The 54,992-nt window shown below is 68.7% G+C and carries 56 protein-coding genes, 1 tRNA gene and 1 pseudogene (1 of these 58 running past the window's edge); 27 read left to right on the forward strand and 31 right to left on the reverse strand.

Translation table 11 applies throughout. The annotated features are described in order from the left end of the window. Positions 1 to 368: 368 nt before the first annotated feature. Entirely contained in the window at positions 369 to 905 is a 537-nt protein-coding gene (locus AC5Y30_RS19040) for a hypothetical protein (RefSeq protein WP_499920242.1), read from the forward strand. A 20-nt stretch (positions 906 to 925) separates the two neighbouring features. Next, entirely contained in the window at positions 926 to 1,414 is a 489-nt protein-coding gene (locus AC5Y30_RS19045; RefSeq protein ID WP_499920243.1) for a glutathione peroxidase, read from the forward strand. A gap of 43 nt (positions 1,415 to 1,457) precedes the next feature. Here AC5Y30_RS19045 and AC5Y30_RS19050 read toward each other — a convergent pair. From AC5Y30_RS19050 to AC5Y30_RS19060, 3 genes are all read right to left on the reverse strand, one after another. After that, positions 1,458 to 1,534, reverse strand: a tRNA-Met gene (locus AC5Y30_RS19050). Between the two features lie 151 nt (positions 1,535 to 1,685). After that, on the reverse strand, positions 1,686 to 2,222 hold the full coding sequence (locus tag AC5Y30_RS19055) for a cupin domain-containing protein (RefSeq protein WP_499920244.1): 537 nt from the start codon (positions 2,220 to 2,222) through the stop codon (positions 1,686 to 1,688). Positions 2,223 to 2,266: 44 nt separating this feature from the next. Further along, entirely contained in the window at positions 2,267 to 2,917 is a 651-nt protein-coding gene (locus AC5Y30_RS19060) for an HD domain-containing protein (RefSeq protein WP_499920245.1), read from the reverse strand. Positions 2,918 to 3,009: 92 nt separating this feature from the next. Here AC5Y30_RS19060 and AC5Y30_RS19065 point away from each other — a divergent pair, with 92 nt between their 5' ends. Then, positions 3,010 to 3,984: a GlxA family transcriptional regulator gene (locus AC5Y30_RS19065; protein WP_499920246.1), complete on the forward strand. Its 975-nt coding sequence runs from the start codon at positions 3,010 to 3,012 to the stop codon at positions 3,982 to 3,984. Between the two features lie 109 nt (positions 3,985 to 4,093). On the opposite strand, the gene AC5Y30_RS19070 is transcribed toward AC5Y30_RS19065, so the two are convergent. The 5 genes from AC5Y30_RS19070 to AC5Y30_RS19090 form a co-directional block, all read right to left on the reverse strand. Then, complete coding sequence (locus AC5Y30_RS19070; RefSeq protein WP_499920247.1) at positions 4,094 to 4,450, reverse strand: nitrile hydratase accessory protein; 357 nt, start codon at positions 4,448 to 4,450, stop codon at positions 4,094 to 4,096. Beyond that, complete coding sequence (nthA, locus tag AC5Y30_RS19075; protein ID WP_499920248.1) at positions 4,447 to 5,040, reverse strand: nitrile hydratase subunit alpha; 594 nt, start codon at positions 5,038 to 5,040, stop codon at positions 4,447 to 4,449. Before nthA ends, AC5Y30_RS19070 begins: the two co-directional genes overlap by 4 nt. Then, a complete protein-coding gene (nthB, locus tag AC5Y30_RS19080) occupies positions 5,037 to 5,765 on the reverse strand; it encodes a nitrile hydratase subunit beta (RefSeq protein ID WP_499920249.1) in 729 nt (242 codons plus the stop codon). The genes nthA and nthB overlap by 4 nt, the downstream gene beginning before the upstream one ends. Positions 5,766 to 6,082: 317 nt before the next feature. Then, positions 6,083 to 9,064: a UPF0182 family protein gene (locus AC5Y30_RS19085; RefSeq protein ID WP_499920250.1), complete on the reverse strand. Its 2,982-nt coding sequence runs from the start codon at positions 9,062 to 9,064 to the stop codon at positions 6,083 to 6,085. Between the two features lie 74 nt (positions 9,065 to 9,138). Then, positions 9,139 to 10,161 (reverse strand): YlbL family protein, encoded by a 1,023-nt coding sequence (locus AC5Y30_RS19090; protein WP_499920251.1) that lies wholly within the window; start codon positions 10,159 to 10,161, stop codon positions 9,139 to 9,141. A 100-nt stretch (positions 10,162 to 10,261) separates the two neighbouring features. Here AC5Y30_RS19090 and AC5Y30_RS19095 point away from each other — a divergent pair, with 100 nt between their 5' ends. The 3 genes from AC5Y30_RS19095 (at position 10,262) to AC5Y30_RS19105 (ending at position 14,026) form a co-directional block, all read left to right on the forward strand. Then, on the forward strand, positions 10,262 to 11,656 hold the full coding sequence (locus AC5Y30_RS19095; protein WP_499920252.1) for a zinc-dependent metalloprotease: 1,395 nt from the start codon (positions 10,262 to 10,264) through the stop codon (positions 11,654 to 11,656). Between the two features lie 36 nt (positions 11,657 to 11,692). Next, complete coding sequence (locus AC5Y30_RS19100) at positions 11,693 to 12,556, forward strand: cyclodehydratase (protein ID WP_499920253.1); 864 nt, start codon at positions 11,693 to 11,695, stop codon at positions 12,554 to 12,556. Positions 12,557 to 12,682: 126 nt separating this feature from the next. Next, a complete protein-coding gene (locus AC5Y30_RS19105; protein ID WP_499920718.1) occupies positions 12,683 to 14,026 on the forward strand; it encodes a macrolide-binding ATPase MABP-1 in 1,344 nt (447 codons plus the stop codon). A gap of 10 nt (positions 14,027 to 14,036) precedes the next feature. Here AC5Y30_RS19105 and AC5Y30_RS19110 read toward each other — a convergent pair whose 3' ends face one another. The 3 genes from AC5Y30_RS19110 to AC5Y30_RS19120 form a co-directional block, all read right to left on the reverse strand. After that, the gene (locus AC5Y30_RS19110; protein WP_499920254.1) at positions 14,037 to 14,309 is read right to left on the reverse strand and encodes a WhiB family transcriptional regulator; all 273 of its coding nucleotides are present in this window, start codon (positions 14,307 to 14,309) and stop codon (positions 14,037 to 14,039) included. A 137-nt stretch (positions 14,310 to 14,446) separates the two neighbouring features. Continuing rightward, positions 14,447 to 14,623, reverse strand: a complete 177-nt coding sequence (locus tag AC5Y30_RS19115) for a hypothetical protein (RefSeq protein WP_499920788.1) — start codon at positions 14,621 to 14,623, stop codon at positions 14,447 to 14,449. A 92-nt stretch (positions 14,624 to 14,715) separates the two neighbouring features. Then, positions 14,716 to 16,827 carry an ATP-dependent DNA helicase UvrD2 gene (locus tag AC5Y30_RS19120; protein ID WP_499920255.1) on the reverse strand — a complete coding sequence of 704 codons (2,112 nt, stop codon included), beginning with the start codon at positions 16,825 to 16,827 and terminating at the stop codon, positions 14,716 to 14,718. Between the two features lie 171 nt (positions 16,828 to 16,998). Between AC5Y30_RS19120 and mrx1 the strand changes: the two genes are divergently transcribed. After that, the gene (gene mrx1, locus AC5Y30_RS19125) at positions 16,999 to 17,253 is read left to right on the forward strand and encodes a mycoredoxin Mrx1 (protein WP_067128113.1); all 255 of its coding nucleotides are present in this window, start codon (positions 16,999 to 17,001) and stop codon (positions 17,251 to 17,253) included. An 8-nt stretch (positions 17,254 to 17,261) separates the two neighbouring features. Here mrx1 and nudC read toward each other — a convergent pair whose 3' ends face one another. The 4 genes from nudC to AC5Y30_RS19145 all read right to left on the reverse strand — a co-directional run bounded on the left by nudC (position 17,262) and on the right by AC5Y30_RS19145 (position 25,783). Beyond that, entirely contained in the window at positions 17,262 to 18,194 is a 933-nt protein-coding gene (nudC, locus tag AC5Y30_RS19130) for an NAD(+) diphosphatase (RefSeq protein ID WP_499920256.1), read from the reverse strand. Further along, positions 18,194 to 19,264 carry a potassium channel family protein gene (locus AC5Y30_RS19135; protein WP_499920257.1) on the reverse strand — a complete coding sequence of 357 codons (1,071 nt, stop codon included), beginning with the start codon at positions 19,262 to 19,264 and terminating at the stop codon, positions 18,194 to 18,196. Before AC5Y30_RS19135 ends, nudC begins: the two co-directional genes overlap by 1 nt. Positions 19,265 to 19,358: 94 nt before the next feature. Beyond that, entirely contained in the window at positions 19,359 to 22,691 is a 3,333-nt protein-coding gene (locus AC5Y30_RS19140) for an ATP-dependent helicase (RefSeq protein WP_499920720.1), read from the reverse strand. Next, complete coding sequence (locus AC5Y30_RS19145; protein WP_499920258.1) at positions 22,658 to 25,783, reverse strand: PD-(D/E)XK nuclease family protein; 3,126 nt, start codon at positions 25,781 to 25,783, stop codon at positions 22,658 to 22,660. Before AC5Y30_RS19145 ends, AC5Y30_RS19140 begins: the two co-directional genes overlap by 34 nt. 111 nt (positions 25,784 to 25,894) lie before the next feature. Here AC5Y30_RS19145 and AC5Y30_RS19150 point away from each other — a divergent pair, with 111 nt between their 5' ends. The 3 genes from AC5Y30_RS19150 to AC5Y30_RS19160 are packed head-to-tail and all read left to right on the forward strand — an operon-like array spanning position 25,895 to position 27,240. After that, the gene (locus AC5Y30_RS19150) at positions 25,895 to 26,098 is read left to right on the forward strand and encodes an Rv3202a family protein (protein ID WP_499920722.1); all 204 of its coding nucleotides are present in this window, start codon (positions 25,895 to 25,897) and stop codon (positions 26,096 to 26,098) included. A gap of 45 nt (positions 26,099 to 26,143) precedes the next feature. Then, entirely contained in the window at positions 26,144 to 26,929 is a 786-nt protein-coding gene (locus AC5Y30_RS19155; protein ID WP_499920259.1) for an alpha/beta fold hydrolase, read from the forward strand. A 2-nt stretch (positions 26,930 to 26,931) separates the two neighbouring features. After that, entirely contained in the window at positions 26,932 to 27,240 is a 309-nt protein-coding gene (locus AC5Y30_RS19160; RefSeq protein ID WP_499920260.1) for an MGMT family protein, read from the forward strand. Between the two features lie 98 nt (positions 27,241 to 27,338). On the opposite strand, the gene AC5Y30_RS19165 is transcribed toward AC5Y30_RS19160, so the two are convergent. The 3 genes from AC5Y30_RS19165 to AC5Y30_RS19175 form a co-directional block, all read right to left on the reverse strand. Further along, positions 27,339 to 28,193 (reverse strand): TIGR02569 family protein, encoded by an 855-nt coding sequence (locus AC5Y30_RS19165; RefSeq protein WP_499920261.1) that lies wholly within the window; start codon positions 28,191 to 28,193, stop codon positions 27,339 to 27,341. Positions 28,194 to 28,228: 35 nt separating this feature from the next. Beyond that, positions 28,229 to 29,410, reverse strand: coding sequence for an adenylyltransferase/sulfurtransferase MoeZ (gene moeZ / locus AC5Y30_RS19170; protein ID WP_499920262.1), 1,182 nt, complete (start codon positions 29,408 to 29,410; stop codon positions 28,229 to 28,231). A gap of 87 nt (positions 29,411 to 29,497) precedes the next feature. Then, positions 29,498 to 30,628, reverse strand: a complete 1,131-nt coding sequence (locus AC5Y30_RS19175) for a DUF3152 domain-containing protein (RefSeq protein ID WP_499920263.1) — start codon at positions 30,626 to 30,628, stop codon at positions 29,498 to 29,500. A gap of 91 nt (positions 30,629 to 30,719) precedes the next feature. Between AC5Y30_RS19175 and fasR the strand changes: the two genes are divergently transcribed. Further along, complete coding sequence (gene fasR / locus AC5Y30_RS19180) at positions 30,720 to 31,406, forward strand: HTH-type transcriptional activator FasR (RefSeq protein ID WP_499920264.1); 687 nt, start codon at positions 30,720 to 30,722, stop codon at positions 31,404 to 31,406. Positions 31,407 to 31,408: 2 nt separating this feature from the next. Here fasR and AC5Y30_RS19185 read toward each other — a convergent pair whose 3' ends face one another. After that, entirely contained in the window at positions 31,409 to 31,663 is a 255-nt protein-coding gene (locus AC5Y30_RS19185) for a DUF3107 domain-containing protein (protein WP_499920725.1), read from the reverse strand. Between the two features lie 219 nt (positions 31,664 to 31,882). Here AC5Y30_RS19185 and AC5Y30_RS19190 point away from each other — a divergent pair, with 219 nt between their 5' ends. Then, positions 31,883 to 32,596, forward strand: coding sequence for an MmpS family transport accessory protein (locus tag AC5Y30_RS19190; protein ID WP_499920265.1), 714 nt, complete (start codon positions 31,883 to 31,885; stop codon positions 32,594 to 32,596). 21 nt (positions 32,597 to 32,617) lie between these two features. Here AC5Y30_RS19190 and AC5Y30_RS19195 read toward each other — a convergent pair whose 3' ends face one another. After that, positions 32,618 to 33,337 carry a ferritin-like fold-containing protein gene (locus AC5Y30_RS19195; protein ID WP_499920266.1) on the reverse strand — a complete coding sequence of 240 codons (720 nt, stop codon included), beginning with the start codon at positions 33,335 to 33,337 and terminating at the stop codon, positions 32,618 to 32,620. A 279-nt stretch (positions 33,338 to 33,616) separates the two neighbouring features. Between AC5Y30_RS19195 and AC5Y30_RS19200 the strand changes: the two genes are divergently transcribed. Beyond that, positions 33,617 to 35,167, forward strand: coding sequence for a DEAD/DEAH box helicase (locus tag AC5Y30_RS19200; RefSeq protein WP_499920267.1), 1,551 nt, complete (start codon positions 33,617 to 33,619; stop codon positions 35,165 to 35,167). A 16-nt stretch (positions 35,168 to 35,183) separates the two neighbouring features. Then, the gene (locus AC5Y30_RS19205) at positions 35,184 to 36,407 is read left to right on the forward strand and encodes an Rv3212 family protein (protein WP_499920268.1); all 1,224 of its coding nucleotides are present in this window, start codon (positions 35,184 to 35,186) and stop codon (positions 36,405 to 36,407) included. Here AC5Y30_RS19205 and AC5Y30_RS19210 read toward each other — a convergent pair whose 3' ends face one another. Further along, on the reverse strand, positions 36,408 to 37,211 hold the full coding sequence (locus AC5Y30_RS19210) for a ParA family protein (RefSeq protein WP_499920269.1): 804 nt from the start codon (positions 37,209 to 37,211) through the stop codon (positions 36,408 to 36,410). It abuts the gene before it with no gap. Positions 37,212 to 37,332: 121 nt separating this feature from the next. Between AC5Y30_RS19210 and AC5Y30_RS19215 the strand changes: the two genes are divergently transcribed. Genes AC5Y30_RS19215 through AC5Y30_RS19225 form a run of 3 tightly spaced genes read left to right on the forward strand, consistent with a single transcriptional unit; the run spans position 37,333 to position 39,496 of the window. Continuing rightward, positions 37,333 to 37,923, forward strand: a complete 591-nt coding sequence (locus AC5Y30_RS19215) for an acid phosphatase (protein WP_499920270.1) — start codon at positions 37,333 to 37,335, stop codon at positions 37,921 to 37,923. Continuing rightward, positions 37,920 to 39,017 carry an isochorismate synthase gene (locus AC5Y30_RS19220; protein ID WP_499920271.1) on the forward strand — a complete coding sequence of 366 codons (1,098 nt, stop codon included), beginning with the start codon at positions 37,920 to 37,922 and terminating at the stop codon, positions 39,015 to 39,017. Before AC5Y30_RS19215 ends, AC5Y30_RS19220 begins: the two co-directional genes overlap by 4 nt. Beyond that, complete coding sequence (locus AC5Y30_RS19225; RefSeq protein WP_499920273.1) at positions 39,014 to 39,496, forward strand: GNAT family N-acetyltransferase; 483 nt, start codon at positions 39,014 to 39,016, stop codon at positions 39,494 to 39,496. The genes AC5Y30_RS19220 and AC5Y30_RS19225 overlap by 4 nt, the downstream gene beginning before the upstream one ends. Here AC5Y30_RS19225 and AC5Y30_RS19230 read toward each other — a convergent pair. After that, a complete protein-coding gene (locus AC5Y30_RS19230) occupies positions 39,448 to 39,879 on the reverse strand; it encodes a hypothetical protein (RefSeq protein WP_499920275.1) in 432 nt (143 codons plus the stop codon). The two genes, AC5Y30_RS19225 and AC5Y30_RS19230, sit on opposite strands and share 49 nt — an antisense overlap. 86 nt (positions 39,880 to 39,965) lie before the next feature. On the opposite strand from AC5Y30_RS19230, the gene AC5Y30_RS19235 reads away from it, so the two are divergent. Next, positions 39,966 to 40,931, forward strand: coding sequence for a diacylglycerol/lipid kinase family protein (locus tag AC5Y30_RS19235; protein ID WP_499920277.1), 966 nt, complete (start codon positions 39,966 to 39,968; stop codon positions 40,929 to 40,931). 281 nt (positions 40,932 to 41,212) lie between these two features. Next, positions 41,213 to 41,467, forward strand: a complete 255-nt coding sequence (gene whiB1, locus AC5Y30_RS19240) for a transcriptional regulator WhiB1 (protein ID WP_003874607.1) — start codon at positions 41,213 to 41,215, stop codon at positions 41,465 to 41,467. Between the two features lie 73 nt (positions 41,468 to 41,540). On the opposite strand, the gene AC5Y30_RS19245 is transcribed toward whiB1, so the two are convergent. Continuing rightward, positions 41,541 to 43,040 (reverse strand): sensor histidine kinase, encoded by a 1,500-nt coding sequence (locus AC5Y30_RS19245; RefSeq protein WP_499920279.1) that lies wholly within the window; start codon positions 43,038 to 43,040, stop codon positions 41,541 to 41,543. Between the two features lie 50 nt (positions 43,041 to 43,090). Next, complete coding sequence (locus AC5Y30_RS19250) at positions 43,091 to 43,306, reverse strand: biotin/lipoyl-binding carrier protein (protein ID WP_007773063.1); 216 nt, start codon at positions 43,304 to 43,306, stop codon at positions 43,091 to 43,093. Positions 43,307 to 43,540: 234 nt separating this feature from the next. Between AC5Y30_RS19250 and AC5Y30_RS19255 the strand changes: the two genes are divergently transcribed. Beyond that, a complete protein-coding gene (locus AC5Y30_RS19255) occupies positions 43,541 to 43,615 on the forward strand; it encodes a 50S ribosomal protein bL37 (protein ID WP_011728008.1) in 75 nt (24 codons plus the stop codon). A gap of 7 nt (positions 43,616 to 43,622) precedes the next feature. On the opposite strand, the gene rsrA is transcribed toward AC5Y30_RS19255, so the two are convergent. Further along, positions 43,623 to 43,937 carry a mycothiol system anti-sigma-R factor gene (gene rsrA, locus AC5Y30_RS19260; RefSeq protein ID WP_499920281.1) on the reverse strand — a complete coding sequence of 105 codons (315 nt, stop codon included), beginning with the start codon at positions 43,935 to 43,937 and terminating at the stop codon, positions 43,623 to 43,625. Beyond that, positions 43,934 to 44,596 (reverse strand): sigma-70 family RNA polymerase sigma factor, encoded by a 663-nt coding sequence (locus AC5Y30_RS19265; protein ID WP_499920728.1) that lies wholly within the window; start codon positions 44,594 to 44,596, stop codon positions 43,934 to 43,936. Before AC5Y30_RS19265 ends, rsrA begins: the two co-directional genes overlap by 4 nt. 312 nt (positions 44,597 to 44,908) lie before the next feature. Here AC5Y30_RS19265 and AC5Y30_RS19270 point away from each other — a divergent pair, with 312 nt between their 5' ends. Both AC5Y30_RS19270 and AC5Y30_RS19275 read left to right on the forward strand, forming a co-directional pair. Beyond that, complete coding sequence (locus tag AC5Y30_RS19270; protein WP_499920282.1) at positions 44,909 to 45,757, forward strand: SDR family oxidoreductase; 849 nt, start codon at positions 44,909 to 44,911, stop codon at positions 45,755 to 45,757. Next, positions 45,723 to 46,247 (forward strand): aminoacyl-tRNA deacylase, encoded by a 525-nt coding sequence (locus AC5Y30_RS19275; RefSeq protein ID WP_499920284.1) that lies wholly within the window; start codon positions 45,723 to 45,725, stop codon positions 46,245 to 46,247. The genes AC5Y30_RS19270 and AC5Y30_RS19275 overlap by 35 nt, the downstream gene beginning before the upstream one ends. Here AC5Y30_RS19275 and AC5Y30_RS19280 read toward each other — a convergent pair. From AC5Y30_RS19280 to AC5Y30_RS19290, 3 genes and pseudogenes are all read right to left on the reverse strand, one after another. Continuing rightward, positions 46,234 to 46,365, reverse strand: a pseudogene (locus AC5Y30_RS19280) (theronine dehydrogenase); the annotation flags it as partial. The gene AC5Y30_RS19275 and the pseudogene AC5Y30_RS19280 sit on opposite strands and share 14 nt — an antisense overlap. Positions 46,366 to 46,420: 55 nt before the next feature. Further along, positions 46,421 to 47,170, reverse strand: a complete 750-nt coding sequence (locus AC5Y30_RS19285) for an SDR family NAD(P)-dependent oxidoreductase (protein ID WP_499920285.1) — start codon at positions 47,168 to 47,170, stop codon at positions 46,421 to 46,423. A gap of 663 nt (positions 47,171 to 47,833) precedes the next feature. Beyond that, positions 47,834 to 48,592, reverse strand: coding sequence for an SOS response-associated peptidase (locus AC5Y30_RS19290; RefSeq protein WP_499920287.1), 759 nt, complete (start codon positions 48,590 to 48,592; stop codon positions 47,834 to 47,836). 69 nt (positions 48,593 to 48,661) lie between these two features. Between AC5Y30_RS19290 and aroA the strand changes: the two genes are divergently transcribed. Both aroA and rsgA read left to right on the forward strand, forming a co-directional pair. Further along, positions 48,662 to 49,945, forward strand: a complete 1,284-nt coding sequence (gene aroA / locus AC5Y30_RS19295) for a 3-phosphoshikimate 1-carboxyvinyltransferase (RefSeq protein ID WP_499920289.1) — start codon at positions 48,662 to 48,664, stop codon at positions 49,943 to 49,945. Beyond that, a complete protein-coding gene (gene rsgA, locus AC5Y30_RS19300) occupies positions 49,942 to 50,937 on the forward strand; it encodes a ribosome small subunit-dependent GTPase A (RefSeq protein WP_499920291.1) in 996 nt (331 codons plus the stop codon). Before aroA ends, rsgA begins: the two co-directional genes overlap by 4 nt. Here rsgA and AC5Y30_RS19305 read toward each other — a convergent pair. Then, positions 50,921 to 51,397: a winged helix-turn-helix transcriptional regulator gene (locus AC5Y30_RS19305; RefSeq protein WP_499920293.1), complete on the reverse strand. Its 477-nt coding sequence runs from the start codon at positions 51,395 to 51,397 to the stop codon at positions 50,921 to 50,923. The genes rsgA and AC5Y30_RS19305 overlap by 17 nt on opposite strands. A gap of 97 nt (positions 51,398 to 51,494) precedes the next feature. Between AC5Y30_RS19305 and AC5Y30_RS19310 the strand changes: the two genes are divergently transcribed. The 3 genes from AC5Y30_RS19310 to AC5Y30_RS19320 are packed head-to-tail and all read left to right on the forward strand — an operon-like array spanning position 51,495 to position 54,274. Next, positions 51,495 to 52,667 carry a thiolase family protein gene (locus AC5Y30_RS19310; protein ID WP_499920295.1) on the forward strand — a complete coding sequence of 391 codons (1,173 nt, stop codon included), beginning with the start codon at positions 51,495 to 51,497 and terminating at the stop codon, positions 52,665 to 52,667. Between the two features lie 8 nt (positions 52,668 to 52,675). Next, entirely contained in the window at positions 52,676 to 53,761 is a 1,086-nt protein-coding gene (locus AC5Y30_RS19315) for an NmrA family NAD(P)-binding protein (RefSeq protein WP_499920730.1), read from the forward strand. A 6-nt stretch (positions 53,762 to 53,767) separates the two neighbouring features. Further along, the gene (locus tag AC5Y30_RS19320) at positions 53,768 to 54,274 is read left to right on the forward strand and encodes a DUF302 domain-containing protein (RefSeq protein WP_499920297.1); all 507 of its coding nucleotides are present in this window, start codon (positions 53,768 to 53,770) and stop codon (positions 54,272 to 54,274) included. Between the two features lie 9 nt (positions 54,275 to 54,283). Here AC5Y30_RS19320 and AC5Y30_RS19325 read toward each other — a convergent pair whose 3' ends face one another. Then, positions 54,284 to 54,992 carry the final stretch of an FAD-dependent oxidoreductase gene (locus AC5Y30_RS19325; protein ID WP_499920298.1) on the reverse strand. It continues 779 nt past the right edge of the window, so the window shows 709 of its 1,488 coding nt (coding positions 780–1,488); the start codon falls outside the window, past its right edge; its stop codon occupies positions 54,284 to 54,286.

The raw sequence follows: 54,992 nt of genomic DNA on the forward strand, positions 1-54,992 counted from the left end.
CGTCACCTGCGTCTTCTCGGTGAATGCACCGCGGAATTGCCCGTACACCAACGCTAAAATCAGCGCGCACACCACCATCATGGCGACGGCGATCAACTTGTACGGCGGAGTCCTTTGTGAGTTGATCTGTACGGGTGAGCCCGGACCTGAATCTGTCGACAAGACCGTTGCTGCCCCTTACGTCCGCGCCGCAGCATCCGCGCGCTGCGGCGAGCGACCCCAACCATTGCCGGGGGCTCCAACTTAACGAAGACCAGTGAAATGTACCGCGCCGGCCCCACATGCGCGAACGGTCGTTCACATATCCGACGGACGCCCCGGGTGCAGACGCCAGGGCTACGCTCGAGAAGGACAAGGAAAGGTGCGCGATGCTCGCAGCGTTCGGATTCGAATCCCTGGGCGTGGTCGTCGGGGACATGTACTTCATCGACCCATCCCCGCTCGAGGGTCAGGAGACCCCGGAGCGCGGGGTCAGACTCGAACTGCGCCTCGTCGACCGGGCCGCCCCCCAAGGCTCGATCTACGCCGGCGTTCCGATCGCCTTCACCCGCCCGGTGTGGCGGGTGGATCTTTTCGGGTCCACGGAGAGCCCGCCCGGGACGCTGGACCGGGCCCATCACCACCCGCGTTTCGACGGCTGGGAACCCAGCAGCCGGCACTTCGTCCCCGAGCTGTCCGCCGACCCGCTGACCTGGCTGACCGAGCAGCTGGCCGACCCGGCCGCCATCCTGGCCCGCGCCGGCGTCGACGCCGATGAGGTCAGCGAAGCCGACACCACCGGGCTCGCGGCGGCGGCCCCGGAGATCGTCGCCGCGGTGAAACGGTTGCTCGAGGGCGTGCGCAACGGCGAATTGGCCCCGGCCCCCGCCGAGCCGGTCGCCGCCGCCCGCACCGGCTGGCTCTGAGGTGCGTTAGCGTCGTCGGTGTGACCCTCAACGACATCGCCCTGACCACCCTCGACGGCCGGCAGACCACGCTGGCCGAATTGTCCGACGGCGCAACGCTGGTCGTCAACGTGGCCTCCAAATGCGGGCTGACTCCCCAATACACGGCGCTGGAGAAGCTGGCCAAGGACTACGGCGAGCGGGGCCTGACGGTCGTCGGGGTCCCCTGCAACCAATTCATGGGCCAGGAGCCGGGCACGGCCGACGAGATCCAGGAGTTCTGCTCGACCACCTACGGAGTGACGTTCCCGCTGCTGGCGAAGACCGATGTCAATGGCGACGACCGTCACCCGCTGTACGCCGAGCTGACCAAGACCGCCGACGCCGACGGCCAGGCCGGAGACATCCAGTGGAACTTCGAGAAGTTTTTGCTCGCCCCCGGCGGTGAGGTGGTGCACCGGTTCCGGCCCCGCACCGAGCCCGATGCCCCCGAGGTCATCAGCGCCATCGAGGCCGTGCTGCCCCGTTAGGCGTGAAAACGGCCCCCGGAGAATCTCCGGGGGCCGTTTTACCTGGTAGCGGGGACAGGATTCGAACCTGCGACCTCTGGGTTATGAGCCCAGCGAGCTACCGAGCTGCTCCACCCCGCGTTGGTGAATGCCAGGTTACCGAACGCGTGTCACGGCGGCCAAATCGCGCGCTCAGCGGCCATCCCCGCGCCGAGATTGCCGCCGCGGTCGTACTTCACGCGGTGATTACAGCCGTCATGGCAATCTCGGCGCGTAATGGACAGGGCTCAGATCAGTGCGACGGCGGGTTCAGCCCGTACCGCTGCGCGATGTCGTCCATCCACTCCGGCGACCCGTACGTGAGCCCGTATTTATCGGCGAGCTCGCCGAACTCGGGCAACTGGTGCAGCGGCTCGGTCGCCGGGTCGTCGGCGTGCTCGATGAGCAGCTCGCCGAGCTCGCGGAAATAGTTCTCGAATCCGCCCGGGGTGATGATCTCGACAATGCGGCCCGGCTCGCTGCCGGCGTTCCACATCGCATGCATCTGGCCGCGGGGCTTGGTGATGTAACCACCGGGACCCAGGACCACCTCGCTGTCGTCGGAGCGGAAGCCGATCTCGCCGGCCAGGACGATCGAATGCTCGTCCTCCCGGGTGTGCCGGTGTGCCGCGGTGAGCAGGCCGACCGCGAACGGATGCTCGACGATGGACACCTCGCCACCGTTGGTCTTGCCGGATATCTTGAACACCGCCCCGAAGCCGGGGAGCGTGACGACTTCGCCCTCCCCCGGCTGCACCACGGTGACCCCGATGTCGTTCGGTTCGGTCATCTGACTCACCCTTCTCCGAATGTTCTTGCGCTGCAATGCCTGCGCTACTCCGGCCAGCTGTTGTGCAGGATGTGGTCGACGAAGTCGACGCGCTCGAAGGCGGGATCGAAGTGCGCAAGCACGTCGGCGTTCATGGTGCCGTCGGTGGTCCGCGGCCGGTGCTTCATGCCGTCGTTGAACGCCGCCAGGATGCGCTGCTTGAACTGTGGGCGCGGGTGCGCGGCGGTCACCGCGGCCAGCGCCTCCGGAGCCAACTCCTCGCGCCCGACGCCGACGACGTCGACTTCCACGCCGGCCTGCAGCAGGGCGACCTCGGGGGCCATGAACTCGGGCACGCCGGGGGTGGTGTGCAAGGCGATGCCGAGCCACACCTTGGCGGCCTCGGCCTCGTCGACGCCATGGTTGATCAGGAAGTCCCGTGCCGCGTCGGCGCCGTCGACCTCGAAGCGGACCTGCGAGTCGCGGTAGCGCTCGGTCAGGCCGAGGTCGTGAAACATCGCCGCGACGTAGAGCAGTTCCGGGTTCGGCTGCAGTCCGCGACGCATGCCCTGCAGCGCGCCGAAGAAGAACACGCGGCGGGAATGGTTGAAGAGCAACTCGTCCTCGGTGTCGCGGATGAACTCGGTCGCCTCGCGGGCCAGCGAGCTGTCGGGTACGTGGATGCCGGCGATGGTGTCCATTGAGCTGGTGGTCATGTTGTCTCCTTCTGGGTTGGTTATGAGTGTGCGGCCGCCCGGACAATCCGACCCCGGCCGTTCTGGCCGTCCTCTCCACAGAACGCGACACAATGGCGTGCGTGGCTGCAGCCAAAACACGGGTCGTGGTGATCGTCGTTTTCGACGGGGTGACGCTGTTGGACGTCGCGGGGGCGGGTGAGGTGTTCGCCGAGGCCAACCGCTTCGGCGCCGACTACCGACTCAAGATCGCGTCGGTGGACGGGTGCGATGTGACCAGCTCGATCGGGGCCCGATTGGGCGTGACCGACAGCATTTCGGCGATCGAGTCCGCCGATACCGTCATGGTCGCGGGCAGCGACGACCTGCCGGGGCGACCCATCGAACCCGCCCTGGTCGAGGCCGTCCGATCGGTGTCAACACGGACCCGTCGTCTGGCGTCCATCTGCACGGGGTCGTTCATCCTCGCGCAGGCCGGCGTGCTCAGCGGCCGGCGCGCCACCACCCACTGGCACGACACCCGGCTGCTGGGCCGAGCGTTTCCCGATGTCACCGTCGAGCCGGACGCGATCTTCGTCCGCGACGGCGACATCTTCACCTCCGCGGGCATCTCGTCGGGCATCGACCTGGCGCTGGCGTTGGTCGAAATGGATTACGGGACAGAACTGGTCCGCGACGTGGCTCGGTGGCTGGTCGTCTACCTCAAACGCGCCGGCGGCCAATCGCAATTCTCGGTGTTGCTCGAGGCCGACCCCCCGCCGGAGTCGTCGTTGCGTCCGGTCACCGACGCGATCGCGGCCGACCCGGGCGCGGACTACAGCGTGAAAAAGCTTGCGGCGCTGGCGTCTTTGAGCACCCGCCAGTTGACCCGTCTCTTCCAATCCGAGCTCGGGATGAGCCCGGCGCGCTACGTCGAATTGGTTCGGATCGATGTCGCCCGCAATGCGCTGGAATCCGGCCGCTCGGTCACCGAGACCGCGGGCATGGCCGGCTTCGGCAGCATCGAAACGCTGCGACGGGTGTTCGTCAACCATCTCGGGATCAGCCCGAAGGCCTACCGGGACAGGTTCCGCACGGCCTATGCCTGAGAAGCTATTTGGGTGTTGTTGCGCTTGACCGTCCCGTCTTCGAGTCGCTGCAGCGCGGCACCACCCGACGCGGCATGCACCTGAATCAGTGATCGCGGGCCGGCACCGGTCAGTCGTGGTCGTGTTCGTCAGTGTCCTGCAGCGCTATGGTGCGCATGCGCTCTTCGATCTCCGTGGAATCGAGCACACCGCGGCGCGCCAGCAGCCGTTCGAGCGCCGCCAGCCAGCGCTCGTAGTAGTTCCAGGTGCCATCTGCAGTATCACGCGCGCGCTCCCACCGGCTGATCTCCTCGATGAGCAGATCGCGCATGTCGTCGAACGGGTAAACCCCGGCCTGCGCCATCGCCACAGCGGCACCGAATGCCCGGCATTCCCATGGCGCGTCGAACACCAGCTCGCCGTTGCGACGTGGCAGCGCGCCCAGGCCCGTCGCGTCGGCCCCGAGAATATCGGTGGCGGCGTTCACGCGGCTGGGCTCGAGACGATGCCGGTGCCGATCATCGCGTCGCGCGTGACGAGCGCCGCGAGCTCCCGCTCGGACATGCCGTCGGTCCCGGCGGGACGCTGCGGTAGCACCAGGTAGCGGGCATCGGAGCTGGAATCCCAGATCCGGATCTCGGTGTCGTCGGGCATCGTCAGGCCGAACTCGCCAAGCACCTCGCGCGGCCAGCGCACGATGCGGGCACGGTATTGGGGCGTCTTGTACCAGCTCGGAGGCAGTCCGAGCAGCGCCCACGGGTAGCAGGAGCACAAGGTGCACACAACCACGTTGTGCACCTGCGCCGTGTTCTCCACGACGACGAGGACCTCGGCCCCGAAGCCGGCGATGCCCAGTTCGGCGACGGCGGCGGGCGCATCGTCCAGCAGCCGCCGCCTGTAGTCCTCATCGACCCACGCACGGGCCACCACGGCGGCGCCGCGCAGCGGCCCGATGTCGTGCTCGTAAGCGTTGGTGATCTCGTCGATCGCCTCGGCGCTGACCATCCCCTTTTCGATCAGCAATGACTCAACGGCCTTCATGCGCAACGCGAGATAGGACGGATCGGTAGGGCTCATGGGTTCTCCTCCTGCAATTCGGCACCGCTGGGCGCGTGGTCCTCGAGATAGCTCTCCCACAAGTCGACGACGATCGCGTCACGCCCGGTGACGTCCGGCCACACGTTGCACGCGGGCAACCGCACCGCATAGACGTACTCAAAGTGGATTTCGCCCGACGCCACCAGCGTGTCCTCGAGAATCATTGGCCGGTGGACCATCTCGACGACTCCCGTGCATCCCTGTGCGTATCCGGGTATGCGCGTGTGGCGACGGCCCGACGCGGGTGATTCGATGCGCTTGGCGCGCACGATGTCACCGGCAGCGAAACGAGGCGGCTGCACGAGCTGCTCGGGCCCGAGCGGGGCGCCTTGGGCGACAAGGGCCCTGACCCTCTCGAGGATCTCCGCGTTGCGATCTTGCGGCAGCGGCGCGTCGGGATTCGAAAGCGCATCGGCCACGCGCGCTTCGATCTCCTCGTCCGTGAGGACGCCGGCCGATACGGCACACCTCTCGAGTGCATAAAGCCACAGTTCGGCGTAGCTCATCGACAGGTACGCGACCGGGTGCAGCGCTTCGATGGCCGCTCGATGCGTCGGGGGGATCAGCATCCCCGTGACGACGGCCGAGACGGTCGCGCCGAGCGTCCGACGCTCCCACACGGCGTGGCGAACCGGCGCAGGGGTCTCCATCGGCACGGGTCCGAGCCCCGCCATCCCACCGACATCATGTGCGCCATTCCCCATGACTACCCCGTGTTTCCTCTCGAACCTGTTATCGACAATCTTGGGGCGCGAGGGTGTCCGTCGACCGCGTTGGAAGATGTCGTCTCGTTGGGTGATCCCGATAGCCAGTTTGCGGGTCGGTGGGATATTCGATCGTCACTATTTGCGCCATCTTTCCCACAAGATGCGACACACGCTGACCCCGACGCCACCGAAGCGTCACTGGGGCTTGGCGAGTTTCGGCAGCCGAAGCCCGCCCATAGGCGAAATGGCTGGCACTACGGGTGAATTCGTCGACTCCGCACGGTCACAGCGTCGCTCGACGCCGCACGGCCGACCTACTTGGCGTTGTTGTATTTGGTGATCGCGTCGTCCAACCGCTGCAGCGCCGCACCGTAACCGGCGAAATCGCCCTTCTTCTGCGCGTCCTTTGCCTCGCCGATCGCCGCCTGAATCTCTTGCAGCGCAGCGGATTTGGCGGGCGACAGCGTCACCGATCCGTCGGGCACCGGGGGTGCTGCGACCGGGGGTGGTGACCCGGGCGCGGCAACCGGCGCCGGCGCGCTGGGCGGCGGACTCGCGGCCGGTGTCCCGGCTTCGGTGGGCTGGATGCTGGTCGCGGCGGCACCCGCGCCCGGACCGAACAGCCCGGTCAGGGCGTCGCGCACGGTGGGTCCGTAGCCGATCTTGTCGTTGTACATCATCGCCACCCGGATCAGCCGCGGGTACGACGACGCCGCGTCGCTGGCACCCGGCGAGGCATATACGGGCTCGACGTAGAGCAAGCCGCCCTGCCCCACCGGCAACGTGAGCAGATTGCCCCACCGGATCCGGTTCTGGTTGTCACGCCCGATCACGCCGAGGTCCTGGGACACCGCCGGATCGGTGGTGATCGCGTTGTTGGCCAGCTTCGGCCCGTTGACCTGTCCCGGGATGGTCAGCACGGTGATCCTGCCGTAGGTCGCGGGATCGGAGCTGGCGCTGATGTAGGCGGCCAGGTAGTCGCGCTTGAACCTGTTCATCGCGCTGGTCAGCTGATACGACGCCGTATTGTCGTTCTTCGCAATGTTTTTCGCGACGATGTAGTATGGCGGCTGGTAGCTGCTGGCCGTCGGGTTCGGGTCCAGCGGCACATCCCAGAAATCCGAGGTGGAGAAGAACGTCACCGGATCGTTGACGTGATACTTCGCCAGCAGCATCCGCTGCACCTTGAACAGGTCCTCGGGATAGCGCAGGTGCTCGGCCAGCTCCGGGGTGATGTTGCTCTTGGGCTTCACGGTCCCCGGGAACACCCGCATCCAGGCCTTGAGCACCGGGTCCTGTTCGTCCTGCTGGTACAGCGTGACAGTGCCGTCGTAGGCGTCGACCGTCGCCTTCACCGAGTTGCGGATGTAGGAGACCCGCTTGTCGGGTGCGAGCCTGTTGAACGCGACCTCGTTGGAGTCCGCGGTCGCCGACTCCAGCGACGTGAGTTCGGAATACGGGTAGTTGTCCAGCGTGGTGTAGCCGTCGATGATCCACACCAGTCGCTTGTTGACGATCGCCGGGTACACCGCGCTGTCCGTGGTCAGCCACGGCGCCACCGCCTCCACCCGCCGCGCCGGGTCACGGTTGAACAGGATCTTGCTGTTCGAGCCGATCACGTTGGAAAACAAGAAGTTTCGCTCGGCGAACTTCGCGGCGAACACGCTGCGCGACAACCAGTCGCCGAGCGGGACTCCGCCGAGCCCGGTGTAGGTGTAGTTCTTGGTTTCGTTGTTGGTCTCGTAGTCGTATTCGCGGTCGTTGCCGTTGCGCCCGACGATCGCGTAGTCGGCCGAGGTATTGGAGATGACCGGCCCGAAGTAGACGCGCGGCTGGTCGAGTTGGGCCGGGCCGTCGGACACCACACCGCCGTTGGCGCCGACGACGTTGACCAGGAATTCGGGGTAACCGCCGTTTTGGTTGGGATCGTTGGCGACGCCGCGCACCGTGTTGGCCGGTGAGGCGATGAACCCGTTGCCGTGGGTGTAGACGCTGTGCCGGTTGATCCAGTCGCGCTGGTTCTCGATCAGCCGGTCGGGGTTGAGTTCGCGGGCCGCCACCACGTAGTCACGCAACGCGCCGTTGCGGTCGACGTACCGGTCGATGGAGAGCTGGTCGGGGAAGTAGTAAAAGTTCTTGCCCTGCTGGAACTGGGTGAACGCTGGACTGACGATCGTCGGGTCCAGCAGCCGGATGTTGGACGTGGTCGCGCGGTCGTCGGCGACCTGCTGGGCGGCGGCCTGAGCGTCGCCGGTGTAGTTGCGGTAGGTGACCTGGTCGGAGGTCAGGCCATAGGCCTGCCGCGTCGCGGCGATGCTGCGGCTGATGTATTCGCTTTCCTTTTGCGCGGCATTGGGTTTGACGCTGATCTGTTCGACGATCAGCGGCCACCCCGCGCCCACGATCAGCGAGGACAGCAGCAACAGGACGAGCCCGATCGCCGGGATTCGCAAGTCCTTGAGCACAATCGCGGAGAACACCGCGGCCGCGCAGATGAGCGCGATCGCCATCAGGATCAGCTTCGCCGGCAGCACCGCATTGATGTCCGTGTACCCGGCGCCGGTGAAGGGCTTGCCACCGCGGGTGTGGGACAACAACTCATAGCGGTCCAGCCAGTAGGCGATCGCCTTGAGCACGACCAATAGCCCGACCAAAGTGACCAGCTGGATCCGCGCCGAACGGCTCAGCGCACCCGTCCGACCGGACAGCCGGATGCCGCCAAAGATGTAGTGGGCCAACAAGTTGGCGATGAAGGCCAGGAACACCGCGACGAACAGGTAGGACAGCAGCAACCGGTAGAACGGCAGCTCGAAGGCGTAGAAGCCGAGATCCTTGCCGAACTGCGGGTCCTTGATGCCGAAGTCGCCGCCGTGCAAGAACAGCTGAATTCGCACCCAATAGCTTTGCGCGATGATGCCGGCGAGCAGGCCGATCGCCACCGGGATTCCGGCGCTCACCAGTCGCAGCCGGGACAGCACCAGGGCGCGGTAGCGCGCCACCGGATCGTTGTCGTTGCTCGGCACGAACACCGGCCGCGTGCGGTACGCCACCGCCAGTCCGGCGAACACGATGCCGCCCACCAGCAGACCCGCAACCAAGAAGACCACGAACCGGGTGACCAGCACGGTGGAGAACACCGAGCGGTAGCCGAGCTCGCCGAACCACAGCCAGTCGACGTAAGCGTCGATCAGCCGGGGGCCCGCCAGCAGCAGAGCGATCACACCCAGTGCGATAAGGATCAGAATCCGGCTGCGCCGAGTCAGCTTCGGCATCCGTGCGGTGGGCCGCATCCCCACTGGCTACGCTCCCTGATCGATGGCTAGACGGTGACAACTCTACGCATGGCACTACCCGGGACCATCAAGGTTCGCTAGCAGCTTGGCGGCTGCCCGCCCGACCCGATCGCGTGCAGCGCATCCACTGCCTGGCCGAGTGTGTCGACCTTGACCAGCCGCAGGCCGGACGGATTGTCCGAGCTGGCCTCATAGCAGTTCTTCGCCGGCACCAGGAACACCGTGGCCCCGGCGGCGTGCGCGGCGACCATCTTGTGGGTGATGCCGCCGATCTGGCCGACCTTGCCGTCGGACGAAATGGTCCCGGTGCCCGCGATGAAGTTCGACTTGGCGAGGTCCCCGGTGGTCAACTTGTCGACCACCGCCAGGCTGAACATCAGTCCGGCGGACGGCCCACCCACGTTGGCCAAGTTGAAGTTCACGGTGAACGGCGCCCATGGGGCGTCGAGCACCGCGACGCCCAGAAAGCCGTAGTCGCGGTCCTTGTTGGCACCCAGCGTGATCTGTGCCACCCCGGCCGGCTCGTTCTTGCGGCGATAGTCGATCGTCACCACCTGGCCCGGCTTGGTGTTCTTGAGCAGTCCCGTGAACTCGTCGACCGTGGCCACCGGCACGCCGTTGACCGCGTCGATGGCGTCACCGGTCTTGAGCTTGCCCGCCGAGGGTCCCGGTTCGGGGACCTTGGCGACCGTCACCGCCGCCGGGTACTTGAGGTAGCCCAGGGCGGCATAGGCGGCGCTGTCCTCGGATTGCTTGAAGTCCGCGTTGTTGGCCTTGTCGACGTCTTCGCGCGACTTGCCCGGCGGATAGATGAGGTCGCGCGGCACCAGCTGCTCGGTGTCCGAAAGCCACAGCGTCAGTGCCTCGCCCAGTGTCAGGTCGTCGCGCTGGGACACCGTGGTCATGTTGAGGTGGCCGGTTGTCGGGTGCGTCTGGGTGCCCTCGATCGCCACCACCTGCTTGCCGTCGACCTCGCCGAGCGTGTCGAAGGTGGGCCCGGGCCCCAGCGACACGAACGGCACCGTCACCACCGCCAGCAACACACCGAACACCAGGATCGGCACCAGCGCGACCACCAAGGTCAGGATGCGCCTGTTCACGCCGATCACACTAGACGGCGGCTGCGGCGCGGTGTTCAGCCACAACGTTCTACCGGGTTCAGCTACAAGCTGACCCGAGGTCGCGCCGTCCGACCTTGTGGTGAGTACCGTTGGGGGTATGGCTGACCTGCCTTTCGGCTTCTCCTCCGGAGACGACCCCGACAAACACGGGAAAAAAGATCCCGATTCGGGCTCGAACCCGTCCGACCCGTTCGCCGCCTTCGGCATGAGCGGTGAATTCGACATGGGCGACCTGGGGCAGATCTTCACCCAACTGGGTCAGATGTTCAGCAGCGCGGGCAATGTCGGACCCGGTGGAACCGGCTCGGGCCCGGTCAATTACGAACTGGCGCGGCGCGTCGCGACGAATTCGATCGGCTTTGTGGCGCCGGTTCCGGACACCACCAACTCGGCGATCGCCGACGCGGTGCGGCTGGCCGAGACCTGGCTGGACGGGGCCACGGCGCTGCCCGCGGGCACCACCAAGGCGCTGGGCTGGACCCCCGGCGACTGGGTCGACAACACGTTGCAGACGTGGAAGCGGCTGTGCGACCCGATGGCACAACAGATTTCGACGGTGTGGGCGGCGTCGCTGCCCGAAGAGGCCAAGAGCATGGCCGGCCCGCTCATGCAGATGATGTCGCAGATGGGCGGGATGGCGTTCGGGTCGCAGCTCGGGCAGGCGCTGGGCCGACTGTCCCGCGAGGTGTTGACATCGACCGACATCGGTTTGCCGTTGGGGCCCAAGGGAATTGCGGCGGTGATGCCCGACGCCGTCGAGTCGTTCGCCACCGGGCTGGAGCGGCCGCGCAGCGAGATCCTGACGTTTCTGGCGGCGCGTGAGGCCGCCCACCACCGGCTGTTCAGTCACGTGCCGTGGCTGTCGAGCCAACTGCTCGGTGCCGTCGAGGCGTACGCGATGGGCATGGAAATCGACATGTCCGGCATCGAAGAGCTGGCGCGAGACTTCAATCCGGCGTCACTGGCGGACCCGGGAGCGATCGAAAACCTGCTTGGGCAGGGCGTTTTCGAGCCCAAGGCGACGCCGGCGCAGACACAGGCACTGGAACGTCTGGAAACATTGCTAGCCCTGATCGAGGGCTGGGTGCAGGTGGTGGTGGCCGCCGCGCTGGGCGACCGGATTCCCGGGGCGGCCGCGCTGGGCGAAACGATGCGCCGCCGCAGGGCCAGCAGCGGACCCGCCGAGCAGACCTTCGCGACGCTGGTCGGCCTGGAGCTGCGGCCGCGCAAGATGCGTGAGGCCGCCGCGTTCTGGGAGCGGCTGACGGAGGCCGCCGGGGTCGACACCCGCGACGGCATCTGGCAACACCCCGACCTGCTGCCCGACGCCGACGACCTCGACGAGCCGGCGGGCTTCATCGATCGAATCATCGGCGGCGACACCAGCGGAATCGACGAGGCCATCGCCAAACTCGAGCGCGAGGGCCAGGGCCCCGACGGCCCGGGTGCCGACGGCGGCTCTGTGGATAACTGAGCGGACTCGCGACGCCCGGCGTGGCACAGTTGCGCGGTGACTTCGCGGTGCCAGGCCGTCCTTTCCACCTATGCGCTGGATCCCGCTTTGCCGGTGCTGCTGCGTCCCGACGGTGCGGTCCAGGTGGGTTGGGACCCGCGCCGCGCGGTGCTGGTCCGCCCGCCGGCCGGCCTTGCCGCCGCCGAGCTGGCCACGCTGTTGCGGACGATGTGGTCGCCGACCCCGCTATCGGAGTTGGAGCGCCGCGCCCTCGACCGCGGGCTGACCGACGCCGACGGTCTGCGCAGCCTCGTCGAGCAGCTGGTCGGCGCCGGCGTCGCCACCGAATGCGGGCGACCCCGCGCCCGGGCGGCGTCGGTGCGGATCCACGGTCGCGGGCCCCTCTCCGAGCTGCTGGTGGAGACCTTGCGCTGCTCGGGCGCCCGGATCGCGCACAGCAGCCAGCCGCACGCCGCCGTCTCGGCCGACGACGTCGACCTGGTGGTGCTGTCGGACTTCCTGGTCGCCGACCCGCGCATGGTGCGCGACCTGCACACCCAGGGCGTCGCGCATCTGTTGGTGCGGGTGCGCGACGGCATCGGGCTGGTGGGTCCGCTGGTGATACCGGGCGTGACCAGCTGCCTCGGGTGCGCGGACCTGCATCGCCGGGACCGCGACGCGGCGTGGCCGGCCATCTGCGCGCAGTTGCGCGAAACCGTCGGTGTTGCCGATCGGGCCACCGTGCTGGCGACCGCCGCGCTGGCGCTCAGCCAGGTGAACCGCGTGATCGCGGCAGTGCACGGGCAGGAAACGGCCGAGGCCGGCCCGCCCCAAACGCTCAATGCGACTCTCGAATTCGATCTGCACTCCGGCGCGATCGCCACGCGACCGTGGGCCAGACATCCGTTGTGCTCCTGCTGAAGCGCCATTTCCGTTGCGGCGCTTGGCCTCGTGGCCAGCCAGCGAGGACCGCCCGCCGCGCCGACCTGCGCTTACGAAGTGTGACAACGGGTGTTGTCGACGTCTCTCCACATCGCGCTGGTCATCATGGATGATGGATGCGTGGCAGACATCAAAAGGGGCCGTGCCGCGCGGAACGCGAAGCTGGCCAGCATTCCGGTCGGATTCGCCGGCCGGGCAGCGATCGGATTCGGTAAACGGCTGACGGGAAAGTCCAGGGACGAGGTTCAGGCCGAGCTTCTGGAGAAAGCCGCCCACCAACTGTTCACCGTGCTTGGTGAGCTGAAGGGCGGCGCGATGAAGGTGGGCCAGGCCCTGTCGGTGATGGAGGCCGCGATTCCCGAGGAGTTCGGCGAGCCGTACCGCGAAGCGCTGACCAAGCTGCAAAAGGACGCCCCGCCGCTGCCCGCCGCCAAGGTGCACCGCGTGCTCGATGCCCAGCTGGGCACCAAGTGGCGCGAGCGATTCACCACGTTCGACGACACCCCGGTGGCCTCGGCCAGCATCGGCCAGGTCCATAAGGGCGTCTGGGCGGACGGCCGCGAGGTGGCGGTCAAGATCCAGTACCCCGGCGCCGACGAGGCACTGCGCGCCGACCTCAAGACCATGCAGCGTCTGGTCGGGGTGTTCAAGCAGCTCGCGCCGGGTGCCGACATCCAGGGCGTGGTCGACGAGCTCATCGAGCGCACCGAGATGGAGCTGGACTACCGGCTGGAGGCCGAGAACCAGCGCGCGTTTGCCAAGGCGTATCACGACCACCCGCACTTCGCGGTGCCGCGCATCGTGGCCAGCGCGCCGAAAGTGGTGATCCAAGAGTGGATGCAGGGCACCCCGATGGCCGAGATCATCCGGCACGGCACCACCGAGCAGCGCGACTTGATGGGCACGCGCCTGCTCGAGCTCACCTTCGACGCACCGCGCCGGCTGGAGATGCTGCACGGCGACGCCCACCCCGGCAACTTCATGCTGCTTCCCGACGGCCGCATGGGTGTGATCGACTTCGGCGCCGTCGCGCCGCTACCCGGCGGGTTGCCGATCGAGCTCGGCATGACCATCCGGCTGGCCCGTGACAAGAACTACGACATGCTGTTGCCGACGATGGAGAAGGCCGGCTTCATCCAGAAAGGCCAACAGGTGTCGGTGCGTGACATCGACGACATGCTGCGTCAGTACGTCGAGCCGGTCGAGGTCGAGGTCTTCCACTACACCCGCAAGTGGCTGCAGAAGATGTCCACCATCGAGATCGATCGCTCGGTATCCCAGATCCGCACTGCCCGCCAGATGGACTTGCCGCCCAAACTGGTCATTCCGATGCGGGTGATCATGTCGGTGGCCGCGATCTTGTGCCAGCTCGACGCCCACGTGGCGATCAAGGCGCTGTCCGAAGAGCTGGTGCCCGGCTTCGCCGAACCCGACAGCGCGGTCGTCTAGGTCCGTCGCCCTAGGCGGCGGCCCCGTCCTGCCCACAACCCTTGCGGGGTCGTCCGCGGGGCCGTTTGAAGCTCAGAACCGAGCCGCGGTCGATGATTTCGCCGCCCCAGACGCCCCACGGTTCGGCCCGTTCCAACGCGGCGGCCAGGCACTGCCGCCGGACCGGGCAACTGGCGCACAGCGTCTTGGCCCGCTCGAGATCGGCCGGGGCGTCGGCGAACCACAGGTCGGGATCGCCGACGTGGCACGGCAGGGCTTGTCTGGGGACTGTCGGTGCCGACATGTCCTACCACCTACTTCCTGATCTGGGTTGCTTTGCAGTGATCCGGACCAGGTCGAAAAGTTGCCGACCTACAACTATGGCCACGGATCCTTTTGACTTCGGGTCCGTGGCCATCTGGGAGAAAACCGGGCGGGTGCTTACCTTGCCTTCGGTGGGCCCCCGACATCTACGGACGCGTCGGTCGCGGCGGCGGCGCGATGCTTACGCGCGGCCGCCGTGGCGGCGTGTGCGGCATGGAAGGCGGCCGCGGCCGAAACGGGGCGGGTCGCGCGGGCCACGCCTACACCGAACGCGTCGTTGAGCATCGTGGCCACCTTCCTTCTCCGTAGTGCCGAGTTTGCGGTTTCGAGGGTAAACGGTGACCGCCGATCACCACAACCGATTTTCTGACCAGCGGGTTTATCGGTCAGCGCCCGCGGACCAGTTCCAACACGTCGGGGCCGTACTGTTCCAGCTTGCGGGCGCCGATGCCGGGAATCCCGATCAACGCCTCCTCGTCGCCGGGCAGCAGCTCGGCGATGGCGATCAGCGTGTTGTCGGTGAAGACGACGTAGGCGGGCACCTTCTGCTCCTTGGCGATGTCCAGCCGCCAGGCCTTGAGCCGCAGCAACAGATCCTCGTCGATGTCGGCGGCGCAGGTCTCACAGCGCCGCAGCATGACGGCTGCCGGGGTGGTCAGGTTGTTGTTGCAGATTCGGCAGCGGGTCGCGGTGCCGCGGTTACGCCGGGACTTGCTCGGCGCCGCATCGGCGCGCGCGTGGGGCGCGATGCCGTTGAGGAACCGCGACGGCTTGCGACTCTGGCGCCCACCCGGGCTGCGGGCCAGCGCCCAGCTGAGCGCCAAATGTGTGCGGGCCCTGGTGATTCCGACGTAGAGCAGGCGCCGCTCCTCCTCGACCGCTTCGCTTTCGGCGCCGTGGGCCAACGCGTGCGAGATGGGCAGCGTGCCGTCGGCCAGCCCGACCAGAAACACCGCGTCCCACTCGAGCCCCTTGGCGGCGTGCAGCGACGCCAGCGCGACGCCCTGCACCACCGGTGGATGCCGGGCGTCGGCTCGCGTCCGCAGCTCTGCCACCAACCGGGGGAAGTCGAGCTCCGGCCGCTGGGCCACCTCGTCGTCGACCAGCTCGGCCAGCGCGGTCAGGGCCTCCCAGCGCTCCCGGGCCCGGGTGCCGACCGGCTCTTCGGCCGTCAGCCCCAACGGCTCCAGGATCGCACGGACCACGGCGGGCAGTGGCTCGCGCAGGGGCTCGGCGCCGCTGCGTTCGGCGGCGCGCTGCAGCGCCAGCAGGGCCTGCTTGATCTCCTGGCGATTGAAGAATCCCTCGCCGCCTCGGACCTGATAGGGAAGGCCGGCCTCGGTCAACGCCTCCTCGTAGATCTCCGATTGAGCGTTGACCCGGTACAGCACCGCGATCTCCGACGGCGGGGTGCCGGATTCGATGAGCCGCTTGATCGACACCGCGACCGCGGCGGCCTCGGCGGGTTCGTCGGGATGCTCGTGGAACGACGGCGCCGGGCCCGGCGCCCGCTGACCCACCAGGTGCAGCTTGCTGCCCGCGACCCGGCCGCGGGCCGCCGCGATCACCTGGTTGGCCAACGACACCACCTGCGGGGTGGAGCGGTAGTCGCGCTCCAGGCGGACCACGGTCGCGTCGGGGAACCGGCGGGAGAAGTCGAGCAGGAACCGCGGAGACGCCCCGGTGAACGAGTAGATCGTCTGGTTCGCGTCGCCTACCACCGTCAGGTCGTCGCGATCGCCCAGCCACGCCGACAGCACCCGCTGCTGCAAAGGCGTGACGTCCTGATACTCGTCGACGACAAAGCAGCGGTAGCGGTCCCGGAACTCCTCGGCCACCGCGGCGTCGTTTTCGATCGCGGCCGCGGTGTGCAGCAGCAGGTCGTCGAAATCGAGCAGGGTGACGTTCTCGTCGCGGACCTTGAGCGCCTCGTAGGCGGCGTAAACGGCTGCGACCCGCGCGGCGTCGAGCGGGATGTCGCGCGCGGCGGCGGCCACCGCGGCCGGGTATTCCTCCGGCCCGATCAACGACGCTTTGGCCCACTCGATCTCGCCGGCCAGGTCGCGCACGTCGTCGGTGCTGGCGTTGATCCGGGCGCGGCCGGCCGCGCGGGCGACGACGGCGAATTTGCTGTCCAGCAGCTGCCAGCCCGTGTCGCCGACCACCCGCGGCCAGAAATACCGCAGCTGCCGGTGCGCGGCCGCGTGAAACGTCAGGGCCGAGACCGCGCCGACGGAGTTACCGGCGCCCGCCGCGGCGTCGATCGTCCGCAGCCTCGAGCGCATCTCCCCCGCCGCCCGCTGGGTGAACGTGACCGCGAGCACCTGACCGGGCGCGACGTGACCGCCGGCGACCAGCTGGGCGATCCGGTGCGTGATGGTGCGGGTCTTTCCCGTTCCGGCGCCGGCCAGCACGCAGACCGGGCCGCGGGGAGCCAGCACGGCCTCGCGCTGCTCGTCGTCCAGCCCGGCTGTCAATGGATCGGCGACCGTCGGCATGGCGTCCATCTTGGCAGCGGTCGCCGACAAACCCCGCGCATCGCCACGCCCCAATCGGCGGGACTTGGCGTGTCGCCCCGGCGAGTCGGCGGATCCCACGCATCTCGCCGCGGCGCGTCTGCGCGGGACCCCCGCGCGGAATGCATGGTCGCCGGGCTACGTTAACGAGCTATGACCTCTGCCCCGCTCACCGTCTACACCACCTCCTGGTGCGGTTACTGCCATCGGCTCATGACGGTGCTGAAGTCCAACGGCATTCCCTACGAGGCGGTCGACATCGAGCACGACGCGGCGGCCGCCGATTTCGTCAGCTCGGTCAACGGCGGCAACCGGACGGTTCCGACGGTGAAGTTCGCCGACGGGTCGACTCTGACCAACCCCAGCGCCGCCGAAGTGAAGGCGAAGCTGGCCGAGGCCGGCGCCTAAGCGTCCGGTCAGTCGATCGCCGCCCAGGATTCGATGATCACCCGGGCGATCGAAATCGACCCGGGCAGCAACAGATTCGACTCCGACGAGCTGGACCAGTCCCCCGCCGCCAGCGCGGCACGCACCTCGTCGCGCGTGAACCAGGCCGCCTCGGCGATCTCGCCGTCGTTGAACGAGAATTCCTCGGCCGGGTCGCCGACGGCGTGGAAGCCGACCATCAGCGAGCGCGGGAACGGCCACGGCTGACTGCCCAGGTACCGCACGTCACGGACCGTCAGGCCGATCTCCTCGCGGATTTCCCGGGCGACGCACACCTCGAAAGATTCGCCGGCCTCGACGAATCCGGCCAGCAGCGAGAACATCCGCTCCGGCCACACCGCCTGGCGGGCCAGCACCGCGCGCTCACCGCCGTCGTGGACCAGGCAGATCACCGCCGGGTCGATCCTCGGGAACTCCTCATGTCCGGTAACCGGGTTGACGCGTGCCCAGCCCGCCCGGGCCGGCCTGGTCGGCGAGCCGTCCTCGGGGCTGAAACGCGCCTTCTCATGCCAGTTCAGCAGCGCGACGGCCGCGGACACCAGCTGACTGCTGGTGTCGTCGAAGATCGGACCGAGGCTGCGCAGATTCACCACCTCGGCGGGCGCATCGGGATCCTCCGGAGCCTGCAGCGGGCCGCGCACGCCCCAGACGTGACGGCCGTCCTCGAGGCGCCCCAGAAAAACGGCCTCCGACGGCGGCTTGTCGCCGATTTCGGCGGCCGCCCCGAGCACCACCCGACCGTTGGCGGCCAGCACCTGATTGCGCGAATCCACTCGCAGCAGCGCCGCATCCGCCCAGCCCGCGGTGGCGGCCTCGACGTCGGTGCGCAGCTGATCGGCGCGGTCGGCACCGACCCGCGACAGCAGTGGGACGCTGCGCAGCTGAAAGTCCGCTATCGCCATCAGTGGTCGGCGTTTCGGATATAGAGCAGTCGGTCGTTGGCCTCGATGGCGTCCACTTCCGGCGCGCCAATGCGCAGCAGGTGGCCGTCGCGCACCACGCCGAGCACGGTGTCGCGCAGGTGCCGCGGCGACCCGCCGACTTCGGTCTGCTCCACCTCACGCTCGGCGATGGCCAGCCCGGCGTCGGGGGTCAGCAGATCCTCGATCATCTCCACGACGCTGGGGGTGGTGGTGGCCAGGCCGAGGAGCCGCCCGGCGGTGGCCGAGGACACCACCACCGAGTCCGCGCCCGACTGCTGCAGCAGGTGCTGATTCTCGGTCTCCCGGATCGACGCGACGATCTTGGCCTTGGGCGCGATTTCGCGCGCCGTCAGCGTCACCAGCACCGCGGTGTCGTCGCGGCTGGTGGCGACGATGATCGAGGCCGCGTGCTGGGCGCCGGCCAACCGCAGCACGTCGGCTTTGGTGGCGTCACCGTGGAGCGTGACCAGGCCCGCGCTTTCGGCGTGCTCGAGCGCGCTGCGATCGGTGTCGACGACGACGACCTCGGTCTGAACCGTCTCGTCGCCGAGGATCGCGGCGACCGCCGTCTTCCCCTTGGTCCCGTAGCCGATCACGATGGTGTGGTTGCGCACTCTGCTCCTCCAACGCTGGATCTTCCACCCGCGGCGAGATCGCTCGGACAGCACTTCGAGGGTGGTGCCGACCAACACCGCCAAGAACGCGATCCGCAGCGCGGTGAAGATCAGGGTGTGCACCAGCCGCGCGGTTTCGGTGTACGGCGTGATGTCGCCGTAGCCGGTGGTCGACAGCGACACCGCGGAGAAGTACACGCAGTCCAGGAAGGTCAGCGGTTCGTTGCGGACGTCTCGGTAACCGTCGCGGTCCACATAGACGATGAGCGCCGCCGCGAACAGCACCACGAGTGCGATGGCCAGGCGGCGGGTGATGACCCGGATCGGACTGGCATGCTCCTCGGGGATGCGCACCACGCCGATCAGCTGGTGACCGCGCTGAGCGGTCAGGGTTTCGTCCAGACCGCTCAGCCTTCGGGACCTACCGTTGCCCACGGCGGTCCGTCATCGGCTTACCTTTTGCGCACGAGACACGCACGCGTCTTATGTAACCACGGCCACACCTCCACCAGTACTCGGGCGGCGCACGTCACACCTGGACCCGCCGGTCGCCGTCCGGAACCATCAGCAACCCGGCCACCTCGGCGCCGCTCGGCAGTTCCTCGGGGATCACGGTGGTGCGGGCGCGCACGTAGTAAAAGGCGGTGCGCACCGAGGATTCCGGGACGCCGGCCAGCGCCGCCCAGGCCTGGCGGTACACGGCGAGCTGGACGGCGGCCTGCCGCATCGCTTGCGGCCCTCGCGGCGGTTCACCGGTCTTCCAGTCCACCACGGTGGCGCCGCCGTCGGGATCGGCGAAGACGGCGTCGATGCGCCCGCGTACCAGTGTGCCGCCGATCGGCATTTCGAACGGCACCTCGATGGCGACGGGCACCCTTGCGGCCCAGGGTGATTCGGTGAAAGCATCCTGCAGCGCGGTCAGTTCCGCGGCGTCGCCGGCATCGCAATCTGCCGCGCCAGGCAGGTCGCCCAACTCGAACAAACACTCGGCGCCATAAAATCTCTGAACCCATGCGTGAAACGCATTGCCCAGCAACGCATGCGGCTCCGGCCGAGACGGCAACCGGTACGCCAACCGCCGCGCTGTACCGGCCGGATCACGCGCCAGCCCCACCAGGGAGCTGACCGACAACTGGCCCGGCAGGGCGTGGGGCGCCGGCTGCACCGACCGGGCACGCTCGGCCAGCAGTGCATCGACGTCGGCGGCCCAGCCGTCCACATCGACGCCGGTCTCGGTCGTGTCGGCCACCAGCGCCCGCCTCACCAGCGCGGCGCCATGCTCGACGTCGTCGCGCCGCCACCCCAGTGGGTCGGGCGGCCATACCGCTTCGACGACGTTGTCGCGTAGGGGGTTTCGCTCGCCGTCGGCGGGCGCGGGCGCCCAATGTTCCACCGTTCCGCAAGGGTCGCCGGCCGCGGCCGAATCGTCGATGACCGCCTTGATCTCGCAGAGGAAGTCAGACGGCCCGCGCGGCTTGATGCCGGTGGCCCCCCAGTGGTGCCCGGACACCAGCAGGGTGTCCTCGGCCCGCGTGATGGCCACGTACAACAGCCGTCGTTCCTCGTCGATGCGCCGCTGCTCGAGCTGGCGGCGATGCTCGGAGATCTTGTCCGACAGCTGCTTTCGGTTGGTGACGTCGGAGGTGTCCATCACCGGGATGCCCAGGGCACCGGCGGCCGCGCGATCGCCGCGCAACAGCGGCGGCAGCTCGGCGGCGTCGGTGAGCCAGGTGCTCTTCGACGCCGTCGACGGGAAAGTGCCGCCGGATAGGTGAGCCACCGCCACGACCTGCCACTCCAGCCCCTTTGCGGAGTGCACGGTGAGCACCTGGACGCGGTCGCGGGCGACCGTCAACGGCGCCGGCGCCAAACCGTTCTCGACGGTCTCGGCGACGTCCAGGAATGCCAGCAGGCCGGCCACCGAGGTGGCCGCCGATCCGATTGCGGGGTCGGTGCGTTCGGCGTAACCGGCGACGACGTCAGCGAACGTATCCAGGTGCTCGGTGCCGGCCCAGCCGGCACCGACCCCCGCTGCGGCCCGGACTTCGCAGTCGATGCCCAGCACACGCCGCACCTCGGCGACCAGGTCCGGCAGCGGGTGGCCGAGGTGGGCACGCAGGGCACTCAGTTCGGCGGCCAGAGCCGTGATGCGCTGATACCCAGGAGTCGAATATGCCTGCGCCGCACCGGGATCGGCGATCGCGTCGGCCAGGCATACGGTGTCGGCGTCGGGGCCGGCCGCTTTCGCGATCGCCTCGGGCGAGGACGCTTCGGCGGGCGGCGCGGCTCCGCCGAGTGCACGCGCACGCTGCCACAGCGCCGCGAGGTCGCGGGCACCAAGGCGCCAGCGCGACCCGGTCAGCACCCGCATCGCCGCCGCGCCGGCCGTCGGATCGGCGATCAGTCGCAGCATGGCCACCACCTCGGCGACCTCAGGGATGGCCAGCAGCCCGGCCAGCCCGACGACCTCGACGGGGATGCCGCGGGCGCGCAACGCGTCGGCGATGGGCGCGGCGTCGGCGTTGCGGCGCACCAGCACCGCGGCCGTCGGCGGCGCAGCGCCCTCGTCGCGGGCCCGCCGGTACTGCGCGTCGAGATGGTCGGCGATCCACTCCCGCTCGGCCATCACGTCGGGCAGCAATGCGCAGCGCACGGTGCCGGGCGGGGCATCCGGGCGCGGGCGCAGCGCGTGCACGGCCACCGATCGCCGCCGCGCCTGCGCCGAGACCGCGTTGGCCACCCGCAGGGTCGTCGGCGGGTTGCGCCAGCTGGTCCGCAACTCGCACATGGGGGCGGGGGTGCCGTCGGATCGGGGGAAGTCGGTGGTGAACCGCGGCAGGTTGGTGGCCGACGCGCCACGCCAGCCGTAGATCGATTGAATGGGGTCGCCGACGGCGGTGAGCGCCAGCCCGTCGTCGACTCCGCCGCCGAATAGTGCTGAGAGCGCGATGCGTTGGGCGTGACCGGTGTCCTGATACTCGTCGAGGAGTACCACCCGGTAGCGGCTACGCAGCTCCTCGCCGACTTGTGGGAACGCCGCCGCCAGCCTGGCCGCCGAGGCCATCTGCATCCCGAAGTCCATCGCCTTGGCGGCGCGCATGCGGTCGTTGAGCGCGTCGAGCAGTGGCACCAATTCGGCGCGTTCGGTCTGGGTGGCCAGCAACCGCAGCAGCCATTGGCTGGGGCCGCGGTCGCTTTGGTAGGGGCCCGCGGGCAGGGAGTGGATGAGCCGCTCCAGCTCCACGTGGGTGTCGCGCAGCTGGCCGGTGTCCACCAGGTGCTCGGCCAGTTGTCCCCACAGCCGCAGCACCATCGAGGTGACGGCCGCAGGCGTCTTGTCGGTCCGCAGTTCCCCGGGATAGGTGTTCACCACGTCGAAAGCCAGCTGCCACAACTCGGTTTCGCCGAGCAGCCGGGTGTCCGGTTCGACGGGCAGCAACAGCCCGTAGTCGCGCAGTAACGAGCCCGCGAAGGCGTGGTAGGTGCTGACCGTCGGTGCGCCGTCGGTGTCGACGGCCGCATCGCCGCCGGCGCCCGGCGCTCCCAGGCCGATACCGGCCAGCCGGGCCAGCCGGGACCGGACGCGGCGCAGCAGTTGGCCGGCGGCCTTGCGGGTGAAGGTCAAACCGAGCACCTGAGCGGGTGCCGCATAGCCGTTGGCGACCAGCCACACCACCCGCGCGGCCATGGTCTCGGTCTTGCCGGCGCCGGCCCCGGCGATGACCACCAGCGGCCCCGGCGGCGCGGCGATGACGGCGGCCTGCTCGTCGGTGGGCGGGAAAAGCCCCAGCGCGCCGGCCAATTCGGCGGGGCTGTAGCGCGGCGCGGTCACCGCGGGGACCCGTCGGCGTGGGCCGGACAGTTCGGCCGGACGGGGCAGTGCGCGCAGCCGTCGTTGCGCCGCGCGACGAACTGCGGTCCGGACGTCGCGCCGGCCGCACGCGCGATGATCTCGCGCCATTCGTCCCCGGCGGCGGTGGTCAGCGGATCCTGTTCGCGTTCAGCCACTCCCGATGCCCCGGCCTTACCGAGGTACACCAACCGCGCGCCGCCGGGCTCGACGTTGTCGGCACCGTTGCCGAGCAGTCCCTCCGCCACCGCCAGCTGATACACGGCCAGCTGGGCGTGTTGCTGTGCATCGTCCTTGCTGGCCGGGTTCTTGCCCGTTTTGATGTCGACGATCACCAGCCGCCCCGCGGCGTCGCGCTCCAGCCGGTCGACCCGGCCACGCAGTCGCACCTCGCCGCCGTCCCCGGTGCTCAGGGTTCCGTCGATCTCGACCTCGACGCCGACCTCGGTCAGCGCGCCCCGGGTCTGCGCCCGCCACTCGATGAACGCCTCCAGCATGGCGCGGTGTCGGGCCAGCTCGTTATCCGAATGCCATTGCGCCGCAACGGGCAGATGCTCCCAGGCGCGGTCCAGCTCGGCCAGCAGTTCCGATTCGCTGCGGTGCGGCTCGGCGATCAGGGCGTGCACCATCGACCCGATCGCCGAGCGCACGTCGCGCGGGTCGGATCCGCCGTGCCGCTCGGCGAGCCAGCGCAGCGGGCAGTCGCTGAGTGTCTGCATGGTCGAGGGCGTCAAGGTGACCACGTCACCACTGCCGTGCAGCGGTTCGCCGGTGCTGATCGGGGTCAATCCGTGCCATCCGGCCGGGTCGGCGCCGGGTACGCCGGCTTTGGCCAGCCGTGCCAATTGCGTTGCCGCGCAGTCGCGGGCGCGATCGTCCACCGCCCCGTCGGGCGCGCACACCACCCCACGCAGCCGGCCCACCAGCGCGGACGCGGACAACACCCGCGGCGCCGAGACCGGTTCGCTATCGGCGTCGTCGTCGGCCCACTGCGCGATCTCGGTGAAGAAGACCGACGGCAGCGCCGCCTCCAGACCCGCCCCACCGGTCTCGCTGTCGACGGCCGTCACCAGCAGCCGGCGCCGGGCCCGGCCCAGCGCCGCCACCAGCAGCCTGCGCTCCTCGGCCAGCAGCGGAGCCCGCACCGAGGCGTCCGCGCCGACCCCGTCCAGCACGTCCAGCAACCGCTGGGTGGCCAGCACGCCGCCACGCGGAACGGTGTTGGGCCACAAGCCATCCTGCAATCCCGCGATGACCACGAAATCCCATTCGTGCCCCAGCGCGGCGTGCGCGCTGAGCACCCTGACCTGCTCGGCCGCGGTGGCGGGCTCGGTGGCGGCGCTCGGTAGCGCCAGCGAGGCGATGTGCTCGGCCAGACCGCGCAACGACGCACCCGAGGTGCACGCCACATAGTCGTCGGTGACCTCGAACAACGCGGTCACCGACTCGAGGTCCCGGGTGGCCTGCGCCGCGGCGGGGCCGCCGCGCTCGCTCACCGACAGCCAGCGGCGCTGCAGCCCGGACCGGTGCCAGGCGGCCCACAGGGTGAAGCGAGGGTCGGCACCGGCGGCATGCGAGCGCGCTGCCGCGTCCAGCACCGCGCGGACCTTGCGCAGCGCGGCGAATTGCGGCCCCGCAGGCGTCGCGTCAGCGGACAGCGCCTCGGCCAACAGGTCGGCGAAGTCTCCCGGGGGGCGAGAAGGGTTGGCGCGCTGCAGGGTTCGGCGCAGCCGACGCAACGAAACCGGATCGACGCGCCCAATAGGGCCGGTCAGCAACGCCAGCGCCTGCTGCCCGTCGAGCCCGTCCGCCGTCGCCAGCAGCACGCTGAGCAGGGCCCGCGCGGCCGGCTCTTCGGACAGCGGCCCGGGTACCGCGGGTGCCGCCACCGGCACTCCAGCCGCGGCCAGGGCCCGCGGCAATCGCGCGCCGGCCCGCGGCACCGACCGGACGATGACCGCCATCTGCGACCAGGGCACGCCGTCGATCAGGTGCGCACGCCGCAGCGCGTCGGCGATGGTGGCCGCCTCGGCGTGCGCCGACGCGGCCAGACGCACCGTGACGGATCCCTCCCCCGCACCGGCGCCGTCGATCCGCCGGCCGCTGCTGCCGCCGGGTAACCGGCCGGCGATGCCGCTGACCGCGCGCGCCACGGCGGGGGCGCACCGGTGCGACGTCGTCAGCGTCATCGAGGGCGCGTCGCCGCCGAGCAACCCGGCCGGTTCGCCGCCCCGGAAGCCGAACACCGCCTGGTTGGGATCCCCGGCGATCAGCGCCAGCTCGGCGCCCGCCGCGAGCACCCGAACCAGGCGCGCCGCCTGCGGGTCGAGCTGCTGGGCGTCGTCGATCAGCAACACGCGGATCCGGCCGCGTTCGGCCGACAGCAACTCGGGGTCGACCGCAAACGCTTCCAATGCGGCGCCGACCAATTCGGCTGCGCCCAGGGCCGGTCTGGTCGCCTCCGGCGCGGCGGTCCCCACCGCCGCGCGCAGCAGCATCACTTGCTCGTACTGGCGCGCGAATTGGCCGGCCGCGCTCCATTCCGGCCGCCGGCAACGACGGCCGAGCCGCTCGAGCTCTGGGGGATCGACGCCGCGTTCGGCGCAGCGGGCCAACAGGTTTCGAAGCTCGGTCGCGAAGCCGGCGGTGCTCAGCGCGGGCAGCAGCTGGGCGGGCCACGCCGTCGCGGCGCGCGGTCCGTCCTCGAGGTCTCCGGCCAGTAGTTCCCGGATGATGGCGTCCTGCTCGGCGCTGGTGACCAGCCGCGGGGGCGCCTCGCCGGCGCGTTCGGCGGCGCGCCGCAAGACCGCGTACGCGTACCCGTGCACGGTCCGCACCAGCGGCTCGCTGACGGCGGCCCGGCCGCCGGTGGCTCGCGAGCGCAGCAACGCCGTCGTCAACGCGCTGCGCTCGGCCATCCCGATCCGGCCCGAACCGGTAAGCAGCAGAACCGATTCCGGCTGGACACCGGCCTCGATCCGGGCCACCGCGGCGTCGATCAGCAGGCTGCTCTTACCGGTGCCGGGCCCGCCGAGAATTCGCAGCCGTCCACGCGCCCCGGGGTCTAAGACGCTGCTCGCTTCGGCATCCCAGGTGTAGGCCATGACGGCATGACATCACGAGGGTCCGACAGATCCGCTAGCGCACGACGAACGCCGCCTGCACCTACCCTGGAGCGGGAGCGAACGACGTCCGGAAGGAGGGGGTTGAAGACCATGCACGACGACGAACGCGGCTTTCCCATCGACGAGGCGCCGGAGGGCGACGCGGTCGAACAACGCCGGCCCGCGGATTCCGATGACGAGACCGGTCTGGACATCGACTACGTCGCGGCCGGGGACCGGGAGGCCAACGAGGCCGACGTGATCGAGCAGGCCTACATCGTCTCCACCGAGGACGACCGGGATGACGACCGGTGAGGACCGCCCGCCGCTCCCGATAGTGGCGGCTGGCACCATCGACGCGTGACCGCGAAGTTGCATGTGCACCGCTACGGCCCGTCCGGTCCCGCAGAGGTCCTGGCGTTGCATGGATTGACCGGCCACGGCCAGCGCTGGGGTCATCTGTCCGGCTTTCTGCCCGGGATCGGCATCGCCGCACCGGATCTGGTCGGCCACGGCCGGTCGTCGTGGGCCGCGCCGTGGACCATCGACGCCAATGTCGCGGCGTTGGCCGCGCTGCTCGACGAGCAGCCCGACACGCCCGTGGTGATCGTGGGTCACTCGTTCGGTGGCGGGCTGGCGATGCACCTGGCCGCGGCGCGGCCCGACCAGGTGGCGGGGCTGCTGCTGCTCGACCCGGCGGTGGGGCTGGATGGCGGCTGGATGCGCGAGATCGCCGAGGCGATGCTCTCCTCGCCCGACTATCCGGACGCCCGGGAGGCGCGGATGGAGAAGGTGCACGGCTCCTGGTCGGATGTGGAACCTGCCCTGCTCGACGTCGAGATCGACGAGCATCTGGTCACGCTGCCCGGCGGGCGCTACGGCTGGCGGGTCAGCCTGCCGGCGATGATGTCGTACTGGAGCGAGCTGGCCCGCGACGCGGTGCTGCCGCCGGCCAAGACCCCGACCGTTCTGGTGCGGGCCAAGCGGACCACCCCGCCCTATGTCACCGACGAACTGATCGACGGCCTGGCGCAACGGTTGGGATCGGATTTCCGGCTGCTGGATTTCGACTGCAACCACATGGTGCCCTACGCCAAGCCCGACGAAGTCGCCGCGCTGACCCGCGAGCTGTTGGAAGCCCGCTGACCGTGGCGCCGGTGACCGACGAGCAGGTGGAGCGGGTGCGTGCACTGGTCGCCGCGATCCCGTCCGGTCGGGTCGCCACTTACGGCGACATCGCTTCTGTCGCAGGTCTTTCCAGCCCGCGCATCGTCGGGTGGATCATGCGGACGGATTCCTCGGACCTGCCCTGGCACCGGGTGATCACCGCCTCCGGGCGCCCCGCACGCCACCTGACGACCCGGCAGCTGGAGTTGCTGCGCGCCGAAGGCGTGCTGGCGACCGACGGCAGAATCGCGCTGCACGAGGTTCGCTACGAGTTTGCCGACGGAACTTAGTGGCGATCGCCCGCGGGGCGGAGCCGGGCGCTGGGGGTACTCCCCTGCTCCGCGGGGACCCCACCCGCTTGCGGGGGACGGGTCGTCACGCGGCCAGGTCAGAGCACCAGCCGGACCAGCGCCGCGGTGCGGGCCAGGCCGGGGAACGCCTCGGCGGTGGACCGCGGGTGCAGCGCGTGAACCGCGAGGCGAAACATCAACGCCCGCAACAACATCTGCGGCCATTCCGGCAGGGCGTTCCAGCGTTCGATCAGGCCGTCGTCGGCCTCTCCCCAGGACAGCGCGTCGATGACGACCACGCCGGCCGCCCACGAGGCGGGCCGCCAGTACGGGGTGATGTCGGTGATTCCCGGCGCAGCGGTGCCCACGAAAAGCACTGTGCCGTAAAGGTCTCCGTGAACCAGCTGGTTGGGGCTCTTGGTCGGCTTGCGCAGGGTGGCCAGCTGGTGGATCAGCTCCACCGAGCGTTCGGCGTCCGCCGCCGGGGGAGCCACCCTTGCGCCCGGGGGCACCGCGGCCAACGGCCGTTCCTCCCAGGCCGCCCGATCGGCGGCGATGAAGATGTCGACGTCGCCCCACGGCGCGGCCGGCCCCTGGGTCAGAAAGCGGGGGCGGTCCAGTTTGCCCGTCGCCTCGTGCAGGCGTACCGCGGCGGAGACGACCTCGTCGTGGCGGGGCTCCGGCGTCCCGGCCACGAAGGTGTCCGCCCGCCACCCGGAAACGACGTAGCGCCCGTCGGTCGAACGGACCGGCCGGGCCAACCGGACGCCGTCGACGAACAGGGTTTCGCGGACCCGTGCCGACCAGGCCGCGCGCGCGTTGTCGGCCACCAGCGACAGGACCACTTCGCCGCACCGGAAGCCGCCCTCCCAGCTGGCACCCAGATAGACGGGTTTCACACCGGCCAAGCCGAACGCCGACAGCACATGATCCGGCGGTGGCTCGACTGTCACACCGGTACTCTAACGAGTCCAACAGGCGCAATCAGTCAGTACATGATCATGTCGGGTTGCATCTGCTGCGCCCATGCCACGATCCCGCCCTGCAGATGCACCGCATCGGCGAATCCGGCCTCGCGCAGCACCGCCAGCACCTGGGCCGAGCGCACCCCCGTTTTGCAATACAGCACCGGCGGGCGGTCCTGCGGCAGCTTTGCCAAACCCTCGCCGGAATTGATCGACGACTGCGGAATCAGCTGGGCCCCCTCGATGTGAACGATGTCGAACTCCACCGGCTCGCGCACGTCGATCAGGGCCAGCTTCTTGCCGGAATCCAGCCAGTCGCGCAACTCCCGTGGGGTGATGGCCGACGCGTCGTGCGCCGGGGGCTGCGGCGCCACACCGCACAACTGCTCGTAGTCGACGAGCTCGGTGATCTTCGGCCGGGACGCGTCCGACGGATCGCGGCGGATCGCGATGGTGCGGTAGGTCATCTCCAGCGCGTCATAGATCATCAACCGGCCCAGCAGCGAGTCGCCGATCCCGGTGATGAGTTTGATCACTTCGGTGCTCATCACCGAGGCGATGGAGGCGCAGACGATGCCCAGCACACCGCCCTCGGCGCAGGAGGGGACCGACCCGGGCGGCGGGGGCTCGGGATAGAGGTCGCGATAGTTGAGTCCGCGTCCGTCCGGCGCGTCCTCCCAGCACACCGAGACCTGGCCCTCGAAGCGGTAGATCGACCCCCACACGTAGGGCTTCTTCGCCAGCACCGCGGCGTCGTTGACCAGGTACCTGGTGGCGAAGTTGTCGGTGCCGTCCACGATCAGGTCGTAGCAGCCGAACAACTCGACCGCGTTGGTCGAGTCCAGGCGGAACTCGTGCAGCCGCACGTCGACGAGCGGGTTGATGGCGGCGATGGAGTCGCGCGCCGACTGGGCCTTCGACCGCCCGACGTCGGCAACCCCGTGGATGATTTGGCGATGCAGGTTCGACTCGTCGACCACATCGAAATCGACGATGCCGATCGTGCCCACGCCGGCGGCCGCCAGGTAGAGCAACGTCGGCGCGCCCAGCCCGCCCGCACCGATCACCAGGACCCGCGCGTTCTTGAGCCGCTTCTGCCCCTCCGGACCAAGGCCGGGAATGATCAGGTGACGGCTGTAGCGGGCCACCTCGTCGCCAGTCAGGTGAGCTGCGGGCGCCACCAAGGGCGGCAGCGGCGTCGACACTGCGAAACATCTCCTCGTCGGCCTAGTGGAATGCGTCTACCACCATCACAGCAGCCCGCCGAGGCCGCGGCAACGCGCTGAGGCGCGTCAGGCGATCGGGTACGGCCAGGGATTGAACCGGCAGGTCTTCCCGTCGGCCTTGACGACGTCGGGGTCGAACTGGGCGGCGTCGTTGTTCGACGTGGAGAACGTCTGCTGCATCATCACCGGGGCCAGGGCGCCCTGCTGCTCACACGCCTCGTGGTGCAGGTATCCGATGGCGTGGCCGACCTCGTGGTTGATCACGTATTGCCGGTAGGACCCGATGTCCCCTTCGAATGGCACGGCTCCCCGTATCCAGCGGGCCTCGTTGAGGAAGACCCGCGCCTCCCGGTTTGCGCCGAAAACCGGGTTGTAGCAAGAGGTTTCGAGACGGAACTCGTAGCCGCAGCCCTCGCGCACCGTGACAGGCGACACCAAGGAGATCCGAAAGTCGGGTTTGCCGTTGTCGATCCGGATGAACGCGAACTGCGGGTTGTGCGTCCAGCCCTTCGGATTGCCCAGCGTCTGCTCGACCATCTGGGCGAAGGCGTCGTCGCCGCCGAACATCGTCGGGTCGATGCCGTTCTCCACCTCGACGGTGTATCTGAACACCTTTGCGGTGCCCTGGCCGATCTGGGGCGTGGCGCCCGGCACCACGTGCCACGTCTTGTCGCCCGCTTCGGTGAACGGGCCGCCGTCGGGCAGGGTCCCGGCCGGCAGGTTGGCGTCGAACGCGGCGAGCCCGCGCGGCGGCGCGTCGATGATCGTGGTGCCCACCGCTCCGATCGCCGGCGGGCCCTGAATGGGACGGCTGGCGGTCGGCTCGGGCGCGCCGGTGCCGGTCACCGTCTGGTACAGGACCACCGCGGTGAGCACCACCAGCACGGGCAGGGCGTAGGCACGCCATCCATAGGTGGAGACGAACCGCCCCAGCCAGGTTTGTTTACGCCATTGCCGCGGCCGCTCGCGGTCGGCCCGGGCCCGCCCGGCTTCCCGCGCGAGTGGGTCGCGCAGCGCCCGCAGCGGCTCCCGCCACTCGTCGCGTAACACCGGCACGCGACCCGTGCTGCGCGGCGGCCGGGGCGAAGTCATTTCCCCAGGATTACACAGCCGCCGACCGGCGCCGTCCGTGGCGCGCCCGAATCCGCCGTCCGACACCGCTTCTGCCTGCGGCGACGACCGCGATGACGGTCGCATCGACTCCTCGGGTAGTAAGGTACCTTCCACGGGCTGCGAGCGGCTGACCCCGCCTTACCGGGCCGGCCGCCGACAATCAGATGAGGAATGGATGAGCGAACTCGCCAAGGTGCCGGCGCGCCGCGCCGTCAGAGCGGCTGACCGCGGTCGGCCGACAGACGGAGCTGCCGTTTCAAACCGGCGAGGCAACAGGTTGCCCCGCGACGAGCGGCGCGGCCAATTGCTCATCGTGGCCAGCGACGTGTTCGTCGACCGCGGCTACCACGCGGCCGGCATGGACGAGATCGCCGACCGCGCCGGAGTCAGCAAACCCGTTTTATATCAACACTTTTCGAGCAAGCTCGAGCTGTACCTGGCGGTGCTGGCGCGCCACGTGCACAATCTGGTCTCGGGTGTTCAAAACGCGCTGAGCACCACCACCGACAACCGGCGCCGACTGCACTCCGCGGTCCAGGCATTCTTCGATTTCATCGAACACGACAGCCAGGGTTACCGGCTGATCTTCGAGAACGACTACGTCACCGAACCCGAAGTGGCCGCCCAGGTTCGCGTGGCCACCGAATCCTGCATCGACGCGGTCTTCGCGTTGATCAGCGAGGATTCCGGGCTGGACCCGCACCGGGCCCGGATGATCGCCGTCGGTCTGGTCGGCATCAGCGTCGACTGCGCCAGGTATTGGCTGGACTCGGACCGCCCGATTTCCAAGGCGGACGCGGTCGACGGCACGGTCCAGTTCGCCTGGGGCGGGCTGTCACACGTGCCGCTCACCCGCTCCTAATATCACTTGCCGGCGTGTTTGCCGGTTTCGGCGCTGATCCCGAAGCCCACCCGGCGTGCGTCGGCGATGCCGATCTCGACGTAGGCGATTCTGGTGGTGTGAATCAGGAAGCGGCGGCCCCGCTCGTCGCTCAGGCGCAGCAGACCGGAGGCGTCGCTCAGCGCGGCGCTGACCAGTTCTTCGACCTCGGCGGGCGTCTGGGTGCTGGCCAGGACCAGCTCGCGCGGACTATCCGTGATACCGATCTTGACCTCCACGGTCACCCCTTCCATGGGTCTTGCAGCCTTGCGCAGGTGTTGCCGTCCCGGCCCTGTCAGCAGCAGGCTAGTGGACGCGGCTGAACCCCACCTCGCCGCGTCCCCACACTTCGCGGTCAGCGAAACCTTGGTCGCAGCCCGGTAACGATTCGCTTGCAGGTTGTCTCGGCCGCCCGCGCGCTACCCGATCCGTGCTTTCACATGGCTAACTTCGGCAACATGGGTACCACGTGGGCGCACCTTGACGACAGGATCCGGGATTACCCCGCGGACGAGCTCGACGAGCTCGACGACGCCGATCCCTACTTGAACGCCGATTACAACTGGACGGGCTGGCCGGCCGATTCGCGCTGGCGCCCCGCCACGGCGGTGCTGGGCGCGGTGGTCGCCCTGGGCGCCATCGCCACCGCGGTCATCATCAACAGCGGCGACAGCGCGTCCACCAAGGCCACGGTGGGCGCACCGGCTCCCCACCCGGTGACCTCGGCACCCGCGACGACGAAGGCATCCGCGGCACCCAGCGCCGCCCCGCGCCCGACCCAGTTACCGCCCGAGACCGTCACGACGGTGACCACCCCCAGCGCCGCGCCCAGCGCGCCGCCGGCGGTGGCGGCGCCAACGGTCGCGCCCCCGCTCGCGGCGGCGCCGCCGTCGGCCGCGCTCAACCCGCGCACCATCGTCTACAGCGTCAATGGAACCAAGCAGCTGCTGGACCTGGTGAACATCGTCTACACCGACGCGCGGGGCGTGCCGCAGACCGAGTTCAACGTGTCGCTGCCGTGGTCGAAGGTGGTGGTGCTGAACCCCGGCGTGGAAACCGAATCCGTCGTCGCGACCAGCTTCTACGGCCGGCTCAACTGCTCGGTATTCAACGCCGCCGGTCAGCGGATCATCGCGTCCAACACCTCGAACATGGCGACCTGCGCCGGCTGAGGCCAAACGGCCGAGCCGCGCTCAGCTCAGGCCAAGTTCGTGCATGCGACGCTCGTGCGTCTGCTGCATCCGGTCGAAGAACGCGTTGAGCTGGCCCAGCCCGCCGGCGCCCGACATCACCAGGTCGACCAGCTCGTCGTGGTCGGCCAGCAGGTACTGGGCCTGAGTGATCGCTTCGCCGAACAATCGGCGTGACCACAGCGCCAGCCGGCTACGTTGCTTGCCGCTGGCCGTCACCGCGGCGCGGACTTCGGCGACGACGAACTGCGAATGCCCGGTCTCCGACAGCGTCGCGCGAACCACGTCGGCGACCTCGGCGGGCAGTCCGTGGGCGATCTCCAGGTAGAGATCGGCCGCCAGGGCGTCGCCCACATACGTCTTGACCAAGGCCTCGAGCCACGTGCTGGGCATGGTCAGCCGGTGGTAGTTCTCGAGCGCCGAGACGTATTTGGACATCGCCGACACCACGTCCACGCCGCGGCTTTCCAGGGCGTCGCGCAGCTGCTCGTAGTGCTGCATCTCGGCGGCGGCCATGCTCGCCATCGATATCCGTCCGCGCAGGTCAGGGGCCATTCGAGCCTCGTCGGTGAGCCGATAGAACGCGGCGATCTCGCCGTAGGCCAGGACTGCGAACAGCTCGTTGACGCCCGGGTGATCGGCCGACAGCCGCGGGGCGGGCGAATCGTCGATGTTCTCGGCGGCCAGATCGGCTTGGGAGGGCTCGCAGGAGGGCCGGGTCATGGCAACACTGTAGTCGGCTGACCTAGCGCAAAATGGGAGCCGGCTGTCGACCAGCTATCATGTAGGTAGATGGCGGCTTTATTCATGCCGTATTTGTTTTTCAAGCCGCTATCGGCGAAATGTGCGTGCACAGCTGGCCCGCCCTAACTGGGCCATCCCAGACTGAGCCAGGGCCGGCGACTCGGCGACGAAATCGGAGTCGGAACTCGTGCGCGCGTGACCGCGACAGAGAAATACCGACACAAACCGATACGTCACCGAGAGGCTACCTACCCACGCATGACCGCACTCACCAGCACAACTGAACTGACCCCCCAACCCACATTTGCGCAACTCGGCGTCCGCGACGAAATCGTGCGCGCGCTCGCCGAAAAGGGGATCGAAACCCCTTTCGCCATTCAAGAACTGACCCTGCCGATGGCGCTCGCCGGCGACGACCTGATCGGGCAGGCCCGCACGGGCATGGGCAAGACGTTCGCATTCGGCGTGCCGCTGCTGCAGCGCATCACCGCCGGCACCGCCGCGCGGCCCCTCAACGGCACACCGCGGGCGCTGATCGTCGTGCCCACCCGCGAGCTGTGCCTGCAGGTCACCGATGACCTCACGCTCGCGGCCAAGCACCTGATCGCCGAGGGCGGCCGGCCGCTCTCGGTGGTCCCCATCTACGGCGGACGCCCCTACGAGCCGCAGATCGAGGCGCTGCGCGCCGGCGCCGACGTCGTGGTGGGCACGCCGGGCCGGCTGCTCGACCTGAGCCAGCAGAACCACCTGCAACTGGGCGGGCTGTCGGTGCTGGTGCTCGACGAGGCCGACGAGATGCTCGACCTGGGCTTCCTGCCCGACATCGAACGCATCCTGCGCCAAATCCCGACCGACCGGCAATCCATGCTGTTCTCGGCGACCATGCCGGACCCGATCATCACGCTGGCCCGCACCTTCATGAACCAGCCCACCCACATCCGGGCGGAAGCGCCGCACTCGGCGGCCACCCACGACACCACCGTTCAGTACGTCTACCGGGCCCACGCCCTGGACAAGGTGGAGCTGGTCAGCCGGGTGCTGCAGGCCGAGGGCCGCGGCGCGACGATGATCTTCACCCGCACCAAGCGCACCGCCCAAAAGGTGGCCGACGAGCTGGCCGAGCGCGGCTTCGCGGTGGGCGCGGTGCACGGCGACCTGGGCCAGGCGGCCCGCGAGAAGGCGCTGAAGGCCTTCCGCACCGGCGAGATCGACGTGCTGGTCGCCACCGACGTCGCCGCCCGCGGCATCGACATCGACGACATCACCCATGTCATCAACTACCAGATCCCCGAGGACGAACAGGCCTACGTGCACCGCATCGGCCGTACCGGCCGCGCAGGCAAGACCGGTATCGCGGTCACCCTGGTGGACTGGGACGAGCTACCCCGCTGGTCGCTGATCGACAAGGCGCTGGGGCTGGACTGCCCCGAGCCCGCCGAGACCTACTCCAATTCGCCGCACCTCCACGCCGAGATGGGCATCCCCGCCGAGGCCACCGGCACCGTGGGCGCGGCCCGCAAGCCGCAAGGCCAGCGCCGCGGCGGTGACCGCGACGGCAGGAAGCCGGAGCAGAAGTCGGAGCGGCCCGCGCGCCGCTCCGGCACCCGCCGGCGCACCCGGGGCGGCCAACCCGTCACCGCGCACCCGTCGGGCAACGGGGCCGCCAGCAGCAACGGCGAGGCCACCGCGGACACCGCGACCGCCTCGCCCCCGGGCAACGCGGGCTCCACCCGGCGCCGCCGCCGGCGTCGCAAGCCCGCCGAAGGGCAAGCCGCCACCGCGGCCGCGGCCGGCACGCAGAGCAACTAGAGGTTCGCGCCGACGCATGGTCAGACCCGAGCGCCGGACCACAGGCGACATCGTCGCCGCCGCGGCCATCGTGGTCGTCGTCGCCGCCATCGCGGCGCTGGTCTGGTGGAGCAGCGACGCCCGCGCCACCATCAGCCGGCCCGCGGCCTTTCCCGCACCCAACCCCACCCCGGCCCGTCAGGTGCCCGCCGGCCTGAAGCAGCTGTGGAGCGCCGCCAGCCCGGCCACCACCGCCCCGGTGGTAGCCGGCGGGGAGGTCGTCACCGCCGCCGGGCGCCAGATCGACGGGCGCGATCCCGATACCGGCCAGTCCCGCTGGAGCTACGCCCGCGACATCGACCTGTGCGGGGTCACCTGGCTGTACCGCTACGCCGTCGGCGTCTACCGCGACGAACGCGGCTGCGGCCAGGTGAGCACGCTCGACGGCGCCACCGGCCGTCGGGGGCCCGCCCGCAGCGGCTACGCCGACCCGAGGGTGCGGCTCTCCTCCGACGGCATGACGGTGTTGTCGGTCGGCGACACCCGGCTGGAGCTGTGGCGTTCAGACATGGTCCGGATGCTGGCCTACGGCGAGACCGACGCGCGGGTGAAGCCGTCGACGCGCGGACTGCACTCCGGATGCAAGCTGATCTCGGCCGCGGCCAGCTCGCAGGCGGTGTCGGTGCTGGAGAGCTGCGCGAATCAGGCCGACCTGCGGCTGGTGCTGCTGCGGCCGGGCAAGGACGACGACGAACCCCAGCAACACATCGTGGCCGAACCGGGGATCGCGCCGGATTCGGGCGCCCGGGTGCTGACCGTCGCGGAGAACACCACCGCGGTCTACCTGCCCGCGCCGCAACCTCGCGTCGACGTGATCGACCAAACCGGCGCCACCGTGTCCAGCACCCCGCTGCCCAAGCCGCCGTCGCGCTCGGCCGCGGTCTCGCACCCTGGCAGCCAGATCACCTGGTGGACCGGCGATTCGCTGATGGTCTTCGACGCGAACACGCTGGCGCTGCGCTACACCATCGCCGCGGGCGACAAGACGCCGCTGGGTCCCGGGGTGATGATGGCGGGCCGGCTGCTGGTGCCTCTCACCGACGCGATCGGGGTCTACGACCCGCTGAGCGGCGCCAACGAACGCTACATTCCGGTGGACCGGTCGACGAGCGCCCCGCCGCCGGGCAATCCGGTGTTCCCGGCCGTGATCGGGTCCCGGGTGCTCGAGCAGCGCGGTGACACCCTGGTCGCACTGGGCTAGTTAGACCTCGACGGCGAACGTCGGCAGCGGCTTGCCGCTCTTCCAATGCTTCAGCAACGCCGCCGCCAGATCGCCGTAGGCCACCGCGCCCTTGTTCTTGCGGCCGGCCATCACCGACGAGCCGGAGGCGCTGGCCTCGGCGAATCGCACGGTGCGGGGAATCGGCGGGGCCAGCACCGGCAGGTTGTACCGGTCGGCGACGTCGGCCAGGACGTCGCGGGTGTGGGTGGTGCGCGAGTCGTACAGCGTCGGCAGGGCGCCGAGCAGTCGCAGCTCCGGGTTGGTGATCTGCTGGACGTCGGAGACGGTACGCAGGAACTGGCCGACCCCGCGGTGCGCGAGGGTCTCGCACTGCAGCGGCACGATGACCTCGTCGGCGGCCGTCAGCCCGTTGAGGGTGAGCACGCCCAGCGACGGCGGGCAGTCGATGATCACCACGTCGAACTCGTCGCCGAGTTTGGCCAGGGCGCGCTTGAGCGCGTATTCGCGACCGGCCCGCATCAGCAGCATGGCCTCGGCGCCGGCCAGGTCGATGTTGGCCGGCAGTAGCGTCATCCCCTCCGCCGTCTCGACCAGCGCGGCGTTGGGTTCGACGTCGCCGAGCAGCACCTCGTGCACGGAGACCGGTAGCTTGTCCGGGTCTTGGCCCAACGAGAACGTCAGGCAGCCCTGCGGATCGAGGTCGACCAGCAGCACCCGTTTGTCCTCGTCCAGCATCGCCGCACCCAGCGACGCGACCGTGGTCGTCTTGGCGACACCCCCCTTTTGGTTGGCCACCGCCAATACCCGGGTCTTAGCAGCCATAGGCGCGGCTCTCCCCTCTGCGTAATCGCCATGCGCTCAACAACGCCCATCCTGGCACGTTCGCCCGCCGTGCGCTGCGGCCTGAGCAACCACCGCGCGTCGTCCGGCAGAATCGATCGATATGGGCTTGCACAACCACCGCCTGGTGCTGCTGCGTCACGGCGAGACCGAGTGGTCGAAGTCCGGCCAGCACACCGGCCGCACCGAGGTCGAGCTGACCGAGGCCGGCCGAACGCAGGCCGAGCTGGCCGGCGACGTACTCCGAGAACTCAAACTCGTTGATCCCCTGGTGATCAGCAGTCCGCGGCAGCGTTCCCTGACCACCGCGCAGCTGGCCGGGCTGTCCGTCGACGAAATGTCCGAGCTGCTGACCGAATGGGACTACGGCTCCTACGAGGGCCTGACCACGGAGCAGATCCACGAGACGGTGCCCGATTGGCTGGTGTGGACGCACGGCTGCCCGGGTGGTGAGACCGTCGAGCAGGTCAGCGAGCGCGCCGACGCGGCCGTCGCGACGGCGCTGGAGCACATGGAGGCGCGTGACGTCATCTTCGTCAGCCACGGCCACTTCTCCCGCGCGGTGATCACCCGCTGGGTAGAACTGCCGCTGGTCGAGGGCAGCCGCTTCGGCATGATCACCGCGTCGATCGCGGTCTGCGGGTTCGAGCACGGGGTACGGCAGCTGCGGGCGCTCGGATTGACCGGTCAGTGAGCAACCAACCGCCATTCGCGCTGTGCGGGCCGACCAGAACCCTGATTGCCGAAGGTGTGCGGCGCCGTTACGGCGAGGTGGGTGCGGCGCAGGCCGCGCTGCAATCGGGGGAAGCGCCGATTGTGTTGGGCGCGTTGCCTTTCGACGTCACCAGGCCGGCTGCGCTGTTGACGCCCGAGACGGTGGCCGCCACGAACGGACCCCCGGACTGGCCGCGCGACGGCCTGCCGCCGGTGCGGGTGGCCGAAGCCGTGCCGCCGCCGGTCGAATACCGCGACCGGATCCGCCGCTCCTGCGAGCAGCTCGCCGCGGCCGACAACCCGCTGGACAAGGTGGTACTGGCCCGCGCCCTGCGCCTGGTTGCCGATGCCCCGCTGGATGCGCGCGTGATCCTGCGCCGGCTCATTGCCGCGGACCCGGCGGCCTACGGCTACCTGGTCGACCTGACCGCCGCCGGCGGCGAGTACGCGGGCGCTGCCCTGGTGGGCGCCAGCCCCGAGGTGCTGGTGGCCCGCAGCGGTGGCCGCGTTGAATGCCGGCCGTTCGCCGGCTCGGCCCCGCGCGCCGCCGACCCGCGGACCGACGCCGAGAACGGCGCCGCGCTGGCCGCCTCGGCCAAGAACCGTCACGAGCACCAGCTGGTCATCGAATCCATCAGGACTGCCCTGGAGCCGCTGTGCGACGACCTGTCCATCGCCGCCGAACCACAGCTGAGCAACACCGCCACGGTCTGGCATCTGTGCACGCCGATCACCGGACGCTTGCGTGACACATCAAGCACCGCAATCGATTTGGCGTTGGCGCTGCACCCCACCCCCGCGGTCGGCGGGGTGCCGACCAAGGCGGCGATGCGGCTGATCACCGAACTGGAGGGCGACCGCGGGTTCTACGCCGGGGCGGTGGGGTGGTGCGACGCCCGCGGCGACGGCCGCTGGGTGGTGTCGCTGCGCTGCGCGCAGCTGTCGGCGGACCGGCGCAGCGCGCTGGCGCGGGCCGGCGGCGGTATCGTCGCCGAGTCCGATCCCGACGAGGAACTCGCCGAAACCACAACGAAATTCGGCACGATCCTCAACGCTCTGGGAGTTGAGCGATGAGCCACCACATCCGCCGCGCCGCGCCGCACGACGCCACCGCGATCACCGGCATGATCCACGCGTTAGCCGACTTCGAGCACGCCGCCGATCAGTGTACGGTGACCGAAACGCAAATCGCCGCAGCGCTTTTCGGTGACCCGCCGACCGTGTACGGCCACGTGGCCGAGGTGGACGGCGAGGTCGCGGCGATGGCGCTGTGGTTCCTCAACTACTCCACCTGGGACGGCGTCGCGGGCATCTATCTGGAAGACCTGTTCGTGCGGCCGGAGTTTCGCCGGCGTGGGCTGGCCCGCGCGCTGCTGGCCACGCTGGCCTCCGAATGCCTGCGGCGCGGATACACGCGGCTGTCCTGGGCGGTTCTCAACTGGAACGCCGACGCCATCACGCTCTACGACGGCATCGGCGGGGAGCCGCAGAACGAATGGACGACCTACCGGCTGTCCGGGGCGTCGTTGGCCGGCTTGGCGGAGTCGCCCTGATCGCCGGCGGCCCAGCGCACCGCGGCGGGACTGAACAGCAATCCCAGCACGATCAGCGCCACCGCGCCCGCCGGAATCCCGAATCCCGGCTGATGTGATCCGACCGCCAGGTACCACGCCACCGGCAACAACAACAGCTGGGTGATGACCGCCAACCCGCGGCCCCAGCGCTTGCCGAAAATCAGCGCGCGCCCCGCGGCGATCACCCCGGCGCCGACCAAGACGAACCAACCCGCCGTTGCCAGGCCGTTGACCACCTGCTGATCGGCTCCCGCGATGCCCCTGACCACCAACACCACCGCCACGATCAATGCCGCGATCCCCTGCAACACGACGATCAGGCCGGCGCGGCGAACGGCGATCGGGGCGGCTGGCGGCGTCACAGCGTCAGCGTAGCCAGGGCAGCCGCCCGGTCCCCGGCGGTTCCCCCACAGCGTGGCCTTAACCGGCCCGCCTAAGCTCGTGGCTCATGCGGGCCGTGCTGATCGTCAACCCCACAGCCACTTCCACCACCCCGGCCGGTCGCGACCTGCTGGCCCACGCGCTCAAGAGCCGCCTGCAGCTCACCGTCGAACACACCAACCACCGTGGTCACGGCACCGAGCTCGCGCAGAAGGCCGTCGCCGACGGGATCGATCTGGTGGTGGTGCACGGCGGCGACGGCACGGTGAGCGGGGTGGTCAACGGCCTGCTCGGCCGGCCGGGGCCGCTTCCGGGCGGACCGATACCCGCGGTTGCCGTGGTGCCCGGCGGTTCGGCGAACGTGCTGGCGCGGTCCCTGGGTATTTCCGCGGATCCGGTCGCGGCCACCAATCAGCTCATCCAGCTGCTCGACGACTACCAGCGGCGCCAAGCCTGGCGGCGGATCGGCCTGATCGACTGCGGCGAACGCTGGGCGGTGTTCAACACCGGCATGGGCGTCGATGCCGAGGTGGTGGCCGCGGTCGAGGCCGAACGGGACAAGGGCGGCAAGGTTTCGGCGTGGCGCTACATCCGCGCGGCGGTGCCCGCCGTGTGGGGCTACACGCGCCGCGAACCGATGCTGACGCTGGAACTTCCCGGCCGCGAACCCATCACCGGCGTCAGCTTCGCGTTCGTGTCGAACTCCAGCCCGTGGACCTTCGCCAACGAACGGCCGGTGTGGACCAATCCCGGCTGCAGCTTCGAGTCGGGCCTGGGGGTGTTCGCGCCTACCACCATGAAGACGATCCCCACCCTGCGAATCGTGCGGCAGATGTTCGCAAAACGGCCCAAGTTCGACTTCAAGCACCTCATTACCGAGGACGACCTGCCGTGCGTGCGAGTTACCTCGACCGCAGGCGCAGTGGCCTGCCAGTTCGACGGCGATTACCTCGGCGTGCGCGAAACCATGACTTTCAAGGCGGTCCCGGACGCGCTGGCGGTGGTTGCGCCACCTCAACAGAAATGGCGCTGACCTGCTCCGATAGCCGCCGAGGCGGCGTGCGAAGAGAAAATCACACCGAAGCAGCCCGCGGAGTGTAGTACAACGGAGTGAGGGCTTGGCGACTAGATGATCAAAGTGAGATAGCCCACGAGCGAACTCACGCTATTGACATCTGTTGAGCCTGTGAAACGATCAAAAGGTTGCATGCAGAAACTACGTAGGAGTCCGGACTCCTTTTCTTCTGCACGCGTTAAACAGCCGAAGAAAATGGCCGTGCGCCTTGCTGCGCACTCAGTGAGGAGTAAAGACGTATGGATTGGCGCCACAAGGCGGTCTGTCGTGACGAGGACCCGGAGCTGTTCTTCCCGGTAGGGAACAGCGGCCCGGCGCTCGCGCAGATCGCTGACGCGAAACTGGTCTGTAATCGGTGTCCGGTGACCACAGAGTGCCTTGGTTGGGCCCTGAACACTGGCCAGGACTCGGGCGTCTGGGGCGGCATGAGCGAAGACGAGCGGCGTGCGTTGAAGCGTCGCAACGCCCGGACGAAGGCCCGCAGCGGGGTTTAACCCACATAACGCAAATAGTGCGGCCTCGACGAAAGTCGGGGCCGCACCTTTGCGTGTAAGTCAGTGCGCACGCCTACAGCAGCAATCGGGTCCGCCGGCCGATGGGCACCCGTAGCACCACATCGGTGCCGCGGGCGGGCGCCTCACTCATGCCCAGCGTGCCGTCCAACTCGGCCGACACCAGCGTCCGCACGATCTGCAGACCGAGGCTGTCGGAGTTCTCCAGGCTGAATCCCTCCGGCAGGCCGCGTCCGTCGTCGTGCACCACGACGTCGAGCCAGCGGGCGGATCGCTCGGCGCGAATCGTCACCGAGCCCTCTTCGGCCGCTGGGTCAAAGGCGTGTTCGATCGCGTTCTGCACCAGTTCGGTGATCACCATGATCAGCGCGGTGGCCCGGTCGGAGTCCAGCACACCCAGGTCGCCGACCCGGTTGATGCGGATCGGCCGGTCCACCGACGCGACGTCGTTCATGATCGGCAGGATGCGGTCGATCACCTCGTCGAGGTTGACCTGCTCGTCCACCGACATCGACAGCGCGTCGTGCACCAACGCGATCGACGACACCCGCCGCACCGACTCGATCAGGGCCTCGCGCCCCTCGGCGTTGACGGTCCGGCGGGCCTGCAGGCGCAACAGCGCCGCCACGGTTTGCAGGTTGTTCTTGACCCGGTGGTGGATCTCCCGGATGGTGGCGTCCTTGGATATCAGGGCCCGGTCGCGACGCTTGACCTCGGTGACGTCGCGGATCAGCACCGCGGCACCGGCGCTGGCGCCGTCGACTATCAACGGCAGCGTGCGCAGCAGCACGGTGGCTCCGCCGGCGTCGACCTCCATGCGCATGCTGCGCCCGCCGGCCACCAGATCACTTACATGCTCGGCCACCTCCTGGGCCTCGAACGGGTCGGAGATCAGCGGGCGCGTGACCTCGATGAGGTTGCGCCCCTCCAGTTCGGTGGTCAGGCCCATCCGGTGGTAGGCGGACAGCGCGTTGGGACTCGCGTACGCGACGACGCCGTGCACGTCGAGGCGGATGAAGCCATCGCCCGCGCGCGGGGTCGAGCGCGACATCACCACGTCCCCGACGTCCGGAAAGGTTCCCTCGGCGAGCATGTGGACCAGGTCGGTGGCGCACTCCCGGTAGGCGATCTCCAGCTGACCGGACGTGCGGTCGGCGGCCAACGCGGTCTGATGGTGGGTGAGCACGGCCACCACCTTGCCGCCATAACGCACCGGAGACGCCTCGATGTGGGTGCCTGGCAACCACGAATCCTGTTGTCCGGCAACGTCGTTGCGCTGCGCGGTGCCCGACGCGAACGTCTCGGCCACGAGGGCCAATCGGTCGGATCCGACGGCGGTGCCTACCGCGTCGGTCTGCAGCGCCGTGGGCGCCGTGTTCGGCCGGCACTGCGCCACACAGACCAGCACGCCGTCGTCGCGCCGCACCCACATCAGGTAGTCGGCGAAGGAGAGGTCGGCCAGCAGCTGCCACTCCCCGACCACCGCGTGCAGGTGGTCCACCGCGTTGCCGGGCAACATGGTGTGTTCGGCGAGCAGGTCACCGAGAGTTGACATCGCTCACTCCCCGGGTCGTTCCCGGCGGTTGGTCGAGGGGGTCCGAAAGGCTAGCTGATCACCGCGATGAGGTCGCCGGCCTGAATCACGTCACCCACCGACACGCTGACCTTGCTGACCGTGCCGCCCACTTCGGCCAGGACGGGGATCTCCATCTTCATCGACTCCAACAGCACCACGATGTCGCCTTTGCCGATCTGGTCGCCCTCGTTCACAACGACTTCGAGCACGCTGGCCACGATCTCGGCGCGCACATCCTCCGCCATCTTCACCCCACTCGTCTCGGCCTTCGCGCAGGCTGGCTGCTGGTCATCACGGTTCTTTTCCGCCCATCAGGCTCGGATACATCGAACCACAGCGCCGGTCGGGGCCGCGGCGCACGGGGCCCGGAGGGGCCCCGCGAGGGCGAAGACACTGCATAGGACGTCCCGTGAGAGAATGGCCGTCAAGCCAACGGGCGCGGGGCGCCCAGTTTGACAGCAATCACGGAGGTTTTCACCATGGCCAAACGAGGCCGTAAGAAGCGCGACCGCAAGCACAGCAAGGCCAACCACGGCAAGCGCCCCAACGCCTAGAGCGACGCTACTGCGTGCCCCGAATGATCGTGGTGCGCCGGATCTCGAGGCGTAGCCGCTCGCGCAACCCCTCGGGGGCCTTCTCGCCCTTGCATTTGGTGGCGATCAACGCCTTGATCCGCTCTTCGAGCCCGTAGTGCTTGAAGCAGCCGGGGCATGCCTCGAGGTGCCGGCGCAGCTGTTCGCGGGTGTCCGGGCCGCATTCACCGTCGAGCAGCAGCCAGACCTGCCGGATGACCTCCGCGCAGCCGACGCTGCCGTGCGACTCGTCGTTGGGGCAGGCGTCGGGCGAGGCACCGCCCTGGCCGGAGAACTCGCTCATGACGACACCTCCTCGTGCGTCTGCTGACCGCGGTTGAAGCCCCGCTCCTTGGCAACGTCGGCCAACAGGCCACGCAACTGCCGGCGGCCGCGGTGCAGCCGTGACATTACCGTTCCGATCGGCGTATCCATGATCTCGGCGATTTCCTTATACGGGAAACCTTCGACGTCGGCGTAGTAGACCGCCATCCGAAATTCTTCCGGCAAAGCCGCCAGCGCGTCTTTGATCTCCGAGTCCGGCAGCGCCTCGAGTGCCTCCACCTCTGCTGAACGCAGCCCGGTGGACGAATGCTCGGCGTTGGAGGCCAGCTGCCAGTCGGTGATCTCCTCGGTCGGGTATTCCGCGGGTTGGCGCTGTTTCTTGCGATAGCTGTTGATGTAGGTGTTGGTCAGGATCCGGTACAGCCACGCCTTGAGATTGGTGCCGGCCCGGAACGACCGGAAGCCCGCATAGGCCTTGACCATAGTCTCTTGCAGCAGGTCTTCGGCGTCGGCGGGATTGCGCGTCATGCGCAGCGCGCCACCGTAGAGCTGGTCCAGCAGGGGGATAGCGTCGCGCTCGAACCGCGCCGTTAGCTCGGCGTCCGTCTCTTCGGGCGCTGCGGGCTCGGCAGTCTCGGGCCCCGTCGCACCATCGCGGCCATCTTCAGCATCGGCCATGTCGATCAACCCGGTCCCTTCTGCGGCGGTGTTGCCGGAGAGCACGGAAAGCGCCACCGGACTGGCAAGGAAGCCAGCCAACCGCTCCTCGCCTAACAGGCTCGTCGCCGTTGACACCACGCTGCTCCTCCCAATCTAAAGGCTGACCCCGACACCGTCCGTCCGGGCCTGCTCCACCGCATCTGAAACCGACTGGATCAACGCCTCGCACGACCTCGCTATTTCCGCAGCCCGATGTGGCGCGATACCGGTGCCTGCCGGCCCGATCGGACCCCGATCCCGGCGGTTCGGGCGTGGCGTTAGTGTGACGCCATGTCCCTGAACGGCAAGACCATGTTCATCTCCGGCGCCAGCCGCGGTATCGGCCTGGCGATCGCCAAGCGCGCCGCGCAGGACGGCGCCAACATCGCCCTGATCGCCAAGACGGCCGAGCCGCACCCGAAGCTGCCCGGAACGGTGTTCACGGCGGCCAAGGAACTCGAGGAAGCCGGTGGGCAGGCGCTGCCCATCGTCGGGGACGTCCGCGACCCGGAATCGGTCGAGGCGGCTGTGGCCAAGACCGTCGAGCAGTTCGGCGGCATCGACATCTGCGTCAACAACGCGTCGGCGATCAACCTGGGATCCATCTCCGAGGTGCCGATGAAGCGGTTCGACCTGATGAACGGCATCCAGGTGCGGGGCACGTACGCGGTCTCCCAAGCGTGCCTGCCCCACATGAAGGGCCGGGAGAACCCGCACATCCTGACGCTGTCCCCGCCGGTGCTGCTGGGCCAGGAGTGGCTGAAGCCGACGGCGTACATGATGGCCAAGTTCGGTATGACGTTGTGCGCGTTGGGCATCGCGCAGGAGATGCGCGAAGAGGGCATCGCGTCCAACACGTTGTGGCCGCGCACGCTGGTGGCCACCGCCGCGGTGCAGAACCTGCTCGGCGGCGACGAGGCGATGGGACGGGCCCGCAAGCCCGAGATCTACTCCGATGCGGCCTACGTCATCCTCAACAAGCCGGCCAAGGAGTTCACCGGCAACATGCTGCTGTGCGAGGACGTGCTGGTGGAATCCGGCGTCACGGACCTGTCCACCTACGACTGCATTCCCGGCTCGAAGCTCGGCGTCGACTTCTGGGTCGATGGCGTCAACCCGCCGGGGTACACGGGCCCGTAATAGCGTGGCCGCCACACCGGGCATTGCCGCGTTGGTGAAAGCCGGTGTGCCGCACGAAGTCCTGACGTTCGAGCACGACCGGCGGGAGCAGTCGTTCGGCGCGGAGGCGGTCAAAGCGCTCACCGAGGCAGCCGGCGTCGAACCCGGGCAGATATTCAAAACGCTGGTCGTCACGGTTCCGGGCGGGCTGGCGGTCGCGATCGTGCCGGCGAGCGCCCGGCTCTCGCTGAAGGCGGCGGCCACCGCGCTGGGGGTTGCCAAGGCATCCATGGCCGACGCCGCCGTCGCCGAGCGGGCGACCGGGTACGTGCTCGGTGCGGTGTCGCCGTTCGGTCAGCGCAAAAAGCTGCCGACCGTTGTCGATTCCGGTGCGCTGGCGTGGGATCGGGTGTTCTGCAGTGCCGGGCGCCGGGGCTGGGAGGTCGCGGTGGCGCCGCAGGATCTGGTCCGCCTCACCGGCGCGGTCACCGCCGACATCAGCAGAACGTGACGACGACCTTGTCGGCGGCCCCCGGAGTGTGGGCCAGCTCGAGCGCTTCGCCGACGTTGTCGAACGGGATCGTGTGGCTGACGATCAGGGCGTACTTCTCCCAGTTCGCGACGAGATCGATGTTCATCATGGGGCTCTGCGGCCCACCGCCACAGGTTGTGGTCGCTTTTGCGTTAGACCGTCAGGTATCCGCCGTCGACGGCGATGGTGCTGCCGGTGATATACGAGGCGGCGTCGGTACACAAGAATAGCGCCGCGCCAGCGCAGTCCCGGGGTGTACCCGGCCTGCCCAGCGGGGTGTGGAAGCCGATCTCGACGTCCATCACCTCGGGAATTCCCATGGCCGGTTTCGTGATTCGGGTGTCGATGAGCCCCGGCGCGATGGCGTTGACCCGGATCCCGTCGTCGGCCCACCGGCGGGACAGGTTCATAGTCAGTGCGATCAGGCCCATCTTCGCCGAGGCATAGCCGGGGACGAAGACCGCCGAGCGGAAAGCGGACATCGAGACCACGCTGACGACGCTCGCGCCGCCCAGCGCCTGGCTGGACTTGAGCCGTTCGTGACATCGCATCGTCAGCCGCATCGGACCGAGCATGTTCTGCGCGACCGACGCGACGTAGCCATCCGGGTCGTATTCGTCGCCGGCGGGATAGGGGCCACCCGCGTTGTTGATCAGGATATCCAGGTCCCCCAGCGAATCCGCCAGGGCGTCAACCGATTCGGCATCCTGAATCTGGCACTGCCGGTACGCGAACGCGCCCAGCTCCTTTCCGGGATAGTCCGCGGCCGACCCGCGGGTGCCGGTCACCGTGACGGTGGCCCCAGCGGCGGCGAAGCCGGTGGCGATGGCGTTCCCGATGCCGTTGGTGCCGCCGGTAACCAGCACCTGAGAGCCGGTGAAGTCGAAGTTGACGATGTTCATTCGGACGTCCTCAATTCGTTGATGGACTTATCGGGCCAGGCCATCCCAGCAATCTTCGGTGCGGCCAACAGCGCCTCGTGCGCGTCGGCGGCCGGCGGTGCATGGCCACCTTGATGTCCTCGTCGCGCGGCGAGTTGACCTCGCCCCAGTCCTCGGCAACCCCCTGGCTGACGGTGATCGCCGCGTCGGACCGGCTGTGTCGAAAAAAGCGTTGCGGCGCAATGGTCTTCGAAGCCCAGTAGGCAGTTGCAGATGATCTGCCCCCGCTCGTCGGTCGCGACCGCAAGGAGTGGGAGACGCCCGGCGAAATTCAGGCGCCGTCGCCCCGGGGCGCTTTCCGCGTCAGCCCGCGGCAGCCAAGCTGCGCTCGGCGTCGGCACGCGGTCCCCTAGGCCGCCGGGCGGTCGTGAGAGCGATTACTGGCGTTTCGACAACGGGAGCGCAGAAGTAGCACAGACCGGGTGCGAGTTCGGGAAAGCTGCACTCGGGGCAAAGCTCGGGGCAAAGCAGTGCACTCGTCATGAGATCGATGGTCAGGCCGACGGGTTCTCCCGCGCCACATCGGTGAGAAATAGGTATGTATGTGCCACAAAACCGTTGCTCAATCGAGTCATCACGAATCGGCGAACAACGCACCGATGACGACGTCGCGCTAAGGCAGCGCTAGAGAATTTTCATCTGTTCGGGCTGCGGCTCGGCCGGCTCGAGCAACTGCGGGCCGTTGTTGCGGACGTTGTTGACCAACGTCGACACCTCGCGCGTCCGAATGGCGCGCACATCGGGTGTGCGGGCCAGCAGGTTTTCATCGATCGCGGCGTCCGGGTCCAGCCACCGGTCCCAGTCGCGTTCGGGCATCACCAAGGGCATCCGATCGTGAATCTGCGCCAGTTCCCCCGGCGCATCGGTGGTGATGATGGTGCAGCTCAGCAGTGGTGCGGCGTCTTTGGCGGGTTTCCACACCGACCACAGACCCGCCATGAACAGCGGCTCGCCGTCTTCGGAGTACATGAAAAACGGCGTCTTGCGGGTCTTCTTCCCGGCGGCATCGTCCGAATTGACCCGCCATTCGTAGTAGCCATCCATCGGGATCAGGCAGCGCTTGGATTTGGCGCTGGTCCGGAAGGCGGGCGACGTGGTGACCTTGTCCGCGCGAGCGTTGATCAGCATCGGGCCCTTGGTGTCCGGCGCGCCGTCGGCACCGGCCTTGGCCCACGGCGGCACCAAGCCCCAGCGCATCAGCCGCACCCGCCGCGTCGGCTGGTCGTCGGGCTCGGAATGCCGGCTGACGACGGTCGCGATGGTCGAGGTCGGGGCCACGTTGTAGTTGGGCGCGGATGCGTCGGCGCCGGTCGCCTCGTCGATCGCCTTGATCTTCTCCGCCAGCAGGGCCGGATCGGTCGTTACCGCGAACCGTCCACACATACATTCCATAGTGGCAGAGCCACCGAATCCTATTGGTGGCAGAAACCGGCGACAGGCAATGATGGACCGATGAGTGCGTGGACGGCCCCCGTGGCATCGCAGCCCGTGCGGGCGACCGTGACCGTTCCGGGTTCGAAGTCGCAGACCAACCGGGCCCTGGTGCTCGCGGGGCTGGCGGCGGCCCTGGACCAAGGCACCCCGACCATCAGCGGGGCGCTGCGCAGCCGGGACACCGACCTGATGATCGGGGCGTTGCGCACGCTGGGGTTGCGTGTCGACGGAGACGGGACGGAGCTGACGGTTAGCGGTCGCGTCGATCCGGAGACGCCGGCGCAAGTCGATTGCGGCCTGGCCGGCACGGTGCTGCGGTTCGTGCCGCCGCTGGCGGCGCTGGCCGAGTCGGTGGTGGAGTTCGACGGCGACGAGCAGGCCCGGGCGCGGCCCATCGCGCCGCTGCTGGACGCGCTGCGCGGGCTCGGCGTCCGGATCGACGGCTCCGGCCTGCCGTTCCGGGTGCTGGGCGCCGGCTCGATCAGCGGCGGCACCGTGGAAATCGACGCCTCGGCCTCCTCGCAGTTCGTCTCGGGGTTGCTGTTGTGCGCGCCCTCGTTCACCGAGGGTCTGACCGTGCGACACACCGGTCCGGCACTGCCGTCGGCCCCGCACATCGCGATGACGGTGGTGATGTTGCGGCAGGCCGGCGTCGACGTCGACGATTCCGTTCCCAACAGCTGGACCGTTCGCCCCGGGCCGGTGGCGGCGCGGCACTGGCAGGTCGAGCCGGATCTGACGAACGCCGTACCGTTCCTTGCGGCGGCGGTGGTCAGCGGCGGTTCGGTGCGCATCACCGGCTGGCCGGCCGACAGCGTGCAGCCCGCCGACGACATTTTGTCCGTGTTAGGCAAGTTGAATACCGTTGTGAAGCAGACCGATTCGTCTCTGGAGGTGCGCGGTTCCGAGGAGTACGGCGGCTTCGACGTCGACCTGCGCGCCGTGGGCGAGCTGACACCCTCGGTGGCCGCCCTGGCGGCGCTGGCGACGCCCGGATCGGTATCCCGGCTCACCGGCATCGCTCACCTGCGAGGGCACGAGACCGACCGGCTCGCCGCGCTGAGCGCCGAGATCAACCGCCTCGGCGGCGATTGCGAGGAAACGTCCGACGGCCTGGTGATCACCGCGACGCCGCTGCGCGCCGGGACGTGGCACGCGTACGCCGACCACCGGATGGCGATGGCGGGCGCGATCGTCGGGCTGCGGGTGGACGGGGTCGAGGTGAGCGACATCGGCGCCACCAGCAAGACGTTGCCCGACTTTCCGCAGCTGTGGGCCCGGATGCTGGGGCACGGCATGTGAGGCCCGGCGACTACGACGAGTCCGACGTCAAGATCCGCTCCGGCCGGGGGTCGCGGCCGCGGACCAAGACCCGCCCCGAGCACGCCGACGCCGAAGCCGCGATGGTGGTCAGCGTCGACCGCGGCCGGTGGGGATGCGTGCTGGGCGGCGACGTCGATCGCCGGGTCACCGCCATGCGGGCCCGCGAACTGGGCCGCACCCCGATCGTCGTGGGCGACGACGTCGACGTGGTCGGCGACCTGTCCGGGCGGGCGGATACGCTGGCCCGCATCGTGCGCCGCGGCGAGCGCCGAACGGTGTTGCGGCGCACCGCCGATGACACCGATCCGACCGAACGGGTGGTGGTGGCCAACGCCGATCAGCTGCTCATCGTGGTGGCACTGGCCGACCCGCCGCCCCGCACCGGCCTGGTGGACCGGACGCTGATCGCCGCCTACGCCGGCGGCCTCACGCCGATCTTGTGCCTGACCAAGACCGACCTCGCCCCGCCCGAGCCGTTCGCGGAACAGTTCGTCGACCTGGACCTGACCGTGGTCGCCGCCGGCCGCGACGACCCCCTGCTGGCCGTCGCGGACCTGCTCGCGGGCAAGATCACCGTGCTGCTCGGGCATTCGGGCGTCGGCAAGTCCACCTTGGTCAACCGTCTCGTGCCCGCCGCGGACCGTGCCGTCGGCGACGTGACCGACATCGGCAGAGGACGGCACACCTCGACACAGTCGGTGGCGCTGCCGCTGACCGAGCCGCTGGGCACCACCGGCTGGGTGATCGACACGCCGGGCATCCGGTCCTTCGGGCTGGCACACATCCAGCCCGACGACGTCATGATGGCGTTTTCCGATTTGGCCGAGGCCATTGCGGATTGCCCGCGCGGCTGCGGGCACATGGGCCCGCCGGCCGACCCCGAGTGCGCCCTGGACACGTTGACCGGGCCCGCCGTGCGCCGGGTCGCCGCGGCGCGCCGGCTGCTGGCCGCGCTCAACCAGACTTCTTAGCCAGTCGCATGCCGAGCTCGTCTGGCGGCACCAGATGCCCTTCCGCACAACGGATTTCGACGCTCGCCTCGGCGCCGCAGTCCAGGTGGACCAGCCGCAGCCGGTTGCGGCCGGGCAGATGATGTCTCCCCCACTCGAACATCGCCCACACCACCGGCATGAATGCGATGCCGGAGTCGGTGAGCACGTACTCGTCGCGGCTGCGCTGCCCGGGCTCTCGATAGGGCTGGCGCCGTAGCAATCCCAGCTCGACCAGTTCGCTCAGCCGCGCCGAGGTGGCGGCCTTGGTGATGCCGACCCGGCGGGCGAAGTCGTCGAATCGGGTGGTGCCGTAGTAGGCCTCGCGCATGATCAGCATCGCGGACTTGGTTCCGACGACGGCCATCGTCTTCTCGATCGCGCACTCGCCCACCGCCGACCAGGCGTCGCGGTCGGCCAGCGGTCCTTGCAGCAGTGTCATCTAAATCACCTCCGCGGCTGGGTTGCTTTAAGCATACCGAGGTGTTTATCTGGGTACAGCAAGCTATACCTAGATGAACAAGACTCGAGGAGGAGTCATGAACCGCGACGCCGTCATCGTCGGAGCCGTCCGCACCCCCATCGGCAAGGGCAAGGCCAGTGGCGCGCTGCACGACGTGCTGCCGGCAGATCTGCTGGCACACAGCCTGCGCGAGCTGGTGGCGCGTACCGGCGTGGATCCGGCGCAAGTCGACGACGTCATCGCCGGCGCGGTCACTCAGGTCGGTGACCAGGCGGCCAACATCGCGCGTAATGCCCTGCTGGGCGCGGGGTTCCCGGAGTCGGTTCCCGGCGTTTCGATCGACCGGCAGTGCGGCAGCAGCCAGCAGGCCATCAGCTTCGCGGCCCAGGGCGTCATCGCTGGCGCCTACGACTTGGTCATCGCCGCCGGCGTGGAGTCGATGAGCCGTGTCCCGATGGGCACCCAGGTATTGCCGGGCAGCAACCCGATGGGCGAGGACATGACCCGGCGGTATCCCGACGGCCTGGTGCCGCAGGGCATCAGCGCCGAACTGATCGCCGCGAAGTGGAACTTCTCGCGCACCCAGCTCGACGAGTTCTCCGCCGGCAGCCACGAAAAGGCCGCCCGCGCCACCAAGGAGGGCCTGTTCGACAACGAGCTCATCCCGATCGCCGGGCTGGCCACCGACGAGATCATCCGCCCCGGCACCACGGTCGACACGCTGGCCGGGTTGCAGCCGGCATTCTACAGCGACGCGGCCAAAGCCCGTTTCCCGCAGATCAATTGGGAGATCACACCCGGCAATTCGTCGCCGCTGTCCGATGGCAGCGCCGCGGTGTTGATCACCAGCAGCGAGGTCGCCACGAAATTTGGACTACGCCCGCTGGCCCGGATCCACACCACCACCGTGGTGGGCTCCGACCCGCTGTACATGCTGACCGGCGTCATTCCGGCCACCGAGAAGGTGTTGTCGAAGGCGGGCCTGACGCTCGCCGACATCGACCTGTTCGAGGTGAACGAGGCGTTCGCGCCCGTCGTGCTGGCCTGGGCTCAGGACACCGGCGCCGACCTGACCAAGACCAATGTCAACGGCGGCGCGATCGCGATCGGTCATCCGTTGGGCGCCAGCGGCGCTCGCATCATGACCACGCTCGTCAACGCTTTGGAGCAACGCGGCGGCCGCTACGGCCTGCAGACAATGTGCGAGGGCGGCGGCATGGCCAACGCCACCATCATCGAGCGGTTGTGAGCGGACCGATGTCTCACACCACGTCGAACATCTTCGTCGTCGGCGGCACGGGAGCCCAGGGCATGCCCATCATCCGCGCGCTCGTCGCGGACGAGAAATACTCGGTTCGGTTTCTCACCCGCGACGCCGGCAGCCGGCGAGCCAAAGAACTGCTTGAACTCAAAAACGTGTCCGCCGTGGAGGGATCCTTCGCCGACGAAGCGATGCTGCGCGAGGGGTTCCACGGTTGCGACGGAGCCTTTGTCAACATCGACGGGTTCAACACCGGCGAGAAGAGCGAGACCTACTGGGCGTTCCGCAGTTACGAGATCGCCATCGAAGAAGGAGTCAAGTTCTTCGTGTACGGAAACCTCGACTACGGCCTGAAGAAGGCGGCATACGACTCCCGGTTCCGCACCGGTCATTACGACGGCAAAGGTCGCATCGGCGAGTGGATCCTGTTCCAAAATCAGGTGAATCGCGATCGGATGGGCGCGGCGCTGTTCACCTCGGGCCCCTACATCGAGATGGTGATCTCCCCGGGTACACCGATGACGCCCACCGTGGAGGACGACGTCCTGACGTGGCGTGTTCCACTCGGCGACGGGGCGGTGCCGCACGTGTCGCTCGAGGACTGCGGCTACTACGTGCGTTGGCTTTTCGACCATCCCGAGCGTGCGAACGGCATGGACCTCGAGGTCGCTGTCGACGATATCGCCTACGCCGATCTCGCCGCGGCGTTCGAGAAGGTCACCGGGCGTCCGGCGCGGTACGTCGACACCGACCTGGACACGTACTGGCGAAGCGGCCCGCTCAGCGTCATCGCCGACGCGCCCGCCGGGTACAACGCCGACCGGAAGGACAAGAGCACCATGACCGTACGCGACAACTTCACCGGCTTCTGGAATCTCTGGAAATACCGGGTGGTCAAACGGGACTATGCGCTGCTCGATGAGATCCACCCGAATCGGATCAGGAGTGCCGAGCAGTGGTTCAGGCGTCAAGATCAACTTGCACGCGACAACGGTGCGGGCGGCCTTTGGGAGCGGATCCAACCGGAGAATCGCACGCCGATACTCAAGATCGGCGAGGACCAGCGGCAAGGGAAGCTGTAGCCGACGATGTCCGCCCCCGATCCACGCGAAATACCCTTCGACGGCATTCGAGTGCGCTACGACAGCGACAAGAGCTACGACGAACTACGTGCTGCATTGCTCGCCGACATCGGCCAGCGGCCGGTGCCGATCAACGACATAGCGACGTCAGGCGACGACTGGAGCTCCTACCAGGAACGCGTCGAATCCTACGTCGGACCAAGCGGTTTCATGCTGTTCGGCCTATTCGACCACGGCGCCTGGATCACCAGGGCCGGAATCGAGCGCAAGGCTTTGCGGGTGATTCTGGGCAATCCGCTGATCGCCATCACCATGCTGCGCCACGACGTCACGGCCGGCTTGTTCGCCCCGGTCGAGGTGCTGTTACTCGACGAGGGCACCGGGAGCAGCCTGACTTACGTCAAGCCGTCGTCGCTGATGGTGGTGGAGCCCAACGCGGAATTGCACAGTGCTGCACAAAAACTCGACGAGAAGCTCGCGGCGTTGGCCACCAAGGTGACCAGCGGTTGCTGACGACCCCAATTACGTTGTGGCGCTTGGTGCATACTCCTGGCCCAGCGGACCGCAGCGGATGTCGAAACGCTGCCGCACCGTGTCGAGAACACGGCGCTGACGCTCGCGTTCCCGGCGGTGCGTGAGCAGGAACCGCGCCACGCTTGGCAGGCGGCGCGGCAGCGGGTACCACTTATCGAAATCGAGTCCGTTTTCGTCGAAAACGCTCCTGGGCACGTTGTCGTAGATCAGGCTGAGGTTGTGCTGGACGAGCGCGAAGAGCACGTACGGAAAAGCCAGCGGCGCCTTCTGCCTCAGGCTCATCCAGTCGACTTCGTAGAGCGGAACGTCATTGAGTTTGTCCAAGAACAGTAGGTGGCCCAGGAAATACCCGATGAACGCGGGCAGGTGCAGTATGGCCGAGCGCACGTTGATGGAAGCGACTGCACCACTGGGCGAAACGTATGGCTCGTAGGGATAGTCGTCGGGGAATTTGACGTATCCCGTGCAGTTGACGACCCAGCTGCCCGGTTCGATCGTCTTCGTCGATCCGCTGCGGAACACCAACTCGGTCGTGTCGTTGTGATCGACCGCATCCTCGAAATAGTCCATCAGGACATCGGTTAGCCCCGCGCAGATCGTGCGGTTCTCGGCCCGCGACAACACTCCCAGCACGAAGTTGTCCGCCTGCGGGGTTAAGAACGTGCCATGGGTGGCCCGGTACCAACCTTGGACGTCT

It is taken from the genome of Mycobacterium sp. NGS27, from assembly GCF_059813005.1.

What these genes read in the sequence shown, in the direction of transcription:
- AC5Y30_RS19040 (WP_499920242.1), top strand. Translation starts at nt 369, where the DNA reads ATGCTCGCAGCGTTCGGATTCGAATCCCTGGGCGTGGTCGTCGGGGAC.
- AC5Y30_RS19055 (WP_499920244.1), bottom strand. Translation starts at nt 2,222, where the DNA reads ATGACCGAACCGAACGACATCGGGGTCACCGTGGTGCAGCCGGGGGAG.
- AC5Y30_RS19060 (WP_499920245.1), bottom strand. Translation starts at nt 2,917, where the DNA reads ATGACCACCAGCTCAATGGACACCATCGCCGGCATCCACGTACCCGAC.
- AC5Y30_RS19065 (WP_499920246.1), top strand. Translation starts at nt 3,010, where the DNA reads ATGGCGTGCGTGGCTGCAGCCAAAACACGGGTCGTGGTGATCGTCGTT.
- nthA (WP_499920248.1), bottom strand. Translation starts at nt 5,040, where the DNA reads ATGAGCCCTACCGATCCGTCCTATCTCGCGTTGCGCATGAAGGCCGTT.
- nthB (WP_499920249.1), bottom strand. Translation starts at nt 5,765, where the DNA reads ATGGGGAATGGCGCACATGATGTCGGTGGGATGGCGGGGCTCGGACCC.
- AC5Y30_RS19105 (WP_499920718.1), top strand. Translation starts at nt 12,683, where the DNA reads ATGGATGATGGATGCGTGGCAGACATCAAAAGGGGCCGTGCCGCGCGG.
- AC5Y30_RS19110 (WP_499920254.1), bottom strand. Translation starts at nt 14,309, where the DNA reads ATGTCGGCACCGACAGTCCCCAGACAAGCCCTGCCGTGCCACGTCGGC.
- AC5Y30_RS19120 (WP_499920255.1), bottom strand. Translation starts at nt 16,827, where the DNA reads ATGCCGACGGTCGCCGATCCATTGACAGCCGGGCTGGACGACGAGCAG.
- mrx1 (WP_067128113.1), top strand. Translation starts at nt 16,999, where the DNA reads ATGACCTCTGCCCCGCTCACCGTCTACACCACCTCCTGGTGCGGTTAC.
- nudC (WP_499920256.1), bottom strand. Translation starts at nt 18,194, where the DNA reads ATGGCGATAGCGGACTTTCAGCTGCGCAGCGTCCCACTGCTGTCGCGG.
- AC5Y30_RS19145 (WP_499920258.1), bottom strand. Translation starts at nt 25,783, where the DNA reads ATGGCCTACACCTGGGATGCCGAAGCGAGCAGCGTCTTAGACCCCGGG.
- AC5Y30_RS19150 (WP_499920722.1), top strand. Translation starts at nt 25,895, where the DNA reads ATGCACGACGACGAACGCGGCTTTCCCATCGACGAGGCGCCGGAGGGC.
- AC5Y30_RS19175 (WP_499920263.1), bottom strand. Translation starts at nt 30,628, where the DNA reads ATGCGACCGTCATCGCGGTCGTCGCCGCAGGCAGAAGCGGTGTCGGAC.
- fasR (WP_499920264.1), top strand. Translation starts at nt 30,720, where the DNA reads ATGAGCGAACTCGCCAAGGTGCCGGCGCGCCGCGCCGTCAGAGCGGCT.
- AC5Y30_RS19190 (WP_499920265.1), top strand. Translation starts at nt 31,883, where the DNA reads ATGGGTACCACGTGGGCGCACCTTGACGACAGGATCCGGGATTACCCC.
- AC5Y30_RS19195 (WP_499920266.1), bottom strand. Translation starts at nt 33,337, where the DNA reads ATGACCCGGCCCTCCTGCGAGCCCTCCCAAGCCGATCTGGCCGCCGAG.
- AC5Y30_RS19200 (WP_499920267.1), top strand. Translation starts at nt 33,617, where the DNA reads ATGACCGCACTCACCAGCACAACTGAACTGACCCCCCAACCCACATTT.
- AC5Y30_RS19205 (WP_499920268.1), top strand. Translation starts at nt 35,184, where the DNA reads ATGGTCAGACCCGAGCGCCGGACCACAGGCGACATCGTCGCCGCCGCG.
- AC5Y30_RS19210 (WP_499920269.1), bottom strand. Translation starts at nt 37,211, where the DNA reads ATGGCTGCTAAGACCCGGGTATTGGCGGTGGCCAACCAAAAGGGGGGT.
- AC5Y30_RS19215 (WP_499920270.1), top strand. Translation starts at nt 37,333, where the DNA reads ATGGGCTTGCACAACCACCGCCTGGTGCTGCTGCGTCACGGCGAGACC.
- AC5Y30_RS19225 (WP_499920273.1), top strand. Translation starts at nt 39,014, where the DNA reads ATGAGCCACCACATCCGCCGCGCCGCGCCGCACGACGCCACCGCGATC.
- AC5Y30_RS19235 (WP_499920277.1), top strand. Translation starts at nt 39,966, where the DNA reads ATGCGGGCCGTGCTGATCGTCAACCCCACAGCCACTTCCACCACCCCG.
- whiB1 (WP_003874607.1), top strand. Translation starts at nt 41,213, where the DNA reads ATGGATTGGCGCCACAAGGCGGTCTGTCGTGACGAGGACCCGGAGCTG.
- AC5Y30_RS19245 (WP_499920279.1), bottom strand. Translation starts at nt 43,040, where the DNA reads ATGTCAACTCTCGGTGACCTGCTCGCCGAACACACCATGTTGCCCGGC.
- AC5Y30_RS19250 (WP_007773063.1), bottom strand. Translation starts at nt 43,306, where the DNA reads ATGGCGGAGGATGTGCGCGCCGAGATCGTGGCCAGCGTGCTCGAAGTC.
- rsrA (WP_499920281.1), bottom strand. Translation starts at nt 43,937, where the DNA reads ATGAGCGAGTTCTCCGGCCAGGGCGGTGCCTCGCCCGACGCCTGCCCC.
- AC5Y30_RS19265 (WP_499920728.1), bottom strand. Translation starts at nt 44,596, where the DNA reads ATGGCCGATGCTGAAGATGGCCGCGATGGTGCGACGGGGCCCGAGACT.
- AC5Y30_RS19270 (WP_499920282.1), top strand. Translation starts at nt 44,909, where the DNA reads ATGTCCCTGAACGGCAAGACCATGTTCATCTCCGGCGCCAGCCGCGGT.
- AC5Y30_RS19275 (WP_499920284.1), top strand. Translation starts at nt 45,723, where the DNA reads ATGGCGTCAACCCGCCGGGGTACACGGGCCCGTAATAGCGTGGCCGCC.
- AC5Y30_RS19285 (WP_499920285.1), bottom strand. Translation starts at nt 47,170, where the DNA reads ATGAACATCGTCAACTTCGACTTCACCGGCTCTCAGGTGCTGGTTACC.
- AC5Y30_RS19290 (WP_499920287.1), bottom strand. Translation starts at nt 48,592, where the DNA reads ATGTGTGGACGGTTCGCGGTAACGACCGATCCGGCCCTGCTGGCGGAG.
- aroA (WP_499920289.1), top strand. Translation starts at nt 48,662, where the DNA reads ATGAGTGCGTGGACGGCCCCCGTGGCATCGCAGCCCGTGCGGGCGACC.
- AC5Y30_RS19305 (WP_499920293.1), bottom strand. Translation starts at nt 51,397, where the DNA reads ATGACACTGCTGCAAGGACCGCTGGCCGACCGCGACGCCTGGTCGGCG.
- AC5Y30_RS19310 (WP_499920295.1), top strand. Translation starts at nt 51,495, where the DNA reads ATGAACCGCGACGCCGTCATCGTCGGAGCCGTCCGCACCCCCATCGGC.
- AC5Y30_RS19315 (WP_499920730.1), top strand. Translation starts at nt 52,676, where the DNA reads ATGTCTCACACCACGTCGAACATCTTCGTCGTCGGCGGCACGGGAGCC.
- AC5Y30_RS19320 (WP_499920297.1), top strand. Translation starts at nt 53,768, where the DNA reads ATGTCCGCCCCCGATCCACGCGAAATACCCTTCGACGGCATTCGAGTG.